Below are 57,671 nucleotides of genomic sequence, written 5' to 3' on the forward strand. Positions count from 1 at the left end.
GCCGGGTTCGCTGGCACTGGTGCAGTCCACGTTCCGCCCGGAGGACCGGGCGAAGGCGGTCGGCGCGTGGTCGGGCCTGGGCGGGGTGGCGGGCGCGGTCGGGCCGTTCCTGGGCGGCTGGCTGGTGGACGGGCCGGGCTGGCGGTGGATCTTCTTCATCAATGTGCCGCTCGGCGCCGTGGTCCTGCTCATCGCCGCGCGGCACGTGCCGGAGAGCCGGGACCGGCAGGCGTCCGGGTCGTTCGACGTGGCCGGGGCGGCGCTGGCCGCGCTGTGCCTGGCCGGGATCACGTACGCGCTGATCTCCGCGTCCAGCCGTCCTTCGCTGCTGGGCGTGGGGCTGCCGGTGCTCGCGGGGGTGCTGTGCGGGGCGGCGTTCCTGCGCACCGAACGGGTCCGGGCGCACCCGATGCTGCCGCTGGACATCTTCTCCTCCCGGCTGTTCACCGCGATGAACGTGGTCACGCTGTGCCTGTACGCGGCGATCGGCGGGGTGTTCTTCCTGCTGCCGGTGCAGCTCCAGATCGCCGCCGGGTACAGCGCGCTGCGCGCGGGCCTGGCGACGCTGCCGGTCACCGCCTTGATGCTGCTGCTCTCCGCGCCCGCGGGCGCGCTCTCCCAACGGATCGGGCCGCGGCTGCCGTTGACGGCCGGGCCGCTCGTCGCCGCCGCGGGCATGCTGCTGCTCACCCGGATCTCGCCGGGCACGTCCTCCTACCTGGTGGACGTGCTGCCCGCGGTCGTCGTCCAGGGGCTGGGGATGAGCCTGTTCGTGGCGCCGCTGACCGCGACGGTGCTGGCGTCAGTCGAGGTGGACCACGCGGGGGTCGCCAGCGGCGTCAACAACGCGGCGGCCCGGGTCGCCCAACTCCTCGTGGTGGCCGCGCTCCCGCTCGCCGTCGGGCTCTCCGACCACGCGTACACCTCCGCGCACGCGGTCAACGCGGCGTTCGGCCGCGCGATGGGCATCTGCGCGGGGCTGTGCGCGGCCGGCGCCGCGCTCGCCGCCTTCCTCGTACCCTCGCGGGCGGTGCTCGCCGAGGGCGCCCCGGACACGGCGGAGCCGCAGTGCGCGCCCAACTGCGGCTTCTCCTCCCCTCCCTTGGAGCCGGGCTCCCAGCGCAGCGTCTGAGGCTGCCTCGTCCCGTCCGTCCCGCGACCTACCGAGGTCCCTGACGGTGCTCAGCGGGGCTGACCGTTGGATGGGGGCCCTCCGTGAGGAGTTGTTCGAGGACGGGGAGGGCGGCGGTGAGGTGGGCGTGCTGGGCGGGGGTGAGGCGGGCCATGCGGCGGGCGAGGAGTTCGGCGCGCTCGCGGCGGATGCGTTCGAGCAGGGCGCGGCCCTCTTCGTGGATGCTCACGAGGAAGGAGCGGCCGTCGGCGGGGTCGGCCTCCTTGCCGATGAGCCCGGCGGCGGCGAGCGGCCGGACGGTGCGGGTGAGGGCGGGCGCGGAGACCTGCTCGCGGGCGGCGAGCTCGCCGAGCCGGATCGGCCCGAACTGCTCGATGCGGGCGAGCGCGGACAGCTGGGCGTAGGTGAGGTTGAGGTCGTCCGCGGACGCCTGGGCGAGCTGGCGGTACAGGCGGGCGACGATCAGGGCGACAGCGGACGGCGAGGCGCCCCCGCGCCCTTCGTGCTCGGTCATGGCGGGGACGCCTCCTTCGGCCGTACGGTTCAGCCCTGCTGCTCGGGCACCTTGCGGGAGCGGATCAGGGACGCACCCGCCGCGACCAAGGACATCACGATCGCGAGGGCGAACACCACGACGAGGCCGTCGTGGAAGGGCCCGGAGATCAGGTGCGGGAAGAACTCCCGCCCGGTGAGGGTCTGCGCGTTGGCCTTGGGCAGCTTCCCCAGCAGGTCGGGGCCGAGCAGCTGCTGGATCGGGTTGTACCCGAGGAACGCCGCGAACAGGGTGCCGACCGGGGGCAGGTTGGCCACCTGGTGGGCGCTGGCCGCGGGTACGTGCTGGGCCGTCAGGCCGGTGCTGAGGGTGTGGGGCAGCGAGCGGGCCAGCCCGGCGACCATGAGCGAGAAGAACACGCCGATGGACAGCACCATGCCCGCGTTCTGGAAGGTGGCGCGCATGCCGGAGGCGGCGCCGCGGGACTCCGCAGGCACGCTCGCCATGATGATCGAGGTGTTGGGCGCGGCGAACAGGCCGCCGCCGAGGCCGTTGAGGAAGACCACGAGCGCGAAGACCCAGTAGCTGAAGTTCGTCGGGATGAGCAGCAGCCCGGCGAAGGAGCCGGCCATCACCACGAAGCCGGCGGCGGCGAAGAGCCGGGCGCCGTAGCGGTCGGACAGGGCGCCGGCGACGGGGCCGGCGGCGAGGAACCCGACGGTGAGCGGCAGCAGGTAGATGCCCGCCCACAGCGGGGTGTCGGCGTAGTTGTAGCCGTGCAGCGGCAGCCAGATGCCCTGGAGCCAGATGATCAGCATGAACTGGAGGCCGCCGCGGGCGATGGACCCGAGCAGGGTGGCCGCGTTGCCGCCGGCGAAGGCCGCGTTGCGGAAGAGCTTGAGCGGGAACATCGGCTCGGCCACGCGGGACTCGATCAGGCAGAACACCACGAGCAGCGCGGCGCCGCCGATCAGTCCGGCGAGCACCCAGGGGTTGGTCCAGCCCATGGTGTGGCCGCCGTAGGGCTGGATGCCGTAGGTGATGCCGGCGAGCAGGGCGGTCAGGCCGACGGCGAAGGTGATGTTGCCCCACCAGTCCATCTTCGCGGGGCGGCGGATGCCGGTGTCGTGCAGGGAGCGGTAGGCCCACACGGTGCCGATCAGGCCGATGGGTACGTTCACCCAGAAGATGGAGCGCCAGTTCCACTCGGCGAGCAGGCCGCCGAGCACCAGGCCGATGAAGGAGCCGGCGATGCCGGCCACCATGTTCACCCCGAGCGCCATGCCGCGCTGCTTGGCCGGGAAGGCGTCGGTGATGATGGCCGCGGAGTTGGCCATCAGCATGGAGCCGCCGACGGCCTGCGCGACGCGCCAGCCGATCAGCCACAGGGCGCCGCCGCCGCCGTGCATCGGGTCGACGGAGAGGATCACCGAGGTGATGGTGAAGATCAGGAAGCCGGCGTTGTAGATCTTGACCCGGCCGAGGATGTCGCCGAGCCGGCCGAGGGTGACGACCAGGACCGCGGTGACGAGCATGTAGCCCATCAGCATCCACAGCAGGTAGCTGACGTTTCCGGCCTGGAGCGGGTCCAGCCGGATGCCGTTGAAGATCGCCGGCAGCGAGATCAGCACGATCGAGGAGTTGATCGTGGCGATGAGCATGCCGAGCGTCGTGTTGGACAGGGCCACCCACTTGTAGTGCGGATGGTCGGCGGCGATACGCGGGGATCTCCGCTGTATTCGGGTCGTCGAGTCTTCTTCGGTCGCCATGCGGCGGTCACACCCCACCCGGAGAGAGAGCCGTTAGTTAACTTAGGTTAAGTAAAACTCTATCATTCAACATCACTGCCGTGCAGGGCGGTTCGGCGGCGTCGACGGGGTGCGGGGAGCGCACGCGCGAGGCGGCGCACTCCCCCCTTTCCGGCGCGGTCCGGCGGCCTCGGTTCAGCGGCGCCGCAGCAGCACGCCCCGCACGTAGGCGGCCTGCCCGGCGTGCTGGAGGTCGTCGCCGATCACGCTGATCAGCCGCACCCCGAGGGTGACCGGCGGGGTCCACCGCTCGTCGACGACCTCGTCCAGGTCCGCGTCGGACAGGCCGCCGAGGTAGTCGAGGGTGGCCGCGTGCACGGCGTCGTAGTAGCCGGTCAGCAGCTCCGGGTCGGCGACGCGGACCTGGCCGACCTCGGCGGCGCTGTGGCCGTAGCCGATCGCGCCGGCCGGGAAGGGCAGGTCGAAGCGCTGCTCCCAGCCCTCGGCGGTCCAGATCTGCTCGCGGCCGGCCACATCGGCGACGTGGTCGTCCTGGACCCGGGTGAGGTGCCAGACCAGCCAGCCGATCGAGTTGGCCTCGTCGTCCAGACGTGCGGCCAGCTCGTCGGCGGTCAGGCCGTCGACGGCGGCGTGCACGACCTCCTTGATGCGGCCGTAGGCGTCGGCGAGGACTTCAGCGGTGTTCATCGGATCTCCAGACGGGAACAGGGCGGGAAGGTCACTGCGGGGGCAATGCCCGCAGCGCTCGCATTCTTCCCGCCCGGCCCGCCCGGCAGCCGTGACCGCCACGCGGGCGTGCCCGCGCTCGTGGTGCGAACGCGGGCACGCCCAGGGGTGTGTGCCGGGGTTCTACTGGGTGACGTTGATGGTGAAGGTGGACGTGGTGTTCTCGATGTCCACCGCGTTGTCGCTCTCGGTCAGGCCGTTGATCGTCACCGATCCGTCGGCCGGGCCCTGGCCGGGTTCCGGCTGCGGGTTGGCCCACAGGCCGAAGCCGGACTTCGCGTCGTAGGTGTCGCCGCTCTTGTGCGCGCCGGTCACCGACAGGTTGGTGATGGTGGTGTCCTTGATGGGGTTGAGCGGGGTGCTGCCGTTCCACTTGGTCTGGAACATCACGCCCGCGTACGTCGGGTCGCTGATGTCGATGTCGCTCAGCCGCAGGCCCTGCATCGTGAACTCCGCCGAGTAGATCCACAGCGCCGGGAAGACCTGGGCGCCCCAGAAGTGGCCGCCGTCCCTGGCGAGCGTGATGTCCGCGAAGTTCGTGGTGGGCGAGGACTCGAAGCCCAGGGCGGGGATGCCGCCGAAGGCCAGCGAACCGATCGTCACACCGGGGTAGGTGAGGCTGTCGGCGATGTAGAGGTTGCTGAAGGTGTTGCCGCCACCGCCGTAGACCGCCAGGCCCGCGGCGCGCCACACGGTCTGCACGCTGAGGTTGGTGAAGGTGTTGCCGGTCTCCTGCTCGTTGTGGTTGTCGATCGCCGGGAACAGGGCGAAGCTGTCGTCGCCGGTGGACCGGGCCTCGTCGTTGCTGACGGTGTTGCCGGTGGAGCCGTTGGTCAGGTTGACGCCGTCGGCGAAGGTGTCGCGGATGCGCAGGTTCGTGAAGTGCGAGTCGTCGACGTTCGTCGCCCACACCCCGCAGATCGTGTGCTCGATCCACAGGTTGTCGATCGTCAGGTCGGAGACGCCGGTGAGGTCGAAGACCTTGCCGGGGCCGTCGATCCGGCTGGTGTAGTTGCCGAAGAAGCCGAACCCGGTGAAGGTCGAGCCGTCCGCGGTGCTCTGCACCGCGAAGCCGCCGTCGGTGTTCTCCTGGGTCTGCGGCGTGGTGAACTGCGTGAACCACGGGCCCGCGCCGATCACCTTGATCGCCCGGCCGTAGACGGTGAACTTGTTGGCGGTCTGGTAGGTGCCGGCCGGCAGGTAGACGCCGAGCTTGGTGGTGTCCTGCCGCGCGGTGTCCAGCGCGTTCTGCACGTCCTGCTGGGTGAAGCCGGCCGGCACGACGTACTTCGCCGGGTCCGGGTTCGGCGTCGCGGTGGCCTGCTCCAGGTCGATGTAGTCGATGTTGTAGTAGGCCGCGGTGTTCGCCGCGTCCTTCTGGAGCCTGATGGTGTGACCGGCCGGCACGGTGGTGCCGAGCATCACGTTCGCCTCGTCGTAGATGTGCCGCGGCCCGCCGGAGCCGGCCGAGTTGGTGGGACTCGTCTCGTCGCCGTAGAGCCACTCGTACTTCGAGGTCAGACTGATCGTCTTCAGCAGGGTCCCGTCCACGTAGACGTCCAGCGTGGTGGAGTCGGTGCCGTCGGGGATGTTGAAGCGGGTGACCAGGGTGTTGGTGGCCGCCCGGGTGGTCCACTGCACGTACTGGCCGGCGCCGCCCAGGTGCACCGCCTCGCGGCCGGACGCCTCGCCGGCCGGGTCGCCGATGGTGCGGTTGGGGCCGAGTACGGTGGCGCCGCCGCCGACCGTGCCGTCCTCCGCCTCATAGGCGTCATACGGCATGTTGGCGCCGCGGCCGACGAAGAACGCCTGGCTGTCGGTGTTGTTGGCCTGCTTGGTCGAGACTTCGTTGGTGTCGACCGCGACGGTGGTCTTCAGGGTGTACTTGCCGTCGGCGGCCGTCCAGCTGCCCAGGTCCACCGGGGCGGTGGTGGCGCCGACGGCGATGGCGCCGCTGTAGGAGCCGGTGAGGGTCTTCACCACGGCGCCGCTGGCGGCGTCGAGCACCGAGACGGTGACGGCGTGCGCGCCCGACGCGGCGGCGACGGTGCCCTGGTTGCGGATCGCGACGGTGAAGCCGACGCTCTGGCCGGCGGACGGGTGGCCGGGCGACCAGGCGGTGACCGGCACCAGGTCGGAGCTGTCGACCGGCTTGACCACCAGCGGGTTCGGCGCGGTGTAGCTGTTGTTCGTCTCGTTCTGCTCGATCACGGCGTTGGCCTCGTCGACCTTCGCGGTGAGCTGGTAGCTGCCGGCGTTCTGGGCGCCGATCGCCGCGGTGACCGTGGTGCTGCCGCCGGCCGCGAGGGCGCCGACCTTCGCGCTGCCGACCTTGGTGGTGCCGAGGTAGAAGTTGACGTCGGTGGCCGCCGCGGCGTCGGTGCCGGTGTTCTTCACGGTGGCGGCGAGCGTGACCGGGTCGGTCTCGACCGGGGCGGCGGGCGAGGCGGTCAGCGCGCTCACCGTCAGGTCCGGGTTGGGCCCGGGCACCCCGATCACCTGGACCTCGGCGGCCTGGCCGCCGCCCGCCCCGGAGTTGGCGCTGAAGGTCAGCCGCACGTCGGCGACGCGCGCGGACACCGGGATCGTGACGCTGTTGCCGGTGGCCGGGTCGAAGCTGTACTGCTTGGCCGCCACCAGCGGGCTGAAGCCGGTCGCGGACTGCTCGCGGCCGTCGACCGCGATGGTCTGGGTGCGCGCGCTCCACGCGCTGGACGGGTTGAGCTTCACCACGACCTGGCTGGTGTCCACGTTCGCGCCGAGCTGGATGGTCAGCGAGCTGGTGCCGCTGCCCTCCCAGTAGGTGGTCACGTCGTCGTCGTTCGCGTTCGCGGCGACATAGGTCTGCACCGTGGAGGAGGCGGTGATCGGCTTGCCGACGGCCTGGTTGGTGCCGCCGGTGGGCGGGGAGGTGCCGTTGCGGGTGACGGTGTTGCTGTTCGCCGACTCGTTGCCCGCCGCGTCCACGGCCCGGACGTAGTACGTGACCGTGGCCGTGTCCGGCTGGCTGTCGGTGTAGGCGAGGGTGTCGCCGGCGGTGGTGGCGGCCTTGGTGCCGTTGCGGAAGACCTCGTAGCCGGTGACGGCCACGTTGTCGCTCGCGGCGTTCCAGGTCAGCTTGATCTGGCCGGAGGCGGGCTGGGTGTAGGCCAGGCCGGTCGGCGCCGAGGGCGCCTGGGTGTCGCCCGAGGTGCCGGTACGGGTCACGCTGTTGCTGGCCGCGGACTGGTTGCCCGCCGCGTCGTGCGCCTTGACGGTGTACGTCACGGTGGCGGTGTCGGCCTGGCTGTCGGTGTAGGACAGGGTGGTGCCGCTCACCGAGCTGCGCAGGGTGCCGTTCGCGTAGATGTCGTAGCCGGTGACGCCGACGTTGTCGGTGGCCGCGTTCCAGGTCAGCTTGATCTGGCCGGAGGCGGGCTGGGTGTAGGCCAGGCCGGTCGGCGCCGAAGGCGCCTGGGTGTCGCCGGTGGTCGGCCCGTACACCTCGAACTCGGAGATCTGGCCGGCCGGCCAGCCGGTGTTGCCGGTGACGTTCAACCGCACGTAGCGGGCCGTGGCCGTGTCGAAGGTGATGGTGACGGTGTTCCCGGTGGCCGGGTCGAAGGTGTACCCGGCGGAGGCGGCCAGGTCGGAGAAGGTGCTGCCGTCGGTGCTGCCCTGCACCGCGAGCGTCTGGGTGCGGGCCGCCCACGCGGTGGCCGGCGGCAGCTTCAGCACGACCTTGTTCACCGGGACCGCGCTGCCCAGGTCCACCCGCAGCCACTGCGGGAAGGCGTTGTTGGTGCTCTCCCAGTAGGTGTTCGCGTCACCGTCCACCGCGTTGCCCGACGGGTAGACGTCGTTGTGGCCCGACTCGGCGGTGGGCCGGCCCGCGGCGAGGTTGTCGGTGGAGGCGGCGGCCGCGAGCGCGGTCAGCTCCGACAGCTGAGCGGTCTTCCCCGCGGTGTTCGCGGACACCTCGGCGCGTATGTAGCGGGCCTTCTGCGCCGGGAAGGACACCGTGACCGTGTTGTCCCGGCCCGGGTCGAACGTGTAGGAGGCGGAGGTGACCAGCGTCCTGAAGCCGGTCCCGTCCTCGCTGCCCTGGAGCGCCATGGTCTCGCTGCGCCGGCTCCAGGAGGCGGGCACCTTCAGCCGGATCTGGTCGACGACCCGGTCCGCGCCGAGGTCGACCTGCGCCCACTGCGGCAGCTTCCGGCCCGAACTCTCCCAGTACGTGCCCTGGTTGCCGTCGTCCAGCCGGGCGGCGGTGTGCGTCCCGTCGGTACTGCTCGCGGCGGCGGACTTCGCCGCCACCGGTGCCGATCTGCCCGCGGCGGCGGCGGGCAGCGCCTGCACGCCCAGCAGGAGCAGGCCGGCGGCGGTCACCCCCGCCACCAGCCGTGGAATGGAGCGCTTGGGTCTCATGGGCGTCCCTTACGTGTCGTGGTCCGGAAAAGGAGACTCACTGCGTGCACGATCCGAAACATGCGGGCCCAACACCGCGAAGTTGCGACCCTGTCACACCGATCCATCGTGGATCTGCTCATAATTTGCGCGGGTGTGGCAGAGTGTTACAGACGCGCTACGGCGGCGTCCATCCTTGCGACAGCAGAGATTCACGTGCGGGCAGGCCGGACCACCGCCGCGCGCGGGCGCGTACGGACCCGGGCGGGGCGGGGGCGCTGACGGGTACGGGTGCTGGCGCTCGCCCGCACCCGCGCCGGGCTCAGCCGTCCGAGCCGGACTGCCTGCGGAGGGCCGCCCGGACCGGAGCCGAAGCGCGCTGTATGACCGTCTTTCCTCGGAGCCGGCGGCTGAGCATCACGAGCCGCGGATGCCGCTCGCTCAGCTCTCTCGACTGCCGGTCCAGCTCCTCCACCAGCCGCTCGGAGCGCTTCTCCACGGCCAGTTCGTCCAGGATGCGGTCCACCTCCGCCAGCAGCGCGCCATGCAGCTGCCACTGCCTCGGATGCGACTGCACCCCGGCCAGCAGCAGGTCCGCCACCTTGTCGCGGGCCTCGCCGGCGTCGACGAGCGCCTGCGTCAGCCCGTCCTCCGCGGTCTGCGCGCTGGCGGCGACCTGCGTGGTGATCAGCACCGCGAAACTCTCCACGGCGGCGGCCACATGGTCGAAGAGCCGCTCCAGCTCCGCGCCGATCTCCGGGGCGAAGAGCGTCTCGTCGGTACGTTTCTTCGCCAGGTCGGTGAGCGTGCGCGAGAGCACCCGCAGCACCACCGCGCAGATCTCCAGGGTGTCCAGGCCGGTGCGCAGCGCCACCCGGGACAGCAGCCCCTCGCGCACCCGCGGGTTGAAGCGCAGGCTGTCCTCGGCCTGCCGCAGCGACGCGTCCACCTCGCTGATGTCGTGGTCGACCCGGCGCGCCTCGTGCAGCCGGGCCGCCGCCCGCTCGACCGGCAGGTGCCCGGCGACCTGGCCGCCGATGTCGCGGAAGAGCCGCCCCATCCGGTGGGCCATGGCCTCGATCGAGCCGCCCGCGGACTGCACCCATACCGGCGGCGCGAACAGCAGGTTGAACAGCAGCCCGACCGCGGCGCCGATCAGCGTCTCGTAGATCCGGTCCCAGGCGGTGGAGGCCACCTTGGTGACGCCCAGCACCAGCATCGCCGAGATCGCCACCTCGGCCTCGAACTCCCCGACCTTCACCACCCGTCCGACCAGCAGCGCGGTGAGGATGATCAGGCCCAGGCTCCACCAGCTCAGCCCGACCAGCGAGCTGAAGGCGATCGCGATGACCACGCCGACCACGACCGCGTTGACCCGCCGGATGCCGGTCATGAAGGTGGAGTACAAGGTGACCTGCACCACCAGCAGCGCGGTCAGCGGCGCGGTGAGCGGGACCGGCTGCGGCAGCAGCCACACCGCGACGACGTAGGAGATGACCGCCGCCGTCGTGGAGCGGCCGATCTGCGCCGCCACCGGCTCCGCGGTCCAGCGGACCAGCTTGACCATCGGCTCTGGTACGTCGGGCATCGCGTGTACTTTCCCGCTCTCGGTGTCTCCGGCTCCGCTGACCGCCTGGTGGGCCAGCCTAGGGTCGATCCGCGCCGGGCACGCGAGGGCGCGCGGGCGGACCGGGCGGGCGCCGCCCCGCACGGACGGCGCGGCCACCCCGCACTCCCCTACCCGCTGGAGGGCCGCCACACCTGCCGCCACGTCAGGTCTTGCACGCACCCGGCGCCCCGCGACCCAATCTCGTTCACTTTCTTGACGGGTCGGCAACAGCGCCGTAATCATCACAGCAATCAGAGAGCGCTCTCCCAACTCCCCGTCCACGCCACCCACTTCCAGGAGACGGTCGTGACCGGCAACCCCCCACTCGTGCTCGCACCCCCCACCCCAAGACGCTTCTCCCGCTCCCTCGTCCTCGCGTGCGTCGCGGCGCTGATCGCCGCGTGCGCGCTGGTGGCGACCCAGACCCCGGCCCGCGCGGCCGGCGCCCTGCTGTCGCAGGGGAAGACCGCCACCGCCTCCTCCACCGAGAACGCGGGCACCCCCGCCTCCGCGGCGGTCGACGGCGACAACGGCACCCGCTGGTCCAGCGCCGCCGCCGACCCCCAGTGGCTCGAAGTCGACCTGGGCGCCAGTGCCACCCTCGACTCCGTCACGCTGCGCTGGGAGACCGCGTACGCGACCGCCTACCAGATCCAGACCTCCGCCGACGGCAGCACCTGGACGAGTGCCTACTCGACCACCACCGGCAAGGGCGGCAGCGAGACGGTTTCCGTAAACGGTTCCGGGCGCTATGTCCGGCTCTACACCACCCAGCGCGCCACCCAGTACGGCGTGTCGCTGTGGGAGTTCCAGGTGTACGGCACCGCCGGCGCGACCGGCACCGCCTGCTCCACCACGAACGCGGCGCTGCACAAGACCGCCACCGCCTCCTCCACCGAGAACGCGGGCACCCCCGCCTCCGCGGCGGTCGACGGCGACAACGGCACCCGCTGGTCCAGCGCCGCCGCCGACCCGCAGTGGCTCGAGGTCGACCTGGGCTCCTCGCAGCCGGTCTGCGGGGTCCAGCTGAGCTGGGAGACCGCGTACGCGACGGCGTACCAGATCCAGGTCTCCACCGACGGCACCACCTGGACCAGCGCCTACTCGACCACCACCGGCAAGGGCGGCACCGAGCTGATCACCCTGTCCGGCACCGGCCGCTACGTGCGGATGTACGGCACCGCGCGGGCCACCCAGTACGGCTACTCGCTGTGGGAGTTCCAGGTCTTCACCGGCGGCAGCGGCGACGGCGGCGGCACGGGCGGCGGGGACGGCGGCACCACTCCCCCCGGCTCCACCCTGCTGTCCTACGGCAAGCCCGCCACCGCCTCCAGCTACCAGGACGACGCGAACTGCGGCGGCTGCACCCCGGCGAAGGCCTTCGACCACGACTCCGCCACCCGCTGGGCGACCAGCGACGTGAACGGCTGGGTGGACCCGGGCTGGCTCCAGGTGGACCTGGGCGCGACCGCGCACATCACGCAGGTCGTCCTCCAGTGGGACCCGGCGTACGCGACGGCGTACCAGATCCAGACCTCCGCCAACGGCACCGACTGGACCAGCATCTACTCCACCACCACCGGCAAGGGCTTCAAGGAGACCCTCTCCGTCGACGGCACCGGCCGCTACGTGCGGATGTACGGCACCGCGCGCAGCAACGGCTACGGCTACTCGCTGTGGGACTTCGACGTGTACGGCACCGGCGGCGACCCGACGCCGCCGCCGGCCGCGCCGCCGAACCCCGGCAGCCCGGAGAAGGTCGTCTTCGACGACGAGTTCAACGGCGCCGCGGGCACCGAGCCGGACGCCACCAAGTGGAGCCAGGACCCCGGCACCGGGCAGAACGGCGAGCTGGAGACGTACACGAACGGCGACAACACGAAGATGGACGGCAACGGCGACCTGGTGATCGAGGCCGACAAGACCTCCACCGGCTACACCTCGGGCCGGATCAACACCTCCGACCACTTCAACTTCACCTACGGGCACGTGGAGGCCCGGATCAAGGTGAGCGGCACGCAGGGCCTGTGGCCGGCGTTCTGGCTGCTGGGCTCGAACTTCAAGACCGGCACGCCGTGGCCGCAGTGCGGTGAGATCGACATCATGGAGCACGTCGGCAAGGTGCCGGACTCGGTCTACTCCACGCTGCACGCGCCCGCCTACAACGGCGGCAACGGCGACGGCTCGCCCTACACCGTCGCCGGCAGCGACTTCGCCTCGGCCTTCCACACCTACGCGCTGGACTGGGACTCCAGCCACATGACGTTCTCGGTGGACGGCACCGCGTTCTTCACCGTGGACAAGGCCAACCTGGAGCAGACCAGGGGGCCGTGGATCTACGACCACCCGTTCTACCTGATCCTCAACAACGCGGTGGGCGGCGACTGGCCCGGCGCACCCGACGCCACCTCGGTCTTCCCGCAGAAGATGCTGGTCGACTACGTCCGCGTGTCGCAGTAACACCAGCCCCGCACACCCCCTGCACAACGGAACGCGATCTCCCGACCCCCTTGTCTCCGCCTTTGGTTCAGGCCAATAGTGGAACCTCGCATTCCTACCGACGGGTTCGCGGGCGGGGTGCCGCCACGGTGTCCGCGCCGCGGCAGCGCCCCGCCCGCGCCCCCACCCCGCAGGAGGAGTCAGTGCTCTCTCGACGTTCATTCGTCAAACGGATCGGTGCCACCGGCCTGGTCGCCGCCGCCGGTTCGGCGGCGGGCTTCGCCGCGCTCACGCCCCACGCGTCGGCGGCCGGCGTCTCGCTGCCGGTCTCGCTCGCCAACAAGTCGGGCAGCGACACCGTCTACGCGTACATCAGCGGCGCCGACGACTCCGGCTGGCCCGGCTTCGTCGGCGCCGACGGCGCCTTCAACCGCCTGCCCAGCCCGTCGTCGGTGCTCACCCCCACGCCCGACTACGCGATACCGCTGGGCGGTTCGGGCTCGGCGGCGACCACGGTCACGCTCCAGGACTACGTGATCGGCGGCCGCGTCTGGTTCTCCATCGGCGACCGCATCCAGTTCTTCGTCAACCCGCCGGGCGCGGACGGCGGCGTACCGGGCCTGGTCCAGCCGGGGTTCACCAGCTCCGACCCCAACTGGCAGACCCAGTGGACGTTCGCCGAGTTCACCTTCAACAGCGCCAACCTCTACGCCAACATCAGTTACGTCGACATGGTGTCGCTGCCGATCGCGATGGCCAGCACCGGCGCGGGCGGCAACCAGTCGGTCAGCCCGCTGCCGGACGGCGCGCTCGCCTCCATCGCCTCCGGTCTCACGGCCCAGCACGCCAGCGACGGCGCGCCCTGGGACCAGCTGGTCGCCACCGGCTCCGGCGGCGCCCCGCTGCGGGTGCTCGCGCCGTCCCACGCGCCGACCGACTTCGGCGGCTACTGGGACTCCTACCTGGACGCGGTGTGGAGCCACTACGCGTCCACCCCGCTGACCGTCAACGCCCAGGGCAGCTCCGGTACCTACTCCGGCACGGTGTCCGGTGACGCGTTCGTCTTCTCCGGGCTCGACGACGACGGCGTGCCGTTCACCAGGCCGAGCGCGGCGGACATCTTCGGCTGCGCCAGCGGGCCGCTGTACAACTCCGGGTCCGACGCGCGCGGCGCGGTCGCGGCACGGCTGGCGGCCGCCCTCAACCGCAGCTCCCTGCTGGTGTCCGGCGGCGACAACCAGCCCGACGGCGTCAGCGCGTCCGGCTACTACCAGGACCCGGTGACCAACCACTACGCACGGCTGGTCCACCAGTACGCCTCGATCGGGTACGCCTTCCCCTACGACGATGTCGGCCCGACCGGCGCGGCACCGGTCGACGGCCACATCCAGGACACCGCGCCGACGTCCTGGAGCCTGACCCTGGGCAGCGCGGGCTCGTAGGCCCCCAGCACACCCCGCCGTTCCGGCGTCCGCGGGCGCGGGGGCGGCCGGGGCCGCTGTCAGCCGGATGGCCCAGGTCGCGGCGGGCACGCGGGGGCGCCCGGGCCGGCGCGTGCACGGCGGCGGGCGGGCGCCCGCGGTTGCGGCCGGGCGCTTCGGCTGCGTGCGCGCGGCGAGAGATTACCGCGGCGGGCTCGTACCGTGACCTTCGGGGCGAAACGGCCGGCGGCCCGGAGCGAGCTGAGGCAGGTGTGGCGATGAGCGGTCCCGCGCAGGGCGACGGCGCCGCGCCGGCCGGTGCCACCGACGCGCTGCGACTGGCGGTGCTGGACGCCACGGAGGGCCTGGGCGAGACGGAGATCCTGCGGCTGGCGGTGCAGCAGTGCGTCGCGGCGCTGGGCGGGGTCGGCGGCCTGGCGCACCTGGTCGGCCCCGAGCACGGCACCCTGCGGCTGGCCGCGGCCAGCGGCGTGCCCGACCCGGTGGCGCGCGCCTGGGAGCAGCCCGGCGACCACCGGCTGGCGCCGGTGCGCGCGATGGAGCGGCGGCAGGTGCAGTGGGCGCCGCACTGGCCCGAGCCGGGTCCGGGCGGCGCGGGCGGCATGGCGGCGGGGCTGCGGGCGTGCGGGGTGCTGTCGGCGCCGATCCCGGTGGACGGCGCGTCGGTGGGGGTGCTGTCGGTGCTGCTGGAGCGGGAGCCGGGGCCGGACCGGCAGCGGTTCCTGGCGGACGTGGCGGCGCTGGTGGGGGTGCGGCTGCCGGTGGCCCGGCGGTGGCGCAGCGGCACGGCGCCCTGGTGGCAGGAGCCGCAGAGCGCGGCCGGGCAGGTGCGGCGGGAGATCAGCGTCGGGACCTGGAGCTGGGACCTGGACAGCGGGCTGGTCGACATGGACGAGGTCTCCGAGGGCCTGGTGGAGCTGGCGGGGCTGGAGCCGGGCGCCTGGGACCACCGGATCGAGTCGTGGATGGAGCGCATCCACCCCGACGACCGGCCCGCGGTGCAGGAGGCGATCGAGGAGTCCCTGTGCGACGGGCGGCCGTACGCGGTCGAGCACCGCGTGCTGGACCGCGCCGGCCGGGTCAACTGGCTGGAGCTGCGGGCCGCGTGCGAACGCGGCGGGAACGGCCGCGCGATCCGGCTGGTGGGCACCGTGTGGAACGTCACCGCCCGGCGCAGCCAGCTGGAGTGGCTGGCCGGGCTGCTGGAGCTGAACCCGGACCCGATCTACGTGGTCGCCGCGGACGACCGGGTGCAGTGGGCGAACCTGGCCGCCCGCGAACTCGGCGGCGACAGCGCGGGGGCGCCCACCGGCCGCACCCCGTGGGACGCCGAGCCGCTGCTGCGCGACCGGGGCCTGCCCGAGCTGCTGGACCGGGCCCGGGCCGCGCCCGGCTCCGCGGCCACCATGGAGGTCGACGTGGACCGGCCGGCGCCGCGCGGCTCGGCGTCCTACCTGGTCAGGGCGGTGGAGATCGGCGGTTTCATGTCGATCCAGATGTCCGACACCACCGAGCGGCGCCGTGCGGAGCAGGCCGCGGCCGCGCGGGGCCGGCAGGTCGCGGACCTCAACGCGGCGCTGGTCCGGGCGCTCAACACGCAGGACGTGGTGGCCGCGGTGGTGCGGCACGTGCTGCCGCTGGTGCGGGCGGACGGCCTGGTGGTGCACGATCTGACGGGGGCGTCGCCGCGGCTGATCGGTGACGTCGGCTTCGTGCCCGCGCTGGTCGAGGAGGTGCACGAGCTGCAACTGCGGCAGGCGGAGCGGCGGCAGCAGGAGCGTGCGGCGGGCCCCGGCTTCGGCGGCGTGGCGGCCCCGGCGGGCGGGCCGGGCGTCACCGACCAGCCGCGCTTCGTCTCCCGTGCCGACCGGCCGGCCGCCGCGGCAGCCGCGGGCGAGGCGGCGCCCGGCACGGCGCCGTGGCTGCTGGGCCGGCTGGCGGAGCTGGACGGGGTGGGCGCGTGGGCGGTGCTGCCGCTGGCGGTCGGCGACCGCACGGTCGGGTCGTGCGTCATCGGCTGGAGCGCGTCGCGGCCCTTCACCGAGGACGACAAGACGCTGCTGGGCACGGTGGGCGTGATCATCGCCCAGGCGCTGGGCAACGCGCGGCTCTACGAGAGCGCCCGGCACCGCGCCGAGCGCCTCCAGCAGGAGCTGCTGCCGGGCCGGCTGCCGGACACGGTGGGCCTGCGCGCGGTGGCCCGCTACCGTACGGCCGACGGCCAGGAGCTGGGCGGCGACTGGTACGACACGATCGCGCTGCCGGGCGGCCGGACGCTGGCGGTGATCGGCGACGTGCTGGGCCACGGCCTGGAGCAGGCGATCGCGATGGGCATCATCCGGCACGCGGCGCTGACCGTGGCGGCCCTGGACATGCCGGTGGACGAGATCATGGCGCACCTCAACGACGTGGTGGTGCGCCTCGCGCCGCGCGTCGACGACCCGGTGGTGTGCGCGACCTGCCTGCTCGCGCTCTACGACCCCACGTCCGGGTCGTGCAGCATCGCCAGCGCCGGGCACGCCCCGCCGATCGCGCTGGAGCCGGGCGGGCGGGCGCGGCGGCTCACCATTCCCAGCGGGCCGCCGCTGGGAATGGCGCAGGTGCCCGCGCAGGTCACCGAGACCGTCCTCGCCGAGGGCACCGTGCTGGTGCTGTACACCGACGGGCTGCTCGGTTCGCGGGCGCCGGACGCCGAGGAGCTGACCGAGGCGGTCGGCCGGTACGCCGCCGCCGAGCCGCTGCCGGCCGGCGGCGGGCCGGCGCGGCGGTGGCTGGCCGCGCTGTGCGACGCGGTGGTGGCGCAGCTGCCGCCGGACCCGTACCGGCAGGACGACGCGGTGCTGCTGGCGCTGAGCACCGAGCGGGTGCCGGCGGACCGGATGTCGGCGTGGGACCTGCCGTGGGCACCGGAGTCCGCGGGCCGGGCCCGGGACCTGACCGCGGCGGAGCTGGCGTCCTGGCACCTGGACGACCTGACCGACGCGGCCACCCTCATCGTCAGCGAGCTGATCGGCAACACGGTGCGGCACGCGGTCGGGCTGGTGCCGCAGCCCCCGCAGGAGGCGGCGGCCGGGCCGGCGGAGGGCCCGGGGCTGGAGGACCTCGGCGGCCTCGGGCTGGAGGGCGGACTGAGCCTGCGGATCGGGCTGGGCCTGGACGAGTCCCCCGAGCCGCACACGGCCGGCGGCGGCTTCGTACGGCTGCGGCTGCTGCGGATCGAGCACGCGCTGATCTGCGAGGTGTACGACGGCTCGCAGGCCACCCCGCGGGTGCGGCACCCGCTGCTGGACGACGAGTTCGGCCGCGGCCTGCAACTGGTGGCGATGATGGCCGCGCAGTGGGGCACCCGCTACACCGAGCGCGGGAAGTGCATCTGGGCCCGGCTGGACGCGCCGCCCCCGCCGGACGGCGACGGCACCGGCGCCCAGGCGGCGGTGCCGGAGGCCGGCACCCCGCCCGCGGAGCAGCCCGCCGCCTGACCGGCCGGGGACGCCCACGGCCCGCGGTCCTCACACCTCCAGGTCCGCGCCGGCTGCGGCGAGCAGGTCCGCGACGAGGTCGGCGGTGGCGCGGGCCGCGGTGTGCAGCCGCTGAAGGTCCGGGTGCGGCCCGGCCAGGACGGCCAGGACGCAGGACGGGCCCGCCGGGTAGAGCGCGACGCAGCCGTGTTCGGCGCTCACCAGCAGTTCGTGGAAGGAGTCGTCGCCGCCGGTCCCGGCCAGCCGCAGCCCGATGCCGAATCCGGCGGAGCTGAGCGCGGCGAGCGCCTCGGCGGGCGCGTCGGGGGCCTCGTGGGCGATGAGCAGCCCGTCCGCGGTGGCCGCGACCGCCCCTGTGGCGTCGGGCAGCCGGGACAGCAGGCGGCCCAACTCGTCGCGTACGTCGGCTTCGTGCGCCATGATCCGCTGCCATGCGTCGGGCGCCTCGGGCAGTTGTCCCCCGGCGGGTGTCGCGGCCGTCATCCGCGCGCCCCCCGCGGTTTCGGGGCGGTGCGGGCGGGTGGGCCGGGCGGGGGTGCGCTCGGCCGCGGCGGCGTGACCGCCCCGCGCAGGTACGTGTGGTTCCCGGACACGCGACTCCCCTCGGTGCAGGGCCCGTCGGGCCGCCGCCCGGCCGGGCGGTGAGGAGTCAAGTTACGCACCGCGCCGCCCCGTTCGAGGAGTTCTGGCATTTTCCCCTGGTACGTGCGGGGTGCTGTTCTAGGATGCCCTCCGCGCCTTTCCGGTTTCCGGCGCGGCCGCGGTCAGCCGCGCGCGGTGGCGAACTCCCAGACCACCGGCAGGAACTCGGCGGGCGTCTCGACCTGGGGCATGTGCCCGGTGCCGGGCAGCAGGCGGAACCCGGCGCCCGGGATGGCCGCGGCGAAGGCGCGTCCGTACTCGGCGTCCACGATGCGGTCGCTCTCGCCCCACGCCACGAGCGTCGGCTGCGCCGCCTTCGCCAGCCGCTCGCGCAGCGTCGGGTCGTTCATCTCGCGGCCCGCGTAGACCTCGAGGGCGACCCGGTTGGCGGCGGCGACCGCGCGCTGCTCGTCGGTGAGCGCGGAGGGGTCGAAGCGGAACTTCGACGGGTCGTGGAAGGACAGCCGCGCGAGTTCGACGGGCGTCAGCGGGAAGGTGTCGGCGACGGGGTGGCCGGGCAGTTCGATGCCGACGGCGTTGACGAGGAGCACCCCGCGGACGCGTGCGCTGCCGAGCAGCGCGAGTTCCGCGGCGATCCAGCCGCCGACGGAGTTGCCGACCACGGTGGCGTCGCGGACGTCGAGCGCGTCGAGCAGGGCCGCGTAGACCTCGGCGAGGCCCGCCGGGCTGCTCAGCCACGCGGGGCGGGCGGTGCCGCCGAAGCCGGGGTGGACCGGGGTGATCACCCGGGCCGGTCGCTCGGCGGCGAGCCGGGCGGCGAAGGGCGCGACGGTCTGCGGGCCGCCCCCGCCGTGCAGCATCAGGAAGGTGCGGGGCGCGTCGGGCCCGGGGGTGTCGGGCTCGTCGACGGTGACGGTGAGGTCGAGGGTGCCGGCGGTCACGGTGAGGGTGCGGGTGGAGGTGGTGCTGGTCATCAGGGGTGCTCCTCGGGCGGATCGAACGGTGGGTTCGGCGGGTCGTTGCGACGGGTGCGGCAGGGGCGCGGGCCGCGCGGGTGGCGGTCAGGCGTAGTCGCCGGCGGGCTCGGTGGCGTAGCGGCTCATCACGTCGGCGGTGCTGCGCGCGGTCAGCGCCCGGCCGCCGGCGATCATGTCGCGCAGGTCGCGGAAGTAGTTCACGTACAGGTCGGGCGTGAAGGTGTTGAGGATGACCGCGGGCACGTCGCCGTGGTTGGCGAAGGTGTGCGGCGCGCCGGGCGGGATCATCGCGAGGGTCCCGGCGGGCGCGACGTGGACGGCGGTACCCACGGTGAAGTGCACGGTGCCGGAGACGACGTAGAAGCCCTCGTCGTGCTCGGCGTGGCGGTGCTGCGGCGGGCCCTCGGTGTGCGGGGCGATGGTGATCTCGCCGATGCCGAGCCGGTGCCCGGTGGTGGTGCCGTCCTCCAGGATGCGCATGCGGGTCGCGCCCAGCTCGATCACTTCGCCGCCGTCCGGGCCGACCACGGAAACCCCGGTCACTGTCCTCAGCTCCTGCCACATTCGTAAGAGTTCGCTCTCACGAAGAGAAGATAGGCGGATCGCTCTCGTCATGCAAGTCCTCTCTCATGACGAGAGTCGGATGCTAAGATGCCGGTGGGACGACAGGAGGAGCGGGCGATGACCACACAGGCGGGCGCGGGGCGCAGCAACCAGAAGAAGCGCACGCGCGCGGCGATCCTCGCCGCCGCGCGCGACCTCGTGGAGTCCGGGCGCGAGGTGACGATGCCGGAGATCGCGCGCACCGCGCTGGTCTCCGAGGCCACCGCCTACCGCTACTTCCCCGACCTCCCGTCGCTGGTCGGCGAGGCGCTGAGCGGGGCGTGGCCCGCGCCGGCCGACGCGCTCCGACCGGTCGCGGGGTCGGCGGACCCGGTGGAGCGGGTCGCGTTCGCGTGCGCGTTCCTGCTGCGCGGCACCCTCGCCCGGCAGGGGGCGGTGCGCGCCATGATGGCGGCGACCATCACCCGCCCCGAAACGGCCGCGGCCCGGCCGGGCGTCCGGTTCGGGCTGATCGAGGAGGCGCTCGCACCCGTCCGCGAACGGTTCGCCGCCACCGCCCCGCAGCGGCTGGCCCAGCTCGAACGCGACCTCGCGGTGACCGTCAGCGCGGAGGCCCTGTTCTGCCTCACCGACCTGTGCGGGCTCCCCCCCGAAGACGCGATCACCAGCGCCGTCCGCACCGCGTCCACCCTGACAGCCGCGGCGCTCCGCGACCTGCCCCCCGGCCCCTGACGGCCGCGACCCGCTGACGCGCCACCGCGCGGCGCGGCACGCGGCCGTCCGCCCGGTGGCGCTTCAGCGGCCGAACCACACCGTGGTGACGTTGCAGAACGCCCTGATGCCCTGGGCCGACAGCTCGCGGCCGTAGCCGGAGCGCTTCACCCCGCCGAAGGGCAGGGCCGGGTGGGAGGCGGTCATGCCGTTGAAGAAGACGCCGCCGGCCTCGATGTCCCGGGCGAAGCGGCGCTGCTCGTCCGCGTCGCGGGTCCAGACGTTGGAGCTGAGCCCGAACGGCGTGTCGTTGGCGAGCGCGACGGCCGCGTCCAGGTCGGGCACCCGGTACAGCGTGGCGACCGGGCCGAACGCCTCCTCGCGGTGGATGCGCATCGCGTCGGTGACACCGGCCAGCACCGTGGGCTCGTAGAACCAGCCGTCCGGCAGCCGCGGCGGGCGGCGGCCCCCGCACAGCGCCGCCGCGCCCCGGTCCAGCGCGTCCTGGACCAGCTCCTCCAGGTCGGCGCGGCCCTGCTCGCTGGAGACCGGCCCGATGTCGGTCGACTCGTCCATCGGGTCGCCGACGGCCAGCTCCTCCATGGCGCGCACGAAGCGCTCGGTGAACGCGTCGTACACGTCCTCGTGGACGATGAACCGCTTGGCCGCGATGCAGGACTGGCCGTTGTTCTGCACCCGGGCGGTGACGGCGGTGGCGACCGCCGCGTCGAGTTCCGCGGCGGCCGACGGCATCACCACGAACGGGTCGCTGCCGCCGAGTTCGAGCACGGTCGGCTTGATCGCGTCGCCTGCCGCCGCCGCGACCGCGCGCCCGGCGCCCTCGCTGCCGGTGAGCGTGGCGGCGGCCACCCGCGGGTCGCGCACGATGTCCTCGACCGCGCCCGAGCCGATCAGCAGCGTCTGGAAGCACCCGTCGGGAAAGCCCGCCCGGTGGAAGAGGTCGCCGAGGTAGAGCGCGGTCTGCGGGACGTTCGAGGCGTGCTTGAGCAGGCCCGTGTTGCCCGCCATCAGCGCCGGCGCGGCGAACCGGACCACCTGCCAGAGCGGGAAGTTCCACGGCATGACGGCCAGCACGACGCCGAGCGGGCGGTAGCGTACGACGGCCCGGTCGGCCCCGCTGTCCGCCACGTCGGCCGGGTCGGGGTGCTCGTCGGCGAGCAGTTCCTCGGCGTGGCCGGCGTACCACCGCATCGCCTTGGCGCACTTGGCGGCTTCGGCGCGGGCCGCGGCGAAGGTCTTGCCCATCTCGGTGGTCATGGTGCGCGCGATCGTGTCGCGCTCGCTGTCCAGCAGGTCGGCGGCGGCGCGCATCAGGGCGGCGCGGGTGGCGAAGTCGGTCTCGCGGTGTGCGCGGAAGGCGCGTGCCGCCTTGGCGATCCGCTCCTCGACGGCTGCCGCGTCCATCGGCTCGAACGTCTTGAGGGTCCGCCCGGTGGCCGGGTCCACGGTGGCGATGGGCATCTTCAGCTCCTCCTTGGTCCCCCGTCCCATCGTCACCCGATCCGGCCCGGTCCCGCGACAGCACGGGGCCACGTGGTGGCACCGGGGCGCCGACGCGTCCAAGGTCTTCGAGGGACGTTCACTAATTCGTCACACCATCCACATACGTCCCCGGCTCTACGCGCGGAGAATCAGGTGCTGCACCACGTCTCGCTCCGCATGCCCGCTTCCGACGACGGTTCCCCCATCAAACCGCCCCCACCTGGAGGTTGACGGATGCCCATCCGAGTCCCCGGCGCCACCGGCCCGTTCCGCAGATCCGGCAGGTCCGGTGCCGAGCAGGCCGGCCGGGTCCCGGCCCTGCCGCAGATCCCGCTCTTCTCCCGCAGCCGGGTGCTGATCAGCGCGGCCGCCGGGCTCAGCGCCGTGGCCGCGCTCGGCGGTCTGGCGCTGTCGGGCGGCAGCGCGCAGGCCGCGGCCCGCCCGCAGGCGGCGGCCGCCGCCCCCGCCGCCTCGGCCACCCACCGCGTCCTGTTCGACGACACCAAGGCCGAGGAGGCCGGGAACGCCGACTGGATCATCAGCACCAGCAAGCCCGACCCGCTCGGCGAGAACGCCTCGCCCAGCAAGGAGACCGACTGGACCGGCGCGCTGTCGTCGTGGGGCGTGGCCCTGCAGAAGACCGGCGACTACTCGCTGGCGACGCTGGCCTCCGGCAAGACCATCACCTACGGCAACTCCTCCAACGCGCAGGACCTCAGCAACTACGACGAGTTCGTCATCGACGAGCCCAACACCCTGCTGAGCGCGGCCGAGAAGACCGCGGTGATGACGTTCGTGAAGAACGGCGGCGGCCTGTTCCTGATCTCCGACCACAACGGCAGCGACCGCAACAACGACGGCTACGACTCGCCGAAGGTCATCAACGACCTGCTGACGAACAACACCGTCGACAGCTCCGACCCGTTCGGGTTCTCCGTCGACTCGCTCGACATCAGCACCGACACGCCCAAGGCGATCAGCGACAGCTCCGACCCGGTGCTCCACGGCGCGTTCGGCACCGTGACCGGCAGCATCATCGCCGACGGCACCACCTTCACCCTCAAGCCGTCCGACAACTCCTCGGTCAAGGGCCTGCTGTACCGCACGGGTTACTCCGGCAACACCGGCGCGTTCTTCGTCACCAGCACCTTCGGCAGCGGCCGGGTGGCGATCTGGGGCGACAGCTCGCCGGTCGACGACGGCACCGGCCAGTCCGGCAACACCCTGTACGACGGCTGGAACGACACCCGCGGCACCGACGCGGCCCTCGCGCTCAACGCCACCGCGTGGCTGGCCGGCGACGGCAGCGGCACCACCACCGGCGGCACCACGTCGGGGACCACCTCCGGCACGACCTCGGGGACGTCCTCCGGCACCACGTCCGGCTCCACCACCGGCTCCACCACGGGCGGCTCCGGCAGCTGCACCTCCGCGCAACTGCTCGCCAACCCCGGCTTCGAGTCCGGCAACACCAGCTGGACCGCGAGCAGCAAGGTGATCACGAACGCCACCGCGGAAGCCGCGCACACCGGTTCGTACAAGGCGTGGCTGGACGGCTACGGCACCGCCACCACGAACACCCTCGCGCAGAGCGTGACGATCCCGTCGGGCTGCTCGGCCTCGTTGAGCTTCTGGCTGCACATCGACACTGCCGAGACCGGCTCGACGGCGTACGACACGCTGACCGCGCAGGTGCTCAACTCCTCGGGCACGGTGCTGTCCACGCTCGCGACGTACTCCAACGCGAACGCGGCGTCCGGCTACACGCAGCGCACCTTCGACCTGAGCGCGTACGCGGGCCAGAGCGTGACGCTGAAGTTCACCGGGGTCGAGGGTTCCAAGCTCCAGACGTCGTTCGTCATCGACGACACCGCGCTCAACGTGAGCTGACCGCACACCGGTCCGTTCACGACACGTGCTTCGGGCGGTGGGGCCGCGACCGGCCCCGCCGCCCGAGGTGCGTCCGGGCTACGGCTGCGGCGGTCCGTCGGGGCCGGGCAGCTGCCGGGGCGCGCGGTGGGCCGCGGCGGGTCCGAGCGTCGGGGCGAGCACGCGGAACGCCACCAGGCCGGGGCGGGCCGGCCACGGGACCGGCGCCTCGACGCCGGGGAAGCGCTCCACGAGCGCGTCGAAGACCCGGTAGGCGCTGGCCTCGTCCCCTGCGGTGATCAGGACGTGGGCGAGGCCGTCGGTGCGGCCGTCGACGCCGCCGGGGCGCTGCGCGGGGACTCTGCGGTCCTTGGGCACGGATTCGGCTCCCTTCCTCGGGGCGGGCCGGCCCCTCGCGGACCGGGCCGGTTGCCGGGAGGGACATGGCCGGCGGGGACGCGGTTGCCGGTCGGTGCCGGTTTTCACCCGCACGGGCCGCGGGCGGCATGGCGGGCGGGGCATCGGGTAGGCGCGAGGGCGTCCACTGCGGGGCGCACCCGCGTCCCGCCCCGCCGCGACACCTGGGAGGACACGATGACCGAGCCGTATCCGAATCCGAAGCCCGGACCCGGACCCGGCGGCCCCCGGCCCGCACCCGGCCCCGGCCCCGGGCCGGACCCCGTACCGAACCCCACGCCCCACCCGGTCCCCGGGCCCGCGCCCGACCCGGTGCCGACCCCGCCCGGGCCCGAGCCCACACCGCCCTCGCCCGCGCCGGAGCCGATCCCGCCGTCGCCCCAGCCGGAGCCGGCGGCGCCCCCGCTGACGTGAGCGGGGTGTGCGAGGGTGGGGGACGTGACGGAACGCCCCCTGCTCGTCGTCGACGGCGCGAACGTCGTCGGCTCGGTGCCCGACGGCTGGTGGCGCGACCGGTACGCCGCCGCGGAGCGGCTGCGTGACGCGCTCGCGCCCTGCGCGGCCGCCGGGCTGCCCGCGGACGGCCCCGCCCCGGCGTGGGCGGCCGGTGTGCCGCTCGACGTGGTGCTCGTCGTCGAGGGCGCGGCCCGCGGGGTGGCGTCCGTGCCCGGGGTGACGGTGCGCTCCGCGCCCGGCAGCGGTGACGACCTGATCGCCGAGATCGCCGCCGGCGCGGCGCCCCGCCCCTGCCTGGTCGTCACCGCCGACCGCGGCCTGCGCGCCCGCGTCACCGCGACCGGCGCCGAGACCGCCGGCCCCCGCACGGTCCGCCGCCGCCCCTGACCTCCGCTCAGCCCAACCTCCGTGCCGCACACGGCCGTCGAGCCGTGCGGCACGACGGCCGCCTGCCTCGGGCCCGACGCAACTCCCCCGCCGCACGCGGCCATCGGCCCATCCGGCACCGGCCCCTTCCACGCCCGGCGAAAGCCACTGACAGGACTCCGCGACCCTCCGCCGCCCCGGGCCCCGCCCGACACAACTCCCCCGCCGCACACGGCCCTTGGGTCGCACGGCATGGCCGCCACCTGTTCGCGGCGGCGCTCGTGGCCATGGCGGGGCGTTCGGTCGCCTCGGAGGCCGACCGCAGGCTCACCGCCGACGCCGACGCCGACGCGCAGGCGCCAGCGTAGTGCGTGCCGGGCGGGGTGCGTGGCGGGCCGACGTGCCGGGCGGGGTGCGCCGGTCAGCGGCGGTCGCGGAGGTGGTCGCGGCGGCGCCGTTCTTCGTCGAGCAGGGCCATGAACTTGCGGGTGCCCTCCTCGGCTTCGCCGTCCTCCTCGTCCTGGACCGCGGCCTGCTCGCGCAGTTGGCGGTCGTGGACCATGGCCGGCGGCACCGGGTCGGCGTCCGAGGGGCGCGGGCCCTCCGGGCCGTCCGGGCCGGTGCGCAGCAGCCGTTCGACCCGGATGATCCGGAAGTGCCGCCCGGCGACGTCGAGTTCGTCGACCTGTTCGGTGTCGAGGTGGTCGGCGGCGCGCTTGTGGAGTTCGTGCTCCTCGTCGGTGAGTTCGCGCTGCCAGGGCACCATCACCCGCAGCTGCATGGCCAGTCCGTCGCGCGCGTCGCGCGGGGTGGCGGCGGTGCCGGTGGACTGCGGCCGCCAGCGGCCCCCTTCGCGCTCGGCGGCCATGAACGTCGCCGGCAGCAGGACGCCGCCCGGGTGGGTGTGCGCGGCGGCGCGGGAGTCCTCCCGTACGTCGCGCGGCACGCTGCCGTTCTTCCGCAGGGCGGTGAGGAGTTCGGCGCGCAGCACGCCCGGGGACGGCGCCGCCGCGCGGCCGGGGGCGGCGACGACCAGGTCCGAGGCGGGGTCGAGCGGCGGCTGCGCGGGGTCCGTACGGTCGGGGTCGGTGGCGCGCGGCGGTTCGGGGCCGTCCGGGCCCATCCGGATGAAGCGCTCGGCGCGGACCACGCGGTAGCGGGCACCGGCCACGGTCAGCTCGTCGAGCCGTTCCCAGTCGAGCCGTTCGGCCGCCGCGGTGTACTGCGCGCGGCCGGTCTCGTCGCCGTCGGCGGCGCAGCGGTCGGCGCGGGTCCGGAAGTGCGCGCCCAGCGCGTCGCGGGCGTCCTGCGGGGCGAGCCCGGCGAAACCCGGGTGCAACTTCCAGCCACCTTCGGCCCGTTCGCGGGCGATGCCGAAGACCGGGCCGCCGGCGAAGAGGGTCGACGGGTACGCCTTGCGCGCCTTCCAGGTCTCCACGTCCGCGGGCGCGGCCGGCCCCGCCGCGACCGGCGACGATGGCGCGGTCGACCGCGGCCACTCCCGGCCGGCCACTTCCTCCTGAGCGTCACCGTTCGCCTTCATGCCCTTAGCATGCCCGCCCGGCCGCCCCCAGTCCCCCGGTTCGGCCAAAACCGCACCCCCGCCCGGCACCGGCGCCCGCCCGTCCCACCGGCCAACGGCCCCTCACCGCAGGCGTGTTCCCCACCATTGGCGGCGATTCACGCCGTTTCAGCCGGCCTTGGCCAGCTTGGCCACCTGGGCGTTCACCACGGCGTCGGGGATCTCCGGACGGCCGCCGGGGAAGCCCAGCGCGGACAGGACCACGATGGTGGCGCCGACGCGGACGACCAGGAAGCGGAAGGGCACGTCGACGGCGTCGTCGTCCCCGCCGTCGTCCCCGCCGTCGTTCCCGCCGTCGTTCCCGCCCGACACGACCTGGGTGATGGTGTACTCCACGGCGTCGTCACCGACGGAGGGCGCGGCCGCCGGCACGGGACGGGTGTACCGCTCCCCCTGACCGCCGGGAAAGGAGTCACAGGTTTTGAGCGACGCGCGCAGGTCCGTCATCACCCCGGCGGCGTCCGCCGGTTGGTAGGCGAGGAGCGTGTCCCCCACCACCGAGTCGTCCTCGCCGTCCTTGACGTCCCGCGTGACGCTCTGCTCGAACAGGGCGTGGTGCTGGTGGCCGGGGCTCACCGGCCCCATGGCGATCCCCGCCAGCGCCGTGCACACGGCTGGTGACACCTTGGGCAGTCGGGCCACGTCCGTGATCGCGACCTTGATCGAGACCCCGTCGGGGCCGTGGCCGAACTGCGTGCCCGTGGACCATCCCGGCAGGTCCGGCTTGCCCACGGCCGCCTGTTCCAGCTGGCGTTGGTCGAGCAACCGCGCCGCCCGAGGCGTGCCGCTCGCCGCCGCCCCGGCGGTCGATGCCGCACCCGAGGGCGCGTGCGTACCCCCGCCCTTGCCGCCACCGCCGCCCCCGCAGGCCGTCGCCGCGGCCACCACCAGGACCGCGAGGCAGAGCGGGCCCGCCAGCGGCCGTCGCGCCGTCCGCACCCGAGCTGCGTCGCCCATGTGTGGTCCCCCCTGCTGTGTCCGGCCGAACCCCGCGGCCGTTCGGAGCCACCGGGGCGCGGAGCGCGGTCCCCGTATCCGCGGCCCTCCGCGCCGACTGCCTGCGGCAACGTACCGGGCTCCCTTCGTACGGGGCAATTCCGTCACCCATGGGTGCCGCGCGCCCGGGCCGCCGCCCGCGCACGTGCGGACCGAGCGCCGGCCGTTCGGCGTTCAGGCGCCGAGGAAGCGGGCGATGCCCTCGGGAGAGAGCAGGTGCTGGACGGCGAGGCGGCGGGCGCCCTCGATGCCCGCGCGGCGGCCGAGCACGGTGCTCTCGATCGCGACCGTGCGGGTGGCCAGCGGCAGCGCGCGGCCGTAGACGGCGGCGCGGATGTCGGCGAGCAGGTCGTCGTGGAGGGAGGCGAGCGAGCCGCCGAGCACGATGGTGTCGGGGTTGTAGAAGCTGACGAGGGAGGCGAGGACGTCGCCGAGGCGCTGCGCGGCCAGCCGGACCTGGCGGCGGGCCAGCGGGTCGCCCTCGGCGACCAGGCGCACCACGTCGGCGGCGTGTTCGGCCGGCAGCCCGGCCTCGCGCAGCCGCGCGGCGACGGCGGCGCCGGACGCGACGGCCTCCACGCACCCGGTGTTGCCGCAGTGGCAGAGCACGTCGTCGTGGCCGGGTACGGCGATGTGCCCGATGTCGCCGGCCGCGCCGCTGGCCCCGCGGTGCACCACGCCGCCGGAGACGATGCCGCAGCCGATCCCGGTGCCGACCTTGACGTAGAGCAGGTGGGCGGTGGCGGGCCGGTGGCCGTACTCGCCGAGGGCCATCATGTTGACGTCGTTGTCCACCAGTACCGGTGCCGCGCGGCGCCCGGCGAAGAACCCGGGCACCCGGTAGCCGTCCCAGCCGCGCATGATCGGCGGGCGCACCACGGTGCCGGTGCTGGCCTCGACCGGTCCGGGCACGCCGACGCTGATCGCGCGGACGTGCCCGGCCGGGTGCCCGGCAGCGGCCAGCATCCGGTCGATCTGGGCGTCCAGCGCGGTCAGTACGGCCTCGGGCCCGTCGTTGATGTCGAGGTCCTCGGTGGTCTCGGCGAGGACGGCGCCGCCGAGTTCAGAGATCGCGACGGTGCCGTGGGTGGCGCCGAGGTCCACTGCGCACACCACGGCGCTGTGCGAGGCGAGGTGCAGGGCCAGCGGCGGGCGGCCGCGCTCGGTGGCCACGGTGCCGGTCTCGACCAGCAGGCCGCGCTCGATGAGCAGGTCCACCCGCTGGGCGACGGCCGCGCGGGACAGGCCGGTGGCGGTGACGAGTTGGCTGCGGCGGGTGGCGCCGCCGGCCACGAGCCCGGCGAGTTCGCTGAGCGAGGTGAGCTGCCGGTCGGTTGCTGCCGTCACGTCGTCGCCCGTCCCTCGTCCGCTCGGCCCTCGGCCCGCTGATCTGTCGGCCCGTTGGCCCTGCCCTGTTCCCCGTCGCCGCGCCACCGCTCCCTGGGCGGCCGTCGACCCCGATTTATGACAGAAGTTAGCGTAATTTTTGCCATTGTCAACCGAAACCCTGGTGGCTAGCGTTCTGGTCGAACCGAAAGAGAGGGAAGTCTGTGTCACTCTCGGGGCCCGACGACACGAACCCACCGGGCACACCCAGCAGCCCCGGCACCCCCGGCGCCACCGGCGGCACCGCGCTGCGTACGGCGATCGCCGGCACCGGCATGATCGGCCGGGTCCACCTGGACGCCGTGCGGCGCAGCGGCGCCCCGGTCGTCGGGGTGAGCGCCTCCACCCCGGCCCGGGCGAAGGAGGCCGCCGCCGCGCTCGGCGTGGACCGGGCCTTCGACTCCTCCGAGGAGCTGGTGACGAGCGACGACGTGGACGTGGTGCACATCTGCACCCCGAACGACGCGCACGCGCGCCTGGCGGAACTCGCGCTGCGCGCGGGCAAGCACGTGGTCTGCGAGAAGCCGCTGACCACCTCCTCGGCCACCGCCGGCGCCCTGGCCGAACTGGCCGCGCGCAGCGGCAAGGTGGCCGCGGTCCCGTTCGTCTACCGCTACCACCCGATGGCCGCCGAGGCCCGCGCCCGGGTGCGGGACGGCCGGGCCGGCGACGTACGCCTGGTGCACGGCCACTACCTCCAGGACTGGCTGCTGCTGCCGGAGGACACCAACTGGCGGGTGGACGCGGCCGCCGGCGGGCCCTCCCGGGCGTTCGCCGACATCGGCTCGCACTGGTGCGACCTGGTGGAGTGGGTGACCGGGCACCGGATCGCCGAGCTGACCGCGCTCACCCAGACCGTGCCGCGCACCGGCGGCACCCCCGCCACCGAGGACGTCGTGCAGCTGCTCTTCCGCACCGACCTCGGCGCGAGCGGGAGCGTGACGGTCTCGCAGATCTCCCCCGGCCGCAAGAACCGGCTGTGGTTCGAGGTCGACGGCACCCGCACCTCGCTCGCCTTCGACCAGGAGGCGCCCGAGTCGCTCTTCGTCGGCAGCCGTGGTGAGAACGCCGCGGTGCTGCGCGACCCGGCCACCCTGTCCCCCGAGGCGGCCCGGCTGTCGGTGGTGCCCGGCGGGCACCCGATGGGCTACCTCGACTGCTTCGCCGCCTTCGTCCGCGACGTGCACGCCGCCGCCCGCGCGGCCGACGCGTCCGGCACCGCCGACCCCGCCCCCGGCGCTCCCGCCACTCCCTTCGCCACCTTCGCCGACGCCGCCCGCATGGTGCGCCTGACCGAGGCCGTCCTCGGCTCGGCGGAGGACCGGACCTGGAAAGAGGTCTCCTGATGAAGCTGGGCTTCCTCACCGCCTGCCTTCCGCAGCTGCCGCTCGCCGAGATCGCCGGCTGGGCCGCCGCCCACGACTACGACGCGCTGGAGGTCGCCACCTGGCCGTCCACCGGGTCGCGCGACTTCGAGGCGAGCCACATCGACGTGGTGGACTTCGGCAAGGCGGAGGCGGAAAAGGTCCGCACCCTCTTCGACCAGCACCGGCTCACCTTGTCGGCGCTGGCGTACTACGAGAACAACCTGCACCCCGACCGTGAGCGCCGCGCCGAGATCGCCGCCCATGTCCGGGCCAACGTGGACGCGGCCGCGCTGCTCGGCGTGGACTACGTCGGGACCTTCATCGGCCGCCACCCGGGCCTGTCGGTGAAGGAGAACCTCGCCCAGGCCGAGCGCGAGCTGCCGGCGCTGGTGGAGTACGCCGGCGAGCGCGGGGTGAAGATCATCATCGAGAACTGCGTGATGGAGGGGTGGCACCCCGACGGCTACCCGGGCAACCTCGCCTACTCCCCCGAGTTGTGGGAGTGGATGTTCGACCTCGGCTTCTACCTCAACTACGACCCCTCGCACCTGCTGTGGCTGGGCATCGACCCGGTGACGGCCCTCAAGCCGTACCTGGACCGCATCCCGCACGCGCAGGCCAAGGACGCGCAGCTCGACCCGCGGGCCCGGGACCGCTACGGGTTCTTCGGCCGCACCGTGGAGCGCACCGATGGCTGGGACAGCGGCTGGTGGCGCTACCGGGTCCCGGGCCTGGGCGACGTGGACTGGCGCCGGCTGGTGGACACCTTCTACGAGGGCGGCTTCACCGGGGTGCTTTCCGTCGAGCACGAGGACCCGGTGTGGAGCGGCGACGTGGAGCGCGTCACAGGCGGTCTGGAGATCGCCCACCGCACGCTGCGCCCGCTGATCGTCGGATGACCGCCGCGCGAGCCGCACAGGCCGCACGAGCCGCACGATCCCCACGCGCCGCCCGCACCACCGCACGTCCGCACCAGCACGCGCACCCGCACCCGCTTTCGCCGTCGTACTTCCAGGAGGCATCGCTTCGATGGCCAAACCCCTGAGCATCCAGCTCTACACCCTCCGCGACCAGATCGCCGCCGACCGCGACGGGACGCTGACCCGGCTCGCCGAGATCGGCTACCGCGCCGTGGAGGCGTTCGACCCGACCGCCGACCCGGCCGGCTTCCGCAAGCTCCTGGACGACCTGGGGGTCGGGGTCTCCAGCACCCACGCCTACGCGCTGTTCGACAAGGACGCCGGCGAGGTCTTCGAGGCGGTCGCCACCGTCGGCACCGACCTGGCGATCATCCCCGGCGGCATCGCCGAGGAGGAGTTCACCACCGCCGACGGGCTGCGCCGCACCGCCGACAAGCTCAACGGGTTCGCCGCCAAGGCCGCCGAGCACGGCATCCGGATCGGTTACCACAACCACTGGTGGGAGATCGAGCCGCGGTTCGAGGGCCGTACCGCGCTGGAGGTGCTCACCGACGAGCTGGCGCCCGAGGTGTTCCTGGAGGTCGACACCTACTGGGCGCAGGTCGGCGGCGCCGACGTGCCGGCGCTGCTGCGCACGCTGGGCGACCGGGTGCTGGCCCTGCACGTCAAGGACGGGCCGGGCGTCAAGGGCGAGCCGCACACCGCGGTCGGCAAGGGCGCGATCGACGTGCCGTCGATCCTGGCCGCGGCGCCGGACGCGCAGCGGATCGTGGAGCTGGACACCTGCGCCACCGACATCTTCCAGGCCGTCGCCGAGAGCCGCGCCTACCTGACGGCACTGGAGGAGGGGCTGTCATGACCACCGCTTCGGGTGCTTCGGGCTCCGGCCCGGTCGGCGTCGCGCTGATCGGCGCCGGCGTGATCAGCACGCAGTACCTCCAGGCGCTGTCCACCTTCCCCGACATACGGGTGCTGGCGGTGGCGGACCTCGACGTGGCGCGGGCCCGGGCGCAGGCCGACGCGTACGGCGTGCCGCACGCCGGCGACGTGGCGTCGGTGCTGGCGATCCCCGAGGTGGAGATCGTCGTCAACCTGACGATCCCGGCGGCGCACGCCGAGGTCGCCGCCGCCGCGCTGGCGGCGGGCAAGCACGTCTACGGCGAGAAGCCGCTGGCGCTGGCGCCCGTGGACGGCGCGAAGATCCTCACGCAGGCGCAGGAGCTGGGCCTGCGAGTGGGCAGCGCGCCCGACACCTTCCTGGGCGCGGGTCTGCAGTCGGCGGCGCGGGCGCTGGCGTCCGGGGTGATCGGCGAGCCGGTCAGCGCGGTCGCGGTGACGCAGGGTCCGGGGCCGGAGAGCTGGCACCCGAGCCCGGAGTTCCTCTTCCAGTACGGCGGCGGGCCGCTGTTCGACATCGGCCCGTACTACCTGACCGCGCTGGTGGCGCTGTTCGGGCCGGTGGAGCGGGTCGCGGCCAGCGCGCGGCAGGCGCGCGTGCAGCGGGTGGTGGGCTCCGGCCCCAAGGCCGGCACGGCGTTCGCGGTGGAGGTGCCCACGCACGTGCACGCGCTGCTGGACTTCGTCTCGGGCCCGAGCACCGCGGCCACCTTCAGCTTCGACTCCTCCGTGCCGCGCCGGATGATCGAGGTCACCGGCACCGAGGGCACACTGTCGCTGCCGGACCCGAACACGTTCGAGGGGCCGGTGCAGGTACGGTCGTTCGAGGACCAGGAGTGGCGCGACCTGCCCGTGACGGGCACGACCGCCGGTCGCGGCATCGGCGTGCTGGACATGGCGCGCGGCATCAGGACCGGTGCGCCGCACCGCGCGTCGGGTGAGCTGGCGCAGCACGTCCTGGAGCTGATGTCCACGGTGACGGACTCCGCGGAGCGGCACGGCTTCGTGGAGATCTCCTCCCGCGCCCCGGAAGTGGCCACGCTTCCGGAAGACTGGGACCCGGTGGCGGCGACGCTGACCTGACCGGCGCCGTCGCCACCGCCGACCCGGGGTCCGCCCCGGCGACCTGACCGGCCCACCCGTGGGGGATGGGCCGGTCAGGTCTTTTCGTCCGCCGGGTGCTGCTCAGGAGTTGACGGTGTCCGTCGCGAGCAGGCCGATGATGACCACGCCGATCACGATCCGGTAGACCACGAACGAGTTGAAGGAGTGCCGGGCGACGAACTTCAGCAGCCAGGCGATGGAGGCGTAGGCGACCACGAAGGAGACCAGGGTGCCGACGGCCAGCGCGGAGCCGCTGACGCCGCCGCTGGTGGCGTCCTTGAGTTCGTACAGCCCGGCACCGGTGAGCGCGGGCAGGCCGAGGAAGAACGACAGCCGGGTGGCGGCCATCCGGTCCAGGTCCCGGATGAGCGCGGTGGAGATGGTGGCGCCGGAGCGGGAGAACCCGGGGAAGAGCAGCGCGAGGATCTGCGAGCAGCCGACGATCATGGCGTCCTTGACGGTCACCTGGTCCTCGCCGCGTTTGAAGCGGGCCATCTGCTCGGCGGCCCACATCACGCCGCTGCCGACGATCAGGGAGACCGCCACCACCCACAGCGAGCCGAGCACGCCGTCGATGAGCGGTTTGGCGGCGAGTCCGACGATCACGATGGGGATCGTGGAGTAGATCACCCACCAGGTGAACTTGTAGTCGTGGTTGCCGCGCTCCTCGCGGTGCGCCAGGCCGCGCACCCAGGCGGTCACGAACCGCGCGATGTCCCGGTAGAAGTAGACGAAGACCGCGGCGATCGCCCCGACCTGGATCACGGCGGTGAAGCCGACCACGGCGTCGTCGTCGACGGGGATGTTCATCAGCCCCTCGACCAGCTTGAGGTGGCCGGTGGAGGAGACCGGCAGGAACTCGGTCAGCCCTTCCACGATGCCGAGAAGGGCGGCCTGGCCGAGGCCGATCGCGCTCATGGGTGGTTTCCGTCCCCTGGTCTTCTGGTCTGGTGGTGCTGCCGGAGCTGCCCGGAAGTGCGGACGGACCGGGCACGCCCGTGGCATGCCCGGCCCGCTCCGACCCGACTACATTCGCGTAGACGTCCGGTCAGACTCTAGAGGATCGGCGGCCGCCGTACGACTTCGGGGCGGCGCCGCCACGGAGTACCGTACCGGCGCCGCGCGCCACTTCGCCGCAGGTCACAGCGTGTTCACCGGCGCACCGACCGCTGTTCACCCGCCGGCCACCTCGCGCCTGCGGCCGGGCTGTCGGCCGTCCGTTCGAGGGGTCCGTACGAGGGCGTCAGCAGGCGCCCTCGTCCTCCCAGACGCCCCACTCGCCGGTGGTCCCGGGGGTCTCGTTGGTGGTCCACCACTTCGCCAGCCAGGTGTGGCCGCCGTAGGAGACCTTGTCGCCGCCGACGTACACCGCGCTCGCCGACCACGCGGCGGCGGTGCAGGTCCCGCCGGTGCCGCCCCCGGTGCTGCCGCCCGTACCGCCGCCGGTGGTCCCGCCCGTGCCGCCGCCGGTGCTCCCGCCGGTGCCGCCGCCGTTGTCGCTGCTGCCGTTGAACGGCTCGAAGGTCTGGCTGAACTGCCAGGTGCTCTGCGAGATGCCGGAGCAGGAGTCCGAGGCGCCCTGGCCCGGGCAGCCGCCGTTGTCCCGCTGGAGCGCCCAGAACGACAGGGTGTTGATGCCCTTGCCGACCGCCCAGTTGTAGACGGTGGTGGCGTCGGCGGTGGTGAAGGTCTCCGCCGCCCCGTAGTCGTCGATGCCCGGCATCTCGGTGACGCCGATCATGCCCCACAGGTCCGCGTCGCTCTTCGACGGGTAGAGCTGCGCGAGTTCGTCGTGCAGGCCCTGCGAGGCGGTCTCGGTGTCGGTGGCCATCTCGTGGCTCGCGCCGTCGTAGTAGTCGAACGTCATCTGGTTCACGACGTCGAGCCGCACCCCGTCGGCGATCGCGTTCTGGAGGACCGACAGCCCGGAGCCGTCGCCGAGGGTGCCGGTGGTCAGGCCGTGGGTGGTGGTCGGCAGGGTGTAGGAGAACTGCACGGTGCGGCCGTTGCTCGCCGCCCAGTCCTGCACCAGCTTGACGGCCTTGTTGCGGCGGTCCAGCCCCGCGGCGTTGGTCAGCGAGTCCGCCTCGACGTCCAGGTCGATCCGGCTGACGTTGTAGGTGGTGATGACGCTCTCGTAGGCCGCGGCGATGGAGTTGACGTTGGTGCAGCTGTCGGCGATGTCGGTGCCGGTGCTGTCGGCCGCGTAGCCGCCGAAGGAGGGGATGACGTCGCCGCCGCCGGCCTGGATGGTGGCGATGTCGCTGCCGAAGTTCGCCTGGCTGACCGGCGTGGAGCTGTCGCCGTTCCAGTCCGGCGTGCAGGACCCGGCCGACGCGGTCTGGAGGAACGCCATCGTCAGGTACTTGTTGCCCGAGGCGCTGGCCAGCCCGGAGAGGCTGTCGCCGTTGTACGCCTCGAAGTAGGGGGCGAAGACGTGGCTCGGAAGTGCGGTGGCGGCGCTCGCCTTCGGGGCCGCGGCGTGCGCGCCGCCGGCGCCGGCCAGCGCCAGGCCGGCCGACGCGGTGACGGCGGCGGCGACGGCGATCAGGGCGCGGAGTGGTCTGCGAACGGGTCCGGTCATGGACCGCGCTCCCTTCGGTGGGGGGTACCAGCACAACGGGCCATGCTGGTCTGGACCAATGCTGGTCCATACTGTTCGATCTGGAGCCCCCAACTGTCAAGAGCCCTTACAGATAAACCGGTTGGCGGATGCACCGAAGGCGCGCGAAAGCGGCCGCCGCTGCGCCCGGTGTACGCGGGCGCGGCGGCGGCCGCTTTCAGGGCCGCGGGTTCAGGACCGCGAGGTCAGGACCGCGGGGTCAGCGCCGCGGGCTCAACAGCGCCAGCGCGGGCACGAACCGCGCCGCGTCCACGGTGCCGAGGCCGGTGGCCATGTCGTAGCCCTTGACCGCGGTGTAACCGGTGACGCCGTCGTAGGAGTTGTTCGTGCCGTCCTTGACGTCGACCACCCCGCCGAACTTCTCCGTCCCCTTGGCCAGCGCGTACAGCGCGGTGTGGATGTCGCCGACCCGGTGCCCGGCGACCTGGTCGGCGAGCGCCACGATGCCCGAGAAGAGCGGGCTGGCCTCGCTGGTGCCGCCGTAGACGTCCCAGCCGGTGGCCGACGGGTCGTAGCTGGAGTACACCCAGGCGCCACCGTCCACGGCCGCGGCCATCGAGATGTCGGGGGTGCCGCGCTGCGCGCCGACCACGTCGCGCACGCCGTTCTGATACGCGGGCCGGGCGAAGACGTGCGACTGGCCGCCGCCGCCCGCCCCGTAGTCGTTGTACACGCTGTCCGGCGCGGTCCGCTCGCCCGCCTGGTCCAGGTGGAGCTGGGTGCCGCCGACGGACGTGACCAGCGGGTCCGAGGAGGGCCAGGAGTTGACCCGGTAGGGGTAGTTGGAGGTGCCGTCCTCGGTGGCGTCGGTGGCACCGCCGTCACCGGAGGAGCCCAGCACCGTGACGCCGTTGCGGGCGGCGGCCTCGAAGGCGTAGCGCAGCTTGCGGATGCTGGAGAAGTCGCCCTGGGCGAAGCCCGGGAAGGTGTTCTCGGTGGCGCCGAAGCTCTGCGTGATGACGTCGCCGACGCCCTGGTCGATCAGGGCCTTCTCACCGTCCATCATCTCCGGCAGGCCGGTCACGCCCTCGGTCTCGGCGACCCCCGTCTCCAGCAGCACGATGTGCGCCGCCGGTGCGATCGCGTGCGCCATCTCCACGTCGAGCGTGCTCTCGCCGGCCCACCCGGTGTGGTCGGGGTTGGTCGGGTCGAAGGGCGGCACATCGCCCCACTTGACCACCTGCACCTTGGTGCTGGGCATCCCGAACTGCTTGCTGTAGACGTCCAGGTCGTGCTGGATGGTCGGCGAGCCGAACGAGTCGACGATCACGATCGTGCGGCCCTTGCCCGTCACGCCCGCGCGGTAGAGCGGGTTGAGGTCGTACGCCTGCCGGTACTGCGTGGGGGTGTAGCAGTTGATGCCCCACTGGGCCTGGCACTGGGCGATGGTCAGCGGGCTGCCCGCGCCCTTGACCAGCTCGTGTCCGGCGACGGCGGGCACCGGTTTCACGGCGGGGGCGGCCGCCGCGGTGGCCGCGCCGGTGAGCGGGGCGGCGATCAGGGCGGCGGCGGTGAGGGCGGTGGCTCCTGCCGCGGCGACCACGGCGCGCGGCCGCGGGCGAGGTGTGCGCATGGACTCTCCTTGCGTGGCGGGCTCTCCTGGCGTGCGGGAACGGCCGGCCCGGGGCCGGTCGCGGGTGGTCACTCGGATAGATCATGCCCAGGGCACGGGAGTTCGCCGTGGGCCGTCCGTCGTTTTACCCGAACGGCCGATGATTTTACGATGCCATGACCATGTCATGACGCGAGCCGACACGGCGTCAGAACCGGTGCCGCGCCGGTCGGGTCGGGCGGGGTCAGGTCCGGGCAGGCCAGGCCGGGTCAGGGCCGGTCAGGTCAGATCCGCTCAGGACACGATGTCCTTCGTCCGGAAGCCGCGGAAGGCGAGCGCGGTGAACACCACCGCGTACGACACCGAGATCGACGTGCCCTCGGTCATACCGGTCCACTCCGTGACCGGCTGCATCGTGTCCAGCCAGGCGAACTGCCAGTGCGCGGGCAGGACGTCGCGCCACCGGTGCAGCGCGGTCACCGCGTCGAGGACGTTGCCGATGATGGTCAGCCCGACCGCGCCGCCGACCGCGCCCAGCGGCGCGTCGGTGATCGTGGACAGCCAGAACGCCAGCGCCGCGGTGACCAGCTGGCTGAGGAAGAGGTAGCCGACCGAGATCGCCAGCCGCCCGACCGCGGTGCCCGCCGGCACCGTGTCCCCGGTGGGCAGTTCGAGGTCGCCCCAGCCGTACGCGGCCGTGCCCGCCGCGAACGCCACCAGCGGCAGCAGGACCAGCGCCGCCGCGCTGAACCCCAGCGCGACGGTGAACTTCACCGCCAGCAGCCGGGCCCGCGGCACCGGCGCGGCCAGCAGGTAGCGCAGGCTCGACCAGCCCGCCTCGGAGGCGACCGTGTCGCCGCAGAACAGCGCGACCGGCACCACCAGCACGAACCCGGCCGACACGAACAAGGTGGCCGCGGTGAAGTTCGCGCCGGACGCCGTGGCCGTGTTGATCAGGGTGGCCGTGGTGGTGCCGTCGCCCGGGGTGCCGCCGATCGCGAACGCGGCCATCAGCACGAACGGCAGCAGCAGGAGCAGCCCGCCGACCACCAGGGTGCGGCGGCGGCGCAACTGGCGCCGGGCCTCCACCCGCAGCCGCAGCGTACGGCCGGGGCGGTAGCCGGGCGCGGCCACGCGGTCCGTATCGGCCGGGGAGCCGGCCGGCTCCGGCAGCTCGGGCACGGTCGCTTCGGGCACGGTGCTCATGCCGAGCCTCCGATCAGGGTCAGGAACGCGTCCTCCAGGCGGCGGTGCGGGCCGACCTGCGCCACCGGCACGCCGATCCCGACCAGTTCGGCCACCAGCTCGACGGTGCCGGCCCCCTCGGCCATCACGACCAGCAGCCCGTCGTCGGCCGGCACCGCGCTGGCCACCACCGGCAGCGCCGCCGCCCGCTCGACCAGCTCCGGCGTCAACTCCCCCGCCACGCCCACCAGTACGGTGTCGGTCGAGCCGATGATGTCCGCCACCGGCCCCGCGGTGACCAGCCGCCCGCGGTCCATGACCACCAGGTGCGTACAGGTCTGCTCCACCTCCGCCAGCAGGTGGCTGGAGACGATGACGGTCCGGCCGGTGGCGGCGTAGCGGATCATCACCTCGCGCATCTCGCGGATCTGCGGCGGGTCCAGGCCGTTGGTGGGCTCGTCCAGGATCAGCAGATCGGGCAGCCCCAGCATGGCCTGCGCGATCGCCAGGCGCTGCCGCATCCCCTGGGAGTAGGTCCGCACCGCGCGCTGGAGGGCGTCGCCGAGTCCGGCGATCTCCAGCGCCTCGGCGAGGTGGGCGTCCTCGTCCGGGCGGCCGGTCGCCTGCCAGTACAGTTCGAGGTTCTGCCGGCCCGTCAGGTGCGGCAGGAAGCCGGCGCCCTCCACGAACGCGCCGACCCGGGAGAGCACCGGCGCCCCGGGCCGCACCGCCTCCCCGAAGACCCTGATCTCGCCCTCGTCCGGGCGGATCAGCCCCATCAGCATCCGCAGCGTGGTGGTCTTCCCGGCGCCGTTCGGCCCGAGCAGCCCCAGCACCTGGCCGGGCTCGACCTGGAAGCTCAACTCCCGTACCGCGTACCGGTCCGCGGACTTCGCGTACCGCTTGCTCAGCCCGCTGATCCGCAGCGGGACCGCGGCCAGCGCCGGATCGGCCGGGCGGGGGCGGACCCGGCGGCGGCCGACCAGCAGCAGTGCGGCGGCGACCACCACCGCGGCCGGCGGCAGCGCCCAGGTCCACCACGGCAGCGTGTGCGCGCCGAGGGCCAGTGCCTGGTCGGTGGGCAGCGTGACGGCGCCGGAGCCGGCCAGGGACACCGTGTAGGCGGCGGGCGCGGCCGGTGTCGCGTAGCCGAGGTCGGTGCTGGCCAGCACCACGGCCAGCCGGTGCCCGGCCTTGAACTTGTGGTCGACCGCCGGCAGCCGCACCCGCACGGTCCGCCCGTCCGGCGAGCTGGTCACCCGGATCGGGGTGGCCAGGCCCGACGGCAGCGTCTCCTGGCCGTCGGCGCGGACGTCGTACAGCTTCGCGAAGAGCACCGCCTCGGGCGCGGTGGTGGCCACCTTGACGGTGACGGTCGGCGCTCCGGTCAGGACGGTGGTGCGGCGCAGCGGTGCGGATTCGAAGCGCGCCGACTGGGCGGCGTAGTCCACCGTGAGGCTGCGGCCGAGCTCGGAGAGCCCGGACAGCGCGCCCGAGCCGGGGACGGCGGAGATCGCCGGCGGTGAGCCGCCGGCGGGGTTGGTGATCTGCTGCGCGCGGCCGGTGAGGGCGATCTGCCGGGTGGCGGTGCCGTCCAGGCCCGGGTAGCGGTCCAGGCTCGCGCCGCTGAGCACCTGGCTGCCGTCGGTGGAGTTGATGCCGGTGACGCGGGTGACGCGGAAGGCGGGGCCGGTGCTGACGCCCTTGTCGCCCTTGAGGTAGCGGTCGAACCAGCGGGTGACCCGGGCGTCGATCCGGGCGTCCTCGGTGTCGCCGCCGTCGTGTCCGCCCTCGATCCAGTCGACGGCCACCGGCGCGCCGTTCGCCTTGATCGTCCGGGCCATCGCGTCGGACTGGGCGAGGGTGAACAGCGAGTCGGTCTGGCCCTGCACGACGAGCGTGGGCACCTTGATGCGGCTGCCGACCGCGGCGGGGCTGAGCGCGGCGAGCTGGGCCCGGTCGGCCGCGGTGGGCCGGCCACTGGTGGCGACCCGCTTGTACAGGTCGCAGATCGACGGCTCGAAGCGGCCGCAGACGGGGTCGGAGGGCGCCGCCGGCGCGGCTGTCGCGTCGGCGGAGTTGCCGGAGGAGGCGGTGCCGGAGGACGCGGTGCCGGGGGCGGTGGTCGCGCCCGTGCCGCCTGTGCCGCCCGTACCGGAGGACGCGGTGTCGTCGCCGGTGGTCTCGGGCCGGGCGCCGGAGAAGAGGATGCCGCTCCACAGCTTCTTGTACACGCCGTCGGGCAGCAGCGCGTCGGCGAGGTTCCAGTACGTCTCGCGGGGCGCGATCGCGTCGATCCTGGGGTCGTCGCCCGCGGCGATCAGCGAGATGGCACCGCCGTAGGAGACCCCGGAGATGCCGACCCGGGGGTCGCCGGGCGAGTCGAGCTGCACGTCGGGGCGGGCGGCGAGCCAGTCGACGAGGCGGCTGACGTCGGCGGCCTCGCCGTCCTTCGCGTTGAGCCCGATCCGGCCGCCGGACGCGCCGAAGCCGCGCGCGGACCAGGTCAGCACCGCGTAGCCGTGCTTCGCCAGCGCCTCGGCCTGGCCGCGCACGTCGTCCTTGGTGCCGCCGAAGCCGTGCGCGAGCAGCACCGCGGGCCGCCGCTGGGAGCCGCCGTCGGTGAAGTACGACGTGTCCAGCCGCACTCCCCCGGCCCCGGTCAGCATCGCGTCCGTACGGTGCACCGACCCGCCCGAACCGGCCGCCGCCGCCGTGTCCGTGACGGCCCCGCCCCACGCGAGGGCGGCGAACGCCCCCGCCAGCGCCACCCACTTCCGCCCCCGCGGCCACCGAAGATCCATCCCCTGATCCTAGGCCGTGTCCGACCCATGGCGTCGTCCCGCCCGAAGGGCGGGGCCCAGAGCGCCTGGTGCTCCCCCACGGCCTGCGGCATTGGGCGGTGCCTACCGATCGCAGGGCGGAGAGTGGGGCCCCTCCGCGGCGAAGCCCTGGGGGACCCGAGCGCGGCGGGCCGCGCCGACGACCGACAACGCTGGGGCCTCCGGCGAAAGGCAGGGGAGAGCCTGTGTGCCAGGCCCCGCCGGCTGGGGGCACCCCCATGCCCCCTGGCCATGGGGGTGGGATGTGTCAGGAACGGCCTGGTCCGGCAGGCGGGCGGCCCGCACCGCCACAGGGACGCGAGGGCCGCCCGCACGCGGGAGATCGCCGCGGGCGTGGTGGAGGCGTGGGCGGACAGCCGGAGCGAGTCGGTGCGGGTGGTGGGGGTGGCCCCGTGCGCGTGCAGGGCGGCGGCGACGTCGGCGGCGGGGGGCGCCGGACATGCGGAAGGACACGGTGCCGGCGGTCGGGGGCGGGACGGCGCGGGACCGGAATGTCGGTGGCGCGGGATACGGTCGGGGCGTGGGCAAGGGGTTGACGGCGGCGCAGCGCAGGGCGGTCGCGGAGTCCGACCCGGCGACGGGGCGGGTGGCGGCCGGGGCCGCGGTGTGCGCGGCGCTGGTGGCCGCCGGGTTGGCGGTGCGGCACGGCCGCGCCGGGCAGCACTACTTGACGCCGGAGGGCCGCCGGCTGCGGGCCGAACTGGCCGGGCGCGCCGCGGCCCAGGCGGCTCCCGCGGCGGCCGGGGGCGGCCAAGCGGAGCCGGCGGACGGCCGGTTCACCGCCGACGACGGCTCGGGCGCGGTGCGCGCGTCCGCCGGGCGCGCCGCGGAGGTCGCCGCCGCGTGGGAGGGGCTGCGCCAGATCCGCGCGGTGCTGGGGGACGGCGCCTTCGACGTACCGGCGGCCTGGGAGCTTGAGCGGCCGGTGCACGCGGTGGCGCTGGCCCTGGAGGCGGCGGGGGTGCCGCCGCACCGGGGCGATCAGGCGCCGGGCTACCGCGTGGCGCCCTCCGGCCACCCGGGGCTGGTCGAAGTGACCTGGTCCGCGGCGGACTCCGGCCCGGCCGCGCTCGCCAGGGCCGCCGCCCTGCTCGCCCCGGCCGGCTGGCAGGCCACCACCCACCGCACCCGCACCGGCGCCCCCTTCCTCCTGGTCTCCCCCCGCCACGCCTGACGCCCCGGGCCTCAGCCCTCGGCCGCCGGCTCCCCGCTGCCCACCACCGGCGGGTTGAGCCGCGCGAACCCCTCCTGCCGGTGGTAGGGGAAGTACGGATAGGGCGCCGTCCGCGCGCTCGCCGCGTCCAGCCGCGCCATCTGGTCGGGTGTCAGCGTCCAGCCGACGGCGCCGAGGTTCTGCCTCAGCTGCTCCTCGTTGCGGGCGCCGATCAGCACGGAGGAGACCGTCGGCCGCTGGAGCAGCCAGTTGAGGGCGATCTGCGGCACCGCGCGGCCGGTCTCCGCCGCGATCCCGTCGAGCGCGTCCACGACGCGGTGGAGCAGTTCGTCCGCGACCGGCGGGCCGAAGTCCGCGGTCCGGTGCAGCCGGCTGGCGGCGGGCAGCGGCTGCCCGCGCCGGACCTTGCCCGTCAGCCGCCCCCAGCCCAGCGGGCTCCAGACGACCGCGCCGATGCCCTGGTCGAGGCCGAGCGGCATCAACTCCCACTCGTAGTCGCGGCCGACCAGGGAGTAGTACACCTGGTGCGCGACGTAGCGCGGGCGGCCCTGGCGCTCGGCGGCGGCCAGCGACTTCATGGTCTGCCAGCCGGAGAAGTTGGAGACGCCGACGTAGCGGACCTTGCCGGCCCGCACCAGGTCGTCGAGCGCCGCCAGGACCTCCTCGACCGGGGTGCCGGCGTCGAAGGCGTGCAGCTGGAAGAGGTCGATCCGGTCGGTGCCGAGCCGGCGCAGCGCGGCGTCGCACGCGGCGATCAGCCGGGACCGGGAGGTGCCGGCGTCGCCTGGGCCGTCGCCGGTCGGCAGACCGGTCTTGGTGGAGAGGATCACCTCGTCCCGGCGGCCCTTGACCGCCGCGCCGAGCACCTCCTCCGACGCCCCGCCGGAGTAGACGTCGGCGGTGTCGAACATGGTCACCCCGGCGTCCAGGCAGATGTCCACCATGCGGCGCGCCTCGCGGGCCTCGGTGGTGCCCCAGTTGCCGAAGAGCGGGCCCCGCCCGCCGAACGTGCCCGCGCCGAAGCTCAGGGCCGGCACGTGCAGTCCGGACGAACCCAGTCGCCTGTATTCCATGACCGCTCCTCGGTCCGCGCCGCCGTACGGGAGCCCGCGGGGACCCGACACCGACTAACGGGCCTGTAGTTCCGTTAAGGTGGCACCGACGATAGCAGCGCGAGCCGCTTAACGAAACAGGAGTCCCGTTTATGGTGGCGAAGGACGTGGCGAAGGACCAGGACCCCGGTACCGTCCGGCCGGGCGGGCGCACCGCCCGGGTGCGGACGGCGGTGCTCGCCGCCGCCGGCGACGCGCTGGCCGAACAGGGCTTCGCCCACCTCGACCTGGCCGACGTCGCCCGCCGCGCCGAGGTGGGCCGTACGACCGTCTACCGCCGCTGGGGCACCGTGACCGGCCTCGTCGCCGACCTGCTCGCGGACATGGCCGAGACCTCGCTGCCGCGCACCGAGACCGGCTCGCTGCTGGGCGACCTCACCGCCAACGCGCAGCTGGTGCGGCGCACCCTCGCCGACCCGCGGCAGGGCGCCCTGTTCCGCGCGGTGATCGCCGCCGCCACTTGCGAACCGCGCACCGCCGAGGCGCTGCACCGCTTCTACGACACCCGGGTCCAGGAGTGGGCGCCCTGCGTCGAACAGGCCGTCGCCCGGGGCGAGGCACCCGAGGGCACCGACCCCTGCGAGGTCGTCCGCGCGGTCTCCGCGCCCCTGTACTACCGCCTCCTCACCACCGCCGACGCCCCCGACGAGGCCGCCGCCCGCCGCGCGGCGGCCGCGGCCGCCACCGCGGCCCGCGCCGGCGTCTACGTCCGCACGCAGCCCCGTCCCGCCCGGCCCTGACGCCCGGACCTGCGGGGGGACCCTGCCGGCGGGTCATTGCAGGCGCATAGGGTCGGGGGTCATGGAATACCGTCACCTCGGCCGCAGCGGCCTGTTCATCAGCGAGATCGCCTACGGCAACTGGCTCACCCACGGCTCCCAGGTGGAGGAGGACGCCGCCACCGCGTGCGTGCGGGCCGCCCTCGACGCGGGCATCACCACCTTCGACACCGCCGACACCTACGCGCAGACCCGCGCCGAGTCGGTGCTCGGCCGCGCGCTGAAGGGCGAGCGCCGCGAGGGCCTGGAGATCCTCACCAAGGTCTTCTGGCCCACCGGCCCGGGCCTCAACGACCGCGGCCTGTCCCGCAAGCACATCGCCGAGTCGATCAACGCCTCGCTGCGCCGGCTCCAGACCGACCACGTGGACGTCTACCAGGCGCACCGTTTCGACGTCTCCACTCCGCTGGAGGAGACGATGGAGGCGTTCGCCGACGTCGTGCACTCCGGCAAGGCGCACTACATCGGCGTCTCGGAGTGGACCGCGGACCAGATCCGGCGCGGCCACGCGCTCGCCCGCGAGCTGCGTATCCCGCTGGTGTCCAACCAGCCGCAGTACTCCGCGCTGTGGCGGATCATCGAGGGCGAGGTCGTCCCGACCTGCGAGGAACTCGGCCTGGGCCAGGTGGTGTTCTCGCCGATCGCGCAGGGCGTGCTGACCGGCAAGTACCTGCCCGGGCAGCAGCCCCCGGCGGGCTCGCGCGCCACCGACGACAAGGGCGGCTCCGGCATGATCAGCCGCTGGATGCGCGACGACGTGCTGGAGCGGGTGCAGCTGCTCCAGCCGCTCGCCGCCGAGGCAGGCCTGTCCACCGCGCAGCTCGCGGTCGCCTGGGTGCTCCAGAACCCGAACGTGTCCGCGGCGATCATCGGCGCCTCCCGCCCCGAGCAGGTCACGGAGAACGCCAAGGCCGCCGGTGTGACGCTGGAGGCCGAGCTGATGGCGCGGATCGAGGAGGCGCTTGCCCCCGTCGCGACCACCGACCCGAAGCGGGTCCACGACAACGTGCCCGAGCGCCGCTGACCGCGCGGCGACTGCCCGGCCGGGCCCGTGCCGCCGCGCGTGGCGGTACGGGCCCGGCCCGCGCCGGGCGTACGCTGACGAGACCGCCCAGACCTCCCCCGCAGACGTCCGCCGAAGGCACGCCCGCCCGATGACCCGCACGCCGTACGACCCGCCGCCGGCCCCGCCGCACCGGTCGCCGTACTCCCGGCGCGGCCTGGCGTGGGCGGTGGGGCTCGCGGCGGCGTTCGCGGCGCTGGCCGCGGTGGTGCTCACCCGCCACGGCACCCCCTACCCCTTCGACACCGGCCCGGTCGACTGGTCGGTACGGCACCGCCCGCACGCCTGGTCGACGGCCGGCCGCTACGTGACCGACGCGGGCACGGGCCCCTTCCCCTACGTGGCGGCGGCGGTCGGCGGGTGGCTGGGCGGCAGCCGGGGGCGGGCGGCCGGCGCCCGCGCCGGGGTGCCCACCGCGCTGCTCGCGGTGGTGGCGCTGCTCGCCGAGCAGATCGTGCGCACCGCGCTGATGACGGCCTTCCACCGGGCGCGGCCCCCGGCCGCGGACTGGGCGGTGGCCGTGACGGGGCACTCCTTCCCGTCCGGGCACACCTCGTCGAGCGCGATGGCGGCCGGGCTGCTGGCGTGGGGCGCGCTGCGGGCCCGCCCGGGTGCGGTGGGCCGGACCGTGGCGGCGGTGTGCGTACTGGCCGCGGCCGCGATCGGCTGCTCCCGGGTCTACCTGGCCGTGCACTGGCCCACGGACGTGCTCGGCGGCTGGCTGTACGCGGGCTGCTGGCTGCTGCTGGTGCTGCCGCCGCTGAGCCGGTTCGCCCGCGCTCAGGAACGCGCGGGCGGTGCCGGTGGTAGCGGGGGCGGGGTCAGACGGTGACGCCGTGGGCGCGCAGGAAGTGCAGCGGGTCGATGTCGTCGCCGTAGTCCGGCCCGGTGCGCATCTCGAAGTGCAGGTGGGGGCCCGTCGCGTTGCCGGTCGCGCCCGAACGCGCGATCCGCTGGCCCTCGTTGACGTGCTGCCCGACCCGCACCGAGATCTGCGAGAGGTGGCCGTACTGGCTGTACTCGCCGTCGGCGTGCTTGATGACGACCTGGTAGCCGTACGCCCCGCCCCAGCCGGCGCTGACCACGGTGCCCGCGGCGACGGAGTGCACCGCGGTGCCGGTGCCGACGAGGAAGTCCACGCCGGTGTGCTGGCCGCTGGCCCAACTGCTGCCGCCCACGTGGTAGCCGGTGCCGATGGCGGCGTGCACGGGCACGGTCCAGCTGGACGTCTTCTTGGCCGCGGCCGCGGGGTGGGCCTTCTTCGGCGCGGACTTCGGCGCGGACTTCGCGGCGGGCTTGGCGGGGGCCGCCTTGGCGGCGGACTTCGCGGCGGGCTTCGCCGGCGCGGCCTTGGCGGACGTGCCGAGCGTGAGGTGCTGGCCGGGTCTGATCAGGTCGGGGTCGTCGCCCACCACCGCGCGGTTGCCCGCGTACAGCGCCGGCCAGCCGCCCTCGACCCGGTGGTCCGCGGCGATGCCCGAGAGCGTGTCGCCGCGCACGACGGTGTAGGGGTCGCCGGCGGCGGGCTTCTTCGCCGGTGCGGCCTCCGAGACGGGCGCGGCTTTCCCGGCCGCGGGCTTCTTGGCTTCGGGCTTCTTGGCCGCGGGCTTCTTGACCTCGGGCTTCGCCGCCGCCTTCGCCGGCTCGGCCTTCTTCGGTGCGGCCTTCTTCGTCCCGGTGGTCACGTGCACGGTGTGCGAGGCCGTCGCCGCCTCGCGGGTCAGCCCGGCCCGCAGGGAGCAGACCGGCCACGCGCGCGGCCCCTGGCTGTCGAGCACCTTCTCGGCGACCGCGATCTGCTCGCTCTTGGAGGCGAGGTCGGCGCGCGGGGCGTACGCGGTCCCGCCGTAGGCGCGCCAGGTGCTGGCGGTGAACTGGAGCCCGCCGTAGTACCCGTTGCCGGTGTTGATCTTCCAGTTGCCGGAGGACTCGCACTTGGCGACCTTGTCCCAGACCCCGGTCGTGGCCGCCTGCGCGCTGCCCACGGCGATCAGCGGCAGCGCGAGCCCGGCGCCGCCCGCGGTGACGGTCAGCGACGCCTGCGAGACCCGGCTCGGACGGTAGCGGCGGTGGCGTCCGCGTAAGGCCATGGCACGCGTCCTTTCCCTCCCCTGCCCGGGCCGTCCCGGGCGGGCCGAAGAAGCGGCCCAAAGATAGGCCCGCCCCGGCGCCGCCACAAGAGCACCCGCACCCGCACCAGGTGGGACTAGGCGGCGCATCCGGGGCGTTGTACTCCAAGTGACCTCCGTGCTGCGCGCCACCCCGTTCTCCGTCCTGGACCGGTCCCGGACCCGTCAGGGCGAGGACCCGCCGTCGGCGCTGCGCGAGACCGTCGGCTTCGCCCGCCGGATCGAGGCGCTGGGGTACCACCGGTTCTGGGTCTCGGAGCACCACAGCGTGCCCGGGGTGGCCGGGTCGGCGCCCACGGTGCTCGCGGCGGCCGTGGCCTCGGCCACCTCGCGGATCAGGGTCGGCACCGGCGGGGTGATGCTGCCCAACCACCGGCCGCTGGTGGTGGCCGAGCAGTTCGGGGTGCTGGAGTCGCTCTTCCCCGGGCGGATCGACATGGGCCTGGGCCGCTCGGTCGGTTTCACCGGCGGGGTGCGCAAGGCGCTGGGCCACGGCAAGGAGGCCGCCGACGGCTTCGGCGACCAGATCGCCGAGTTGCTCGGCTGGTTCGACGGCTCGCAGCGCGCCTACCCGCAAGTGCACGCCTGGCCCGCCGAGGGGCTGCGCCCGGCGCCCTTCCTCCTCGCCACCGGCAGCGGCGCCGACCTGGCCGCCGCCCACGGCCTGCCCCTGGTGATCGGCGCGATACGGGGCGAGGACGCGATGCTGCGGGCCGTGGACCGCTACCGCGCCGCCTTCCGCCCCTCGCCGTGGGCCGCCGCGCCCTATGTGGTGCTCTCCGGCACCGTGGCCGTCGCCGCGACCGGCGAGGCCGCCCGCCGCCTGCTGGTCCCCGAGGCGTGGGCCACCGCCTACTCGCGTACGCACGGCGTCTTCCCCGCGCTCGCGCCCGACGCCTCGATCGCCGCCGCCGCGATGTCCGACGCCGAGCGCGAGCGCTTCGAAGCGGCGATGTCCGGGCAGGTCAGCGGCAGGCCGGACGAGGTCGGGGCGCGGCTGGAGTCCCTGCTGACCCGCAGCGCGGCCGACGAGTTCCTGGTGACCACCAGCACCTACGACCGCGCCGAACTCCTGGAGTCCTACCGCCTGCTGGCCGAGCTGCTGTGCTGACCGCCGCACCCGACGGGCGGTCAGCTCACCCCGCCCGGGGGCGAGGTGACGGCACGTCCGGTCGGCCGCGGGCACTCCCCCGACGGAGCAGCGGCCTCACCGGGATGGACGGCGCCACCGCGCCAGTGGCGTTCATCATTCCTACGGTGATCGCATGACTGCCATCCGTCCCGTTCGCCCCTCCGGTCGCCGCCGCACCGCCGCACCCGCCGCCCTGCCGGCCGCCGTGCTGGCCGCCGCCTGCTGCCTGACCGCGCTGACCGCAGGACCGGCCGCAGCCGCCGGCGGCTCGGCCGGCACCTCCTCCCAGGCGTCGGTGGACCGTACGCTGCTGGCCGAGCCCGGGGTGCACGTCATGCCCCGCGCCGGCGCGCCCGACCTGCCGTCCGGGCTGTCCGCGCTGTCCTGGACGGTCTCCGACGCCCGCACCGGCCAGGTGCTGGCCGCGAAGGACGCGCACCGCAAGCTCCCGCCCGCCTCCACCCTCAAGACCCTCTTCGCCGACACGGTGCTGCCCCGCTTCCCCGGCGACCTCAAGCACAAGGTCAAGGACTCCGACCTGGCCGGGCTCGGCGAGGGCAGCAGCCTGGTCGGGGTGCAGCCCGGCCAGACGTACACCGTCGCCGACCTGTGGCGGGGCGTCTTCCTCGCCTCCGGCAACGACGCCGTGCACGTCCTGGCGAACATGAACGGCTCCGTGGCGAAGACCGTCACCGACATGCAGGCCAAGGCGCGGATGCTGGGCGCCCTGGACACCCACGTCGTCACCCCGGACGGGTACGACGAGCCGGGGCAGGTCTCCTCGGCGTACGACCTGGCGGTGTTCGCCCGGGCCGGGCTCGACAACCCGGACTTCGCGCGGTACGCCTCGACGAAGGACTCGCAGTTCCCCGGCGGCTACGACGCGCACGGCTCGTACGTCTCGTCCTTCGGCATCGAGAACACCAACCGGCTGCTGACCGGCGAGAAGGGCGTCAGCGCGTACCCGGGCCTGGTCGGCGTGAAGAACGGCTACACCACGAACGCGGGCAACACGCTGGTCGCCGCCGCCCGCAAGAACGGCCGTACGATCATCGTCTCGGTGATGAACCCGCAGTCCGGCGAGACCAACGCCGTCTACACCGAGGCGGCCAAGCTGCTCGACTGGGGCTTCGCCGCGGCGGGCCACACCACTTCGGTGGGCACGCTCAACGCCGCGGCGCCCGCGCGGTCCGCCGACGCCGAGCAGGCCGGGAGGACCGGGAAGGCCGCCGGCGCCGGGGGGAGCGCCAAGGCGGCCGGTTCGGCGCCGCAGGAGGCGCACGCCGCCCCCGTCGCCGCGCACTCCGCGGTGGCCTCGCCGACGGCCTGGGCGGTCGGCGGCGCGCTGGTGCTGCTCGCCGGCACCTCGGTGGTGGTCCTGCGGCGGCGCGGCACCGCGAAGAACCGGTGAAGCTCCTGGCAGAGGGGTACTCTCTGTGACGGGGCGGTCGGGCCGGGCGGTGGGCGCGAGCCGGCGGCCGCCCGTGCGCTGACACGCGCCGCCGGAGGGGGAGCCGCAACCAGATGAGCCGTCGTTCGACCGGGTCGGTGGCCACATGGGCCGAGACCCAGCGCCAGCAGCAGCGGCAGGCGGAGGCCCAGCACCGGGCCCGCGAGCAGCAGCGGCGCGAGGCCGAACGGCGGCAGCGGGCCGCCGAGCGCGCCCAGGCCCGCGCGCAGCGCGAGCAGCAGGCGGCGTACCGGCAGCGCCGCGAGGAGGACGCGCGCCGGCGCACCGACGAACTGGACCGCCGCCGGGCCGAGTTGGCGGGCCTGCTGCGGGCGGGCTGCGCGGCGCCGCTCTTCTCGCCCGAATCGCTGGTGCTCTCCGAGGAGTTGGAGCCCTTCGCGCCCGGCCCGCTCGCGGTGCCGGTGGCGCTGCCGCGGCTGGAACAGTACGCCCCGGCTCACCGCTCGGCCTGGAGCCTGGGCCGCCAGGACCGGCAGGTCCGCGAGCGCTACGAGCACGACCTGGCGGTCGCGCGGGCCGCGGAGGCGCAGCGGCAGCGCCAACTCGCCGACTACCAGGAGCGCTACCGCGCCTGGGCGCAGCAGCGGCTGGCCGAGGTGCGCCGGCACAACGCGGGGGTGCGCGACGCGCTGGACCGGCTGCGCGCCGCCGAGCCGGAGGCGGTCGAGGAGTATCTGACCGGGGCGCTGTACGCGTCGCGGGCGTGGCCGGAGGGGCTGCCGCGGCAGGTGTCGGCGAGTTTCGAGGCGGCCGAGCGGCAACTGGTGCTGAACTGGGAGCTGCCCGCGTTCTCGGTGCTGCCGCAGGCTGCCGCGGTGCGCTACCTGCCGAGCGTGGACCGCGACAAGGAGGTGGCCGCCCCGGTCACCGAGCGGCGGGCGGCCTACCGGGACCTGCTGGCGCAGTGCCTGCTGCTGGTGCTGCGCGAGCTGTTCGGCGCGGACCGGTTCGGCCTGCTGGACTCGGTGGTGCTCAACGGCTTCGTGGACGGCACCGATCCGGCCACCGGGCACCGCAGCGCGGTGTTCCTGGCCACCGCGGCGGTCTCCCGGGCGGACTTCGCCGCGGTGAACCTCGCACAGGTCGACGCGGTGGACTGCCTGGTGGACGGGCTGGGCGGCGAGCTGTCGGCGCGCCCGGACCGGCGGGCGGCGGTGGCGCCGCTGCGGCAGCCGGGCGAGGCGGGCCGCCATGTGGTCACGCACGGCGGCGGCGAGGAGCCGGACCTGCTGACGATGGACCCGCTGGAGTTCGAGGAGCTGGTCGCCGAGTTGTTCCGGGCGATGGGCATGCGCGCGCTCACCACGGTGCGCTCCGGTGACGGCGGGGTCGACGTGGACGCGCTCGACCCGGACCCGATCCGCGGCGGCAAGATCGTGGTGCAGGTCAAACGCTACCGCAACACCGTCTCGCCCAGCGCCGTCCGCGACCTTTACGGCACGGTGCAGTCCGAGGGCGCCAACAAGGGTGTCCTGATCACCACTTCGGGCTTCGGGCCGACCTCGCACACCTTCGCCAACGGCAAGCCGCTGACGCTGGTGTCGGGCCCGGAACTGGTGGACCTGCTCCACCAGCACGGGCTGGGCGGGCAGTTGGGCCGGACCCCGGCCGTGGCCGCCGGCGGCCAGGCGCCGACGGCCGGACAGGACCTGGGTGTCGATGACGAGCCGGACGCGAGCGTGCTGGGCATGTGGTGGGCCGGGGACGTGGCGCTGGACGTGTGCGCGCTGGTGTGCGCGGGCGGCCGGGTGCTCGGCGATGACCACTTCGTCTTCTACAACAACCCGCGCACCCCGGACGGCAGTGTGCGGATGATGCCGCCGCTCGGCGGTGACAAGGCGGCGATCTGGGTGGGCTTCGACCGGCTGCCGGCCACCGCGGACCGGGTGGTGCTGGTCGCGGCGATCGACCCCGCGGTGAACCCGGATGCCGACCTGGCGGGCTTCACCGACGCCCGGATACGCCTGACCGACCCGCAGGGCAGCGAGGCGGACCGGCTGGCTGTCTCCGACGGCCGCCCCGGCGAGACCGCGCTCGTGCTCGGCTCCTTCCGCCGCCGCTCCGGCGACGACTGGGCCTTCGTGCCCGGCGGCAAGGGCTACCAGGGGCCCGGCGGCCTGGTCGAGCTGGTGCAGGAGCACGGCATCGAGGTGGAGTAGGGCGGCGGCGGTCCGCCGTGTGCTACAGTCACCGTAGGGACTTGTAGGTTGCGTCTTTTCTGACAGCGCCTCGTCCCCTCCCCCGCTCGGTTCTCGTCCGAGTGCGGTGCCTTCTCCCGCAGTGCGCGTCCCGCCGCTCCCCACGTCCGACGTCGTGGTGCGTGCGCCGAGCCGCACGGCGCGTCTTTCCGTACGGCGCGCTTTCCCGTACGGCGCGGCAGCGGCGGTCCTCTCCCGCCCGCGCCCTGCCGTCCTCCGCGGTACCCGGAGCGTGAGTCCTCCGCCCGGACCGCCCCTCCCCCTCCCATGCGACCCGGTGGCGCCCGACGCCGCCGACCCGAACTTTCCGTCCGCGAAAGGACGACTTCCATGACCGACACGATCACCTACCCCACGACAGACATCACGACCGAACGCCCGCCCGCCCGGCGGGAGGTGCCGCAGCGGGTGACCGGCGTGCTCGACACCGAGCGCGGCGGCCAGGCCCGGCTGCGCGGCCCCGGCCTGCTCCCCTCGCCCGACGACCCGGCGGTGCCGCAGGCGCTGGTGCGCCGTGCCGGGCTGCGCAGGGGCGACCTGGTCGAGGGCACCACCGGCAAGCCGGGCGCCCTCGCCGACGTCCACCTGGTCAACGGGCTGCCGCCCGCCCCGGCGCGCCCCCGCTTCGCCGACCTCACCCCGCTGCACCCCAAGGAGGCGCTGCGGCTGGAGAGTTCGGCACTGAGGGGCTCGCCGGCCGCCGCGAACCGGGTCATCGACCTGATGGCGCCGGTCGGCAAGGGCCAGCGCGGGCTGATCGTCGCGCCGCCCAAGGCCGGCAAGACCGTGCTGCTCCAGGGCATCGCGGCCGCGGTCGCCACCAACCACCCCGAGGCGCACCTGATGGTGCTGCTCGTCGACGAACGGCCCGAGGAGGTCACCGAGATGCGGGCGAGCGTCCGCGGCGAGGTCATCTCCTCGACCTTCGACCAGCCCGCCCGGCAGCACATCCAGGTCGCCGAACTCGCCGTCGAGCGCGCCAAGCGGCTGGTCGAGCAGGGCCGAGACGTCGTCCTGCTGCTCGACTCCCTGACCCGGCTGTGCCGCGCCCACAACAACAGCGGTGCCGGCAGCGGCCGTACGCTCTCCGGCGGGGTGGACGCCGCCGCGCTGCTCGGGCCGAAGAAGCTGTTCGGCGCGGCCCGGCTCGCCGAGGAGGGCGGGTCCCTCACGATCCTGGCGACCGCGCTGGTCGACACCGGCTCGCGCGCCGACGACTTCTACTACGAAGAGCTCAAGAGCACCGGCAACATGGAGCTGCACCTCGACCGGTTCCTCGCCGAGCGGCGGGTCTTCCCCTCGATCGACATCGCGACCTCCGGCACCCGCCGCGAGGAACTGCTGCTGCCCGCCGAGGAGTTGGCCGTCCGCCACCACCTGCGCCGGGCCCTGGTCTCCCGCGACCCGCACGCCGCCACCGAAGTGCTCCTCACCCGCCTGCGCGAGACCCCGACGAACGCGGACTTCCTGCGCACCGCCCGCGCCACCCTCCCCGGCGCGGCATAGCCCCGCGCGAGTACCGGCCCGCGCCGCGGGGCCCCGCCACACCGGCGGGGCCGCCGCGTCCGTCAGATGGTGACGCCGTGGCCGCTCATGTACGCCACCGGGTCGATGTCCGAGCCGTAGCTCGGCGTGGTGCGCACCTCGAAGTGCAGGTGCGGGCCGGTGACGTTGCCGGTCGCGCCCGACACGCCGATCTGCGTGCCCTCGGTGACGGTCTGGCCGGCGGAGACCAGTACCTTCGACAGGTGGCCGTACAGCGTGTACTTGCCGTCGGCGTGGCGGACGATCACGTCGTTGCCGTACGCGCCGTCCCAGCCGGCCGAGACCACGGTGCCCGCGGCGACGACGTGCACGGGGGTGCCGGAGCCGACGAGGAAGTCGACGCCGGTGTGGGAACCGCTGGACCACAGCGAGCCGGACGCCTTGTAGCCGGTGCCGATGGCGGCGTCGCCGACGGGCTTCATGTAGCCGGTGGCGGCGGACTTCGCGGCGGTGGTGGTCGCGGTGGCAGCGGTGGCGCTCTTGACCGGGGTGGCCGCGCCGGCGTGGGTCGCGGCCACCAGCGGCAGCACCAGCGCGGCGCCGCCGGCGCCCGCGGCCACGTAGAGGCGGGTGAGACGGGGCAGGCGGCGGCCGCCCAGGGTGCTGGACCTGCGGTGCCGGTTGTGTGCGGGCATGGGGGATGTCCTCTCCTACGCCTGCGAGGTGAGCTGTCGGGTTCGGGCAGGAGATGCCCGGCCGCGGCTGCGGCTTCACCCCGAGCCGCCCGGGTGCGGCCGCCGCTGGCGCGGCGGCCGGTCCGGGCGGCGGACTACCGTGGGTCCCCCGCTCCTGCCGTGTCGGTGCTCGGGTGGTCCGCGCGTCGGGCGGTGGCAGGACTCGGCGGTCCGCCCGGCGGATGGGATGCGGGGGTGCCCCGCACCGACGGAACCTAGGGGACCGGCCCGGCCCGGGCAAACAGCGCCGGGCGCCGGAGCGCAGGCCGCCGTCACGGTCGGCGACCGTGCCCCCGAATGTCCGTGATGCGAGCGTTGCGCCGGGTGCGCCGACCGCCACCGTCCATCACGAACAGCCCGCCGCCGCGACGTTCCGTGCGACCTCGCACCGCGCACCGTACATGTCCGGCGACCACCCGGTGATCCCGCTCACAGAAGTCCCAATTGCCCGAATTAGCATGGTATTTCAGGTCATGCTGTGACCTGCGGCACGCAGGTTCCCCGGGTCGCGCGAGGCCGCTTCAGAAGGTGCCCGCGGGACCGGTGAGGCGGTGGTCGAGCATGCGGGCGAGGCGGTAGGCGACCGGGCGGAAGCCGATCGCCGGAAGGTGTCCGGCCGCGTGCGGGGACGCGGACGGCCACTGCGCGGACATGTACCGGTGCCCGGCGTCGTACGCCCAGGCCAGCGCGGTCGCCAGCAGGACCCGGCTGATCCCCTCGCCGCGGAACGCGGGTTCGACGTACATCTCGACGAGTTCGACGCAGGACGCGGGCACCACCGGGTCGGGCCGCGCGGGGACCAGCACCACCATGCCGATCTCCTCGCCCCGCCGGGACGCGATCCACGCGCCGCACCGGGTGTCCGCCAGCGCGGCCGCGTAGTGCACGCGCAGCGCCGCCAGCGCGGCCTCCGGCTGCGGCTGGAAGGTCGCGGTGCCGCGCTGCCGCCGGGCGGACTCCGCGGCCATCCGGCCGATCTGCGGCAGGTCGCCCGGCCCGGCCCGGCGGATGGCCAGCCCCTCGACCCCGCGCGGCTGCCGCCCGCGGGCCTTGACCGCCATCAGCCCGCAGACCCGCTCCCGACCGAACCCGAGGTCGGACCAGGGCGCGGTGCCGACCTCGCCGGCCGGCACGTCCACGTAGTGCGCCAGCCGCTGGTCGGCGACGAGCCGTTCGGCGACCCGGACGTACAGCGCGCGCAGCACCTCGCTCTCCCGCCCGGCGGGCAGCGCGTGGCCGCCGTAGGGCACGAGCGCAGCACGCGGGTGGCCGCGCAGGGCGGCCGGGTCGTCGGGGGCGAGGTCGACCGGTACGGCCGCCAGGTGCCCGATCAGGCCGCCGTCGCCGTCGAGCGCGCGGACCGCCTCGATGCCGGGCGTGCGGTGCAGCCCGTCGAGCAGTTCCCCGCCGCGCACCGGGCCGTCGGCGAGCCAGGACCGCTGCGAGGGAGGGCGCCGGGCCCGGGCGAACCAGCGGTCGTACCGCTGGACGGCGAGGGGTATGTGCTCGGTGGTCAGCGGCGCGATGGCGACAGTCATGGTGCTCGTGGACGCTAGCGGTGGGCGCCGTCCCAGGGCAAGGCGGGCCCGGCCGGGGGCGGGGACAGGTCGGGACGGGTGCCGCCAAGCGCCCGAAAGTCGGTGCCGCGCACGGGCGTTCAGGCCCGCCTCACCCTGTCCATGCCGGGTGGTTGGGGTCGTCCGCGCGCACCAGGACGTCCGCGGCCTCCTCCGGCAGCGCCTCCCGCGCATACCGCTCGTACGCGGGCAGCGTCCACCGCTCCGGCGCGGGGGTGCGCCGGGCCAGCGCCGCCGGGGACAGCCGCAGATGGACGGTGAGGTCGAACGGCAGGCCCTGCCCGAGCAGCAGCGGGCCGTCCAGCAGCAGCACGCCGCCGGGCGGGAGTTCCACGTATCCGGCCCGGGTGGAGCGGTCGGTGCGCGGGTCGCGCAGCGAGGGCAGGGCGCGGCCGGTGCCGCCCGGGCCGAGCGGGTCGAGCACCTCGCGGCGCAGCGCCCCGGTGTCCAGCCAGAGCTGGTAGTAGGCGTCGACGTCCTCGTGGCCGTACTCCAGCCGGAGCGAGGCCGGGCGCCAGAAGGTGTCGGCGCCGACCCGCAGCACCGGTCGGCCGAGGGCGGGCAGCGCGGCGGCGACGGCGTCGGCGAGGTCCGCGGGGCGGGCGGCCGGCGCGCCGTCGACGGCCACCCGCCACCAGGGGCCGGGCGGGCGGCCGGCGGCGATCCGTTCGGCGAGGGCGTCGGCGAGCTTGGGCCAGGTGATGGGGGTCGGCTGCACCCGGCCATCCTGCCGGACCCGGCCCAGGTGCCGCCCCGGCGGCCCGCCCTCACCCGTTCGGGCGAGAGGGCCGTACGGCACTGGAACCGGGAGCCGCCTCCTGCCGCGTCGCACCTCACCCGGGTGGCGGAAAGCGACGACATATCACCCGTTTGCCAGCGCGCACGATCTATTACCTTTTGTGAGCCTGGAAGGACTCACGGTGACCGTCCCCATCACCTCAGGAGAAGAGCCCCATGATCCTGTCCATCTCCGGCGTCGTCCTGCTCGGCGTCATCTGCTTCCTGTTCTTCCGCAAGGACGGCCTGAAGGTGTCCCACGGAGTGGTCTGCGCCCTCTTCGGGTTCTACCTCGCGGGCACCGCGATCGCCCCCAGCATCACCGCGGGCGGGGCGAGCCTGGCCGGCCTCATCGGCGGGCTCAAGATCTAGCCGTCCGGATCTCCAGGGCGTCCGGCGGCCACTCCTGCCCCTCCCCCGGGCCCGGCGGCGGTCGATCCGCCTCCGGGCCCGGCGCCGTTCCCGATCCCGCCACCCCCCGGCCCCGCGCGCGCCCGTGTCCCCCACGCGCCGTCCCCCACCCGAACCACCCATGGAGCACCCGTGGTCAGGCGTCCCCTTCCCAGCATCCTCACCAGCCGGCCGGCGCTCGCCCGCGGCCGCGACCTGGCGCGCACCGCGGCCGACGGCGCCGGTGACGTGCT

The 57,671-nt window shown here is 74.2% G+C and carries 44 protein-coding genes (2 of these 44 running past the window's edge); 21 read left to right on the forward strand and 23 right to left on the reverse strand.

The annotated features are described in order from the left end of the window. Window positions 1-1,132, forward strand: partial view of a DHA2 family efflux MFS transporter permease subunit gene (locus AC3EVP_RS09280; protein WP_435128005.1) — the 3' portion only. Its footprint begins 383 nt before the window's first position; only the last 1,132 of its 1,515 coding nucleotides appear in the window; its start codon lies off the left edge, out of view; its stop codon occupies window positions 1,130-1,132. Between the two features lie 28 nt (window positions 1,133-1,160). Here the strand turns inward: AC3EVP_RS09280 and AC3EVP_RS09285 are convergent, their stop codons facing one another. The 5 genes from AC3EVP_RS09285 to AC3EVP_RS09305 form a co-directional block, all read right to left on the reverse strand. After that, window positions 1,161-1,646, reverse strand: coding sequence for a MarR family winged helix-turn-helix transcriptional regulator (locus AC3EVP_RS09285; protein ID WP_435128007.1), 486 nt, complete (start codon window positions 1,644-1,646; stop codon window positions 1,161-1,163). A 29-nt stretch (window positions 1,647-1,675) separates the two neighbouring features. Beyond that, window positions 1,676-3,394 (reverse strand): MFS transporter, encoded by a 1,719-nt coding sequence (locus tag AC3EVP_RS09290; protein WP_335976219.1) that lies wholly within the window; start codon window positions 3,392-3,394, stop codon window positions 1,676-1,678. Window positions 3,395-3,568: 174 nt separating this feature from the next. After that, window positions 3,569-4,081: a mycothiol transferase gene (locus AC3EVP_RS09295; RefSeq protein WP_435128010.1), complete on the reverse strand. Its 513-nt coding sequence runs from the start codon at window positions 4,079-4,081 to the stop codon at window positions 3,569-3,571. A gap of 162 nt (window positions 4,082-4,243) precedes the next feature. Further along, window positions 4,244-8,527, reverse strand: a complete 4,284-nt coding sequence (locus AC3EVP_RS09300; RefSeq protein WP_435128012.1) for a discoidin domain-containing protein — start codon at window positions 8,525-8,527, stop codon at window positions 4,244-4,246. A gap of 301 nt (window positions 8,528-8,828) precedes the next feature. Beyond that, a complete protein-coding gene (locus AC3EVP_RS09305; protein ID WP_435128014.1) occupies window positions 8,829-10,094 on the reverse strand; it encodes an FUSC family protein in 1,266 nt (421 codons plus the stop codon). 348 nt (window positions 10,095-10,442) lie between these two features. Here AC3EVP_RS09305 and AC3EVP_RS09310 point away from each other — a divergent pair, with 348 nt between their 5' ends. The 3 genes from AC3EVP_RS09310 (at window position 10,443) to AC3EVP_RS09320 (ending at window position 17,475) form a co-directional block, all read left to right on the forward strand. Next, window positions 10,443-12,575 (forward strand): discoidin domain-containing protein, encoded by a 2,133-nt coding sequence (locus AC3EVP_RS09310; RefSeq protein WP_435128256.1) that lies wholly within the window; start codon window positions 10,443-10,445, stop codon window positions 12,573-12,575. 182 nt (window positions 12,576-12,757) lie between these two features. Further along, window positions 12,758-13,996 carry a beta-1,3-glucanase family protein gene (locus AC3EVP_RS09315; protein ID WP_435128016.1) on the forward strand — a complete coding sequence of 413 codons (1,239 nt, stop codon included), beginning with the start codon at window positions 12,758-12,760 and terminating at the stop codon, window positions 13,994-13,996. A gap of 257 nt (window positions 13,997-14,253) precedes the next feature. Then, a complete protein-coding gene (locus AC3EVP_RS09320) occupies window positions 14,254-17,475 on the forward strand; it encodes a SpoIIE family protein phosphatase (protein WP_435128018.1) in 3,222 nt (1,073 codons plus the stop codon). Window positions 17,476-17,505: 30 nt separating this feature from the next. On the opposite strand, the gene AC3EVP_RS09325 is transcribed toward AC3EVP_RS09320, so the two are convergent. From AC3EVP_RS09325 to AC3EVP_RS09335, 3 genes are all read right to left on the reverse strand, one after another. Next, on the reverse strand, window positions 17,506-17,958 hold the full coding sequence (locus AC3EVP_RS09325; RefSeq protein ID WP_435128020.1) for a roadblock/LC7 domain-containing protein: 453 nt from the start codon (window positions 17,956-17,958) through the stop codon (window positions 17,506-17,508). Window positions 17,959-18,239: 281 nt separating this feature from the next. Next, window positions 18,240-19,052 carry an alpha/beta fold hydrolase gene (locus tag AC3EVP_RS09330; protein ID WP_435128022.1) on the reverse strand — a complete coding sequence of 271 codons (813 nt, stop codon included), beginning with the start codon at window positions 19,050-19,052 and terminating at the stop codon, window positions 18,240-18,242. A gap of 87 nt (window positions 19,053-19,139) precedes the next feature. Continuing rightward, window positions 19,140-19,598, reverse strand: a complete 459-nt coding sequence (locus AC3EVP_RS09335) for a cupin domain-containing protein (protein ID WP_435128024.1) — start codon at window positions 19,596-19,598, stop codon at window positions 19,140-19,142. A 138-nt stretch (window positions 19,599-19,736) separates the two neighbouring features. On the opposite strand from AC3EVP_RS09335, the gene AC3EVP_RS09340 reads away from it, so the two are divergent. Further along, window positions 19,737-20,351, forward strand: coding sequence for a TetR/AcrR family transcriptional regulator (locus AC3EVP_RS09340; protein ID WP_335976198.1), 615 nt, complete (start codon window positions 19,737-19,739; stop codon window positions 20,349-20,351). 63 nt (window positions 20,352-20,414) lie between these two features. Here the strand turns inward: AC3EVP_RS09340 and AC3EVP_RS09345 are convergent, their stop codons facing one another. Next, complete coding sequence (locus AC3EVP_RS09345) at window positions 20,415-21,812, reverse strand: NADP-dependent succinic semialdehyde dehydrogenase (RefSeq protein ID WP_435128026.1); 1,398 nt, start codon at window positions 21,810-21,812, stop codon at window positions 20,415-20,417. A 348-nt stretch (window positions 21,813-22,160) separates the two neighbouring features. Here AC3EVP_RS09345 and AC3EVP_RS09350 point away from each other — a divergent pair, with 348 nt between their 5' ends. Continuing rightward, window positions 22,161-23,723, forward strand: coding sequence for a hydrolase (locus tag AC3EVP_RS09350; protein WP_435128258.1), 1,563 nt, complete (start codon window positions 22,161-22,163; stop codon window positions 23,721-23,723). Between the two features lie 78 nt (window positions 23,724-23,801). On the opposite strand, the gene AC3EVP_RS09355 is transcribed toward AC3EVP_RS09350, so the two are convergent. After that, a complete protein-coding gene (locus tag AC3EVP_RS09355) occupies window positions 23,802-24,080 on the reverse strand; it encodes a hypothetical protein (RefSeq protein WP_335976190.1) in 279 nt (92 codons plus the stop codon). Between the two features lie 477 nt (window positions 24,081-24,557). Between AC3EVP_RS09355 and AC3EVP_RS09360 the strand changes: the two genes are divergently transcribed. Beyond that, the gene (locus AC3EVP_RS09360) at window positions 24,558-24,962 is read left to right on the forward strand and encodes an NTP pyrophosphohydrolase (RefSeq protein ID WP_335976188.1); all 405 of its coding nucleotides are present in this window, start codon (window positions 24,558-24,560) and stop codon (window positions 24,960-24,962) included. A gap of 400 nt (window positions 24,963-25,362) precedes the next feature. On the opposite strand, the gene AC3EVP_RS09365 is transcribed toward AC3EVP_RS09360, so the two are convergent. The 3 genes from AC3EVP_RS09365 to AC3EVP_RS09375 form a co-directional block, all read right to left on the reverse strand. Further along, window positions 25,363-26,484 (reverse strand): DUF5954 family protein, encoded by a 1,122-nt coding sequence (locus tag AC3EVP_RS09365; RefSeq protein WP_435128028.1) that lies wholly within the window; start codon window positions 26,482-26,484, stop codon window positions 25,363-25,365. A gap of 147 nt (window positions 26,485-26,631) precedes the next feature. After that, window positions 26,632-27,480, reverse strand: a complete 849-nt coding sequence (locus AC3EVP_RS09370; RefSeq protein WP_435128030.1) for a hypothetical protein — start codon at window positions 27,478-27,480, stop codon at window positions 26,632-26,634. 213 nt (window positions 27,481-27,693) lie between these two features. Further along, window positions 27,694-28,866, reverse strand: a complete 1,173-nt coding sequence (locus AC3EVP_RS09375) for an ROK family protein (RefSeq protein WP_335976170.1) — start codon at window positions 28,864-28,866, stop codon at window positions 27,694-27,696. Window positions 28,867-29,069: 203 nt separating this feature from the next. On the opposite strand from AC3EVP_RS09375, the gene AC3EVP_RS09380 reads away from it, so the two are divergent. The 4 genes from AC3EVP_RS09380 (at window position 29,070) to AC3EVP_RS09395 (ending at window position 33,172) form a co-directional block, all read left to right on the forward strand. Next, window positions 29,070-30,251, forward strand: a complete 1,182-nt coding sequence (locus tag AC3EVP_RS09380; RefSeq protein ID WP_435128032.1) for a Gfo/Idh/MocA family protein — start codon at window positions 29,070-29,072, stop codon at window positions 30,249-30,251. Continuing rightward, window positions 30,251-31,171 carry a sugar phosphate isomerase/epimerase family protein gene (locus tag AC3EVP_RS09385; RefSeq protein ID WP_335976165.1) on the forward strand — a complete coding sequence of 307 codons (921 nt, stop codon included), beginning with the start codon at window positions 30,251-30,253 and terminating at the stop codon, window positions 31,169-31,171. Before AC3EVP_RS09380 ends, AC3EVP_RS09385 begins: the two co-directional genes overlap by 1 nt. A gap of 130 nt (window positions 31,172-31,301) precedes the next feature. Continuing rightward, window positions 31,302-32,051, forward strand: a complete 750-nt coding sequence (locus AC3EVP_RS09390) for a sugar phosphate isomerase/epimerase family protein (RefSeq protein WP_435128035.1) — start codon at window positions 31,302-31,304, stop codon at window positions 32,049-32,051. Beyond that, window positions 32,048-33,172 (forward strand): Gfo/Idh/MocA family protein, encoded by a 1,125-nt coding sequence (locus AC3EVP_RS09395; protein WP_435128037.1) that lies wholly within the window; start codon window positions 32,048-32,050, stop codon window positions 33,170-33,172. Before AC3EVP_RS09390 ends, AC3EVP_RS09395 begins: the two co-directional genes overlap by 4 nt. Window positions 33,173-33,274: 102 nt before the next feature. Here the strand turns inward: AC3EVP_RS09395 and AC3EVP_RS09400 are convergent, their stop codons facing one another. The 5 genes from AC3EVP_RS09400 to AC3EVP_RS09420 all read right to left on the reverse strand — a co-directional run bounded on the left by AC3EVP_RS09400 (window position 33,275) and on the right by AC3EVP_RS09420 (window position 41,357). After that, window positions 33,275-34,111, reverse strand: coding sequence for an undecaprenyl-diphosphate phosphatase (locus AC3EVP_RS09400; protein WP_335976154.1), 837 nt, complete (start codon window positions 34,109-34,111; stop codon window positions 33,275-33,277). 325 nt (window positions 34,112-34,436) lie between these two features. Beyond that, the gene (locus AC3EVP_RS09405) at window positions 34,437-35,777 is read right to left on the reverse strand and encodes a chitinase (protein ID WP_335976148.1); all 1,341 of its coding nucleotides are present in this window, start codon (window positions 35,775-35,777) and stop codon (window positions 34,437-34,439) included. A 238-nt stretch (window positions 35,778-36,015) separates the two neighbouring features. Beyond that, a complete protein-coding gene (locus tag AC3EVP_RS09410; RefSeq protein ID WP_335976145.1) occupies window positions 36,016-37,389 on the reverse strand; it encodes a S53 family peptidase in 1,374 nt (457 codons plus the stop codon). A gap of 273 nt (window positions 37,390-37,662) precedes the next feature. Next, complete coding sequence (locus AC3EVP_RS09415) at window positions 37,663-38,574, reverse strand: ABC transporter permease (protein ID WP_435128040.1); 912 nt, start codon at window positions 38,572-38,574, stop codon at window positions 37,663-37,665. Further along, on the reverse strand, window positions 38,571-41,357 hold the full coding sequence (locus AC3EVP_RS09420) for an alpha/beta fold hydrolase (protein WP_435128042.1): 2,787 nt from the start codon (window positions 41,355-41,357) through the stop codon (window positions 38,571-38,573). Before AC3EVP_RS09420 ends, AC3EVP_RS09415 begins: the two co-directional genes overlap by 4 nt. 559 nt (window positions 41,358-41,916) lie before the next feature. Between AC3EVP_RS09420 and AC3EVP_RS09425 the strand changes: the two genes are divergently transcribed. After that, window positions 41,917-42,570: a hypothetical protein gene (locus AC3EVP_RS09425; protein WP_435128044.1), complete on the forward strand. Its 654-nt coding sequence runs from the start codon at window positions 41,917-41,919 to the stop codon at window positions 42,568-42,570. An 11-nt stretch (window positions 42,571-42,581) separates the two neighbouring features. Here the strand turns inward: AC3EVP_RS09425 and AC3EVP_RS09430 are convergent, their stop codons facing one another. Further along, a complete protein-coding gene (locus AC3EVP_RS09430) occupies window positions 42,582-43,643 on the reverse strand; it encodes an aldo/keto reductase (RefSeq protein WP_435128046.1) in 1,062 nt (353 codons plus the stop codon). Window positions 43,644-43,774: 131 nt separating this feature from the next. Here AC3EVP_RS09430 and AC3EVP_RS09435 point away from each other — a divergent pair, with 131 nt between their 5' ends. The 3 genes from AC3EVP_RS09435 (at window position 43,775) to AC3EVP_RS09445 (ending at window position 46,356) form a co-directional block, all read left to right on the forward strand. Continuing rightward, window positions 43,775-44,422 carry a TetR/AcrR family transcriptional regulator gene (locus AC3EVP_RS09435; RefSeq protein WP_435128048.1) on the forward strand — a complete coding sequence of 216 codons (648 nt, stop codon included), beginning with the start codon at window positions 43,775-43,777 and terminating at the stop codon, window positions 44,420-44,422. A gap of 61 nt (window positions 44,423-44,483) precedes the next feature. Further along, complete coding sequence (locus tag AC3EVP_RS09440; RefSeq protein WP_335976124.1) at window positions 44,484-45,485, forward strand: aldo/keto reductase family protein; 1,002 nt, start codon at window positions 44,484-44,486, stop codon at window positions 45,483-45,485. A gap of 130 nt (window positions 45,486-45,615) precedes the next feature. Beyond that, window positions 45,616-46,356: a phosphatase PAP2 family protein gene (locus AC3EVP_RS09445; protein ID WP_435128050.1), complete on the forward strand. Its 741-nt coding sequence runs from the start codon at window positions 45,616-45,618 to the stop codon at window positions 46,354-46,356. Here the strand turns inward: AC3EVP_RS09445 and AC3EVP_RS09450 are convergent. Next, complete coding sequence (locus AC3EVP_RS09450; protein WP_435128052.1) at window positions 46,346-47,614, reverse strand: transglycosylase family protein; 1,269 nt, start codon at window positions 47,612-47,614, stop codon at window positions 46,346-46,348. The two genes, AC3EVP_RS09445 and AC3EVP_RS09450, sit on opposite strands and share 11 nt — an antisense overlap. Before the next feature lie 148 nt (window positions 47,615-47,762). Between AC3EVP_RS09450 and AC3EVP_RS09455 the strand changes: the two genes are divergently transcribed. The 4 genes from AC3EVP_RS09455 (at window position 47,763) to rho (ending at window position 53,960) form a co-directional block, all read left to right on the forward strand. After that, a complete protein-coding gene (locus AC3EVP_RS09455) occupies window positions 47,763-48,764 on the forward strand; it encodes an LLM class flavin-dependent oxidoreductase (RefSeq protein ID WP_435128054.1) in 1,002 nt (333 codons plus the stop codon). A gap of 154 nt (window positions 48,765-48,918) precedes the next feature. Continuing rightward, window positions 48,919-50,196: a D-alanyl-D-alanine carboxypeptidase family protein gene (locus tag AC3EVP_RS09460; RefSeq protein ID WP_435128056.1), complete on the forward strand. Its 1,278-nt coding sequence runs from the start codon at window positions 48,919-48,921 to the stop codon at window positions 50,194-50,196. 113 nt (window positions 50,197-50,309) lie between these two features. After that, entirely contained in the window at window positions 50,310-52,415 is a 2,106-nt protein-coding gene (locus AC3EVP_RS09465) for a restriction endonuclease (RefSeq protein ID WP_435128058.1), read from the forward strand. Window positions 52,416-52,784: 369 nt separating this feature from the next. Further along, on the forward strand, window positions 52,785-53,960 hold the full coding sequence (rho, locus tag AC3EVP_RS09470) for a transcription termination factor Rho (protein ID WP_435128060.1): 1,176 nt from the start codon (window positions 52,785-52,787) through the stop codon (window positions 53,958-53,960). 62 nt (window positions 53,961-54,022) lie between these two features. On the opposite strand, the gene AC3EVP_RS09475 is transcribed toward rho, so the two are convergent. The 3 genes from AC3EVP_RS09475 to AC3EVP_RS09485 all read right to left on the reverse strand — a co-directional run bounded on the left by AC3EVP_RS09475 (window position 54,023) and on the right by AC3EVP_RS09485 (window position 56,968). Further along, entirely contained in the window at window positions 54,023-54,634 is a 612-nt protein-coding gene (locus AC3EVP_RS09475; protein WP_335976092.1) for a M23 family metallopeptidase, read from the reverse strand. Window positions 54,635-55,194: 560 nt separating this feature from the next. Continuing rightward, a complete protein-coding gene (locus tag AC3EVP_RS09480; protein WP_335976088.1) occupies window positions 55,195-56,211 on the reverse strand; it encodes a GNAT family N-acetyltransferase in 1,017 nt (338 codons plus the stop codon). 130 nt (window positions 56,212-56,341) lie between these two features. Further along, window positions 56,342-56,968, reverse strand: coding sequence for a nucleoside/nucleotide kinase family protein (locus AC3EVP_RS09485; RefSeq protein WP_435128063.1), 627 nt, complete (start codon window positions 56,966-56,968; stop codon window positions 56,342-56,344). A gap of 236 nt (window positions 56,969-57,204) precedes the next feature. Between AC3EVP_RS09485 and AC3EVP_RS09490 the strand changes: the two genes are divergently transcribed. Beyond that, window positions 57,205-57,399 carry a hypothetical protein gene (locus AC3EVP_RS09490; protein ID WP_335976079.1) on the forward strand — a complete coding sequence of 65 codons (195 nt, stop codon included), beginning with the start codon at window positions 57,205-57,207 and terminating at the stop codon, window positions 57,397-57,399. Between the two features lie 171 nt (window positions 57,400-57,570). Further along, window positions 57,571-57,671, forward strand: the 5' end (the start) of a protein-coding gene (locus tag AC3EVP_RS09495; protein ID WP_435128065.1) for a hypothetical protein. 1,549 nt of this gene lie beyond the right edge of the window; only the first 101 of its 1,650 coding nucleotides appear in the window; it begins with the start codon at window positions 57,571-57,573; its stop codon lies off the right edge, out of view.

The sequence above is a fragment of the Actinacidiphila sp. bgisy144 genome, from assembly GCF_057708105.1.

Excerpts from the sequence above, each read along its gene's own strand:
- AC3EVP_RS09285 (WP_435128007.1), bottom strand. The coding sequence starts at position 1,646 with ATGACCGAGCACGAAGGGCGCGGGGGCGCCTCGCCGTCCGCTGTCGCC.
- AC3EVP_RS09290 (WP_335976219.1), bottom strand. The coding sequence starts at position 3,394 with ATGGCGACCGAAGAAGACTCGACGACCCGAATACAGCGGAGATCCCCG.
- AC3EVP_RS09295 (WP_435128010.1), bottom strand. The coding sequence starts at position 4,081 with ATGAACACCGCTGAAGTCCTCGCCGACGCCTACGGCCGCATCAAGGAG.
- AC3EVP_RS09300 (WP_435128012.1), bottom strand. The coding sequence starts at position 8,527 with ATGAGACCCAAGCGCTCCATTCCACGGCTGGTGGCGGGGGTGACCGCC.
- AC3EVP_RS09305 (WP_435128014.1), bottom strand. The coding sequence starts at position 10,094 with ATGCCCGACGTACCAGAGCCGATGGTCAAGCTGGTCCGCTGGACCGCG.
- AC3EVP_RS09320 (WP_435128018.1), top strand. The coding sequence starts at position 14,254 with ATGAGCGGTCCCGCGCAGGGCGACGGCGCCGCGCCGGCCGGTGCCACC.
- AC3EVP_RS09325 (WP_435128020.1), bottom strand. The coding sequence starts at position 17,958 with ATGACGGCCGCGACACCCGCCGGGGGACAACTGCCCGAGGCGCCCGAC.
- AC3EVP_RS09330 (WP_435128022.1), bottom strand. The coding sequence starts at position 19,052 with ATGACCAGCACCACCTCCACCCGCACCCTCACCGTGACCGCCGGCACC.
- AC3EVP_RS09340 (WP_335976198.1), top strand. The coding sequence starts at position 19,737 with ATGACCACACAGGCGGGCGCGGGGCGCAGCAACCAGAAGAAGCGCACG.
- AC3EVP_RS09345 (WP_435128026.1), bottom strand. The coding sequence starts at position 21,812 with ATGCCCATCGCCACCGTGGACCCGGCCACCGGGCGGACCCTCAAGACG.
- AC3EVP_RS09365 (WP_435128028.1), bottom strand. The coding sequence starts at position 26,484 with ATGAAGGCGAACGGTGACGCTCAGGAGGAAGTGGCCGGCCGGGAGTGG.
- AC3EVP_RS09370 (WP_435128030.1), bottom strand. The coding sequence starts at position 27,480 with ATGGGCGACGCAGCTCGGGTGCGGACGGCGCGACGGCCGCTGGCGGGC.
- AC3EVP_RS09385 (WP_335976165.1), top strand. The coding sequence starts at position 30,251 with ATGAAGCTGGGCTTCCTCACCGCCTGCCTTCCGCAGCTGCCGCTCGCC.
- AC3EVP_RS09390 (WP_435128035.1), top strand. The coding sequence starts at position 31,302 with ATGGCCAAACCCCTGAGCATCCAGCTCTACACCCTCCGCGACCAGATC.
- AC3EVP_RS09395 (WP_435128037.1), top strand. The coding sequence starts at position 32,048 with ATGACCACCGCTTCGGGTGCTTCGGGCTCCGGCCCGGTCGGCGTCGCG.
- AC3EVP_RS09400 (WP_335976154.1), bottom strand. The coding sequence starts at position 34,111 with ATGAGCGCGATCGGCCTCGGCCAGGCCGCCCTTCTCGGCATCGTGGAA.
- AC3EVP_RS09405 (WP_335976148.1), bottom strand. The coding sequence starts at position 35,777 with ATGACCGGACCCGTTCGCAGACCACTCCGCGCCCTGATCGCCGTCGCC.
- AC3EVP_RS09410 (WP_335976145.1), bottom strand. The coding sequence starts at position 37,389 with ATGCGCACACCTCGCCCGCGGCCGCGCGCCGTGGTCGCCGCGGCAGGA.
- AC3EVP_RS09415 (WP_435128040.1), bottom strand. The coding sequence starts at position 38,574 with ATGAGCACCGTGCCCGAAGCGACCGTGCCCGAGCTGCCGGAGCCGGCC.
- AC3EVP_RS09420 (WP_435128042.1), bottom strand. The coding sequence starts at position 41,357 with ATGGATCTTCGGTGGCCGCGGGGGCGGAAGTGGGTGGCGCTGGCGGGG.
- AC3EVP_RS09430 (WP_435128046.1), bottom strand. The coding sequence starts at position 43,643 with ATGGAATACAGGCGACTGGGTTCGTCCGGACTGCACGTGCCGGCCCTG.
- AC3EVP_RS09435 (WP_435128048.1), top strand. The coding sequence starts at position 43,775 with ATGGTGGCGAAGGACGTGGCGAAGGACCAGGACCCCGGTACCGTCCGG.
- AC3EVP_RS09440 (WP_335976124.1), top strand. The coding sequence starts at position 44,484 with ATGGAATACCGTCACCTCGGCCGCAGCGGCCTGTTCATCAGCGAGATC.
- AC3EVP_RS09445 (WP_435128050.1), top strand. The coding sequence starts at position 45,616 with ATGACCCGCACGCCGTACGACCCGCCGCCGGCCCCGCCGCACCGGTCG.
- AC3EVP_RS09450 (WP_435128052.1), bottom strand. The coding sequence starts at position 47,614 with ATGGCCTTACGCGGACGCCACCGCCGCTACCGTCCGAGCCGGGTCTCG.
- AC3EVP_RS09460 (WP_435128056.1), top strand. The coding sequence starts at position 48,919 with ATGACTGCCATCCGTCCCGTTCGCCCCTCCGGTCGCCGCCGCACCGCC.
- AC3EVP_RS09465 (WP_435128058.1), top strand. The coding sequence starts at position 50,310 with ATGAGCCGTCGTTCGACCGGGTCGGTGGCCACATGGGCCGAGACCCAG.
- rho (WP_435128060.1), top strand. The coding sequence starts at position 52,785 with ATGACCGACACGATCACCTACCCCACGACAGACATCACGACCGAACGC.
- AC3EVP_RS09475 (WP_335976092.1), bottom strand. The coding sequence starts at position 54,634 with ATGCCCGCACACAACCGGCACCGCAGGTCCAGCACCCTGGGCGGCCGC.
- AC3EVP_RS09480 (WP_335976088.1), bottom strand. The coding sequence starts at position 56,211 with ATGACTGTCGCCATCGCGCCGCTGACCACCGAGCACATACCCCTCGCC.
- AC3EVP_RS09490 (WP_335976079.1), top strand. The coding sequence starts at position 57,205 with ATGATCCTGTCCATCTCCGGCGTCGTCCTGCTCGGCGTCATCTGCTTC.